Source organism: Aeromonas bivalvium (assembly GCF_046078285.1).
Classification (GTDB): domain Bacteria; phylum Pseudomonadota; class Gammaproteobacteria; order Enterobacterales; family Aeromonadaceae; genus Aeromonas; species Aeromonas bivalvium.
This window is the reverse complement of sequence record NZ_JBGXBV010000004.1, coordinates 170,109-225,404: the sequence shown is the minus strand read 5'-3', so window position 1 is coordinate 225,404 and position 55,296 is coordinate 170,109. Positions and strand designations below refer to the sequence as shown.

Here is a 55,296-nt window from a genome sequence, read left to right as displayed (position 1 = left end):
GCCGGGATCTGACCCTCGTCCTGGCGGAAGGTATAAGGATGCACCTTGAGGCCGGCGGCGTGGGCTTCCTTCACCATGGCGGTGATGACAGGCTTGCCCTGGGTACCCGGCTCGGTCACCACCATGGGCTTCCAGGGGCCAATCCCCTCGGCATAGCTGGCGATGGTCTTCATGGCACCCGGCTTGAACATCCAGTCGTAGTCATAGGGGGTCGCCTGGCCCTTGGCGTCGTAGACCATGGTCTCGTGCCAGTCGGTTTCGGCCATCAGCTGCACCAGTTTCAGATCCATCCCCATGGCTGGCATCAGCTCGGTGTCGATGCGCTTGAGCTCATCGGCGTCGAAGCTCTGCAGGTAGATCTTGCTCTCTTTACTGGTGTAGCCGTATTGCTTGAGCACGGTCAGCACCGCCTTGGAGATGTCCTTGCCTTCGTGGCGGAACAGCCAGGGGGCTTTTATCTCCGGGTAGATGCCGATGTGCTTTCCGGTGCTCTTGTTGAGCCCCTGGATCATCTCTATCTCTTCCTGGAAGGTGTGGATGCGAAAATCCGACTGCCACAGGGGGAAGCGGGCCGGATAGACGGGCACCTGCTTGCCGTCCACCAGCTGGAACGGCTCCGTCATGCGCAGGGAGCGCACCTCGGCCAGGGTGAAGTCCACCACATAGTAACGACCATCGGCACGGGCCCGACCGGGGAAGCGCGTCGCCACGTCCGTGATGCCATCGAGGAAGTGATCGTGCATCACCACCAGCTGGTCATCCTTGGTCATCACCAGATCCTGCTCCAGATAGTCGACGCCCATGCCATAGGCCAGGGCCTTGGATGCCAGGGTGTGCTCGGGCAGGTAGCCGGAGGCGCCGCGGTGGGCGATCACAATCTTGCCTTCATCGGCGGCCAGGGCAGGCACAGAGAGAGCGGCGCCGAGGGAGAGGGCAAGCAGGGGGATGGCAAATGATTTCATCTTGGATGCTCTTGTTGTTTTGAAGGGTCGGTCAGACCGCCAGCCCCGGAGGTAGACGGGGGCTGGGGTAGATTCTTGTTATATGGGAAAAAGATGACGGGCAGATGATGACAGCCCAGGCAGCCACACTGCCGGGGATGAGGGGCATCCCCCTCATCCCCCTCGTCGTCACATGGCCTGGGGCAAGGCGTGATGATACTGTTCGAGCCAGGCTTGCAGCCGGGCCTGCTCGGCCGCGCTCAGGCACAGCCCCAGCTTGCTGCGGCGCCACAGTATGTCTTCCAGGCCGTGGGCCCATTCACACTCCAGCAGGTAGCGCACCTCGGATTCGTACAGACCGGCACCAAAGTGCTCGCCACGCTCCTGTTGCAGCCAGAGTCGGGCCTGGCTGCCGTAAGCCTCGCTGATGCGCTGGGCACTGCGCTCGTCCAGCCAGTCAAACTCGAGCCTGTAGGCCCGGGCCAGATCCTGGGTGCTGCAATCGAACTCGCCGCCGGGCAGCCGGCTGGTGGCGGTCCAGTCCTCTCCCATCTGGCTGAACCAGGGTTTGAGCTTGTGGCATGCCGCCTGGGCCAGCTTGCGGTAGGTGGTGAGCTTGCCGCCAAACACCGACAAAAGCGGTGCCCCGTCGGCGTCGCCGGAGAGTTCCAGGGTATAGTCCCGGGTCACCGCCTGGGGGGAATCGGACTCGTCATCGCACAGCGGTCGCACGCCCGAGTAGGTCCAGACCACGTCTTTGGGGGCTATCTTGCGGGTGAAGTGGGCATTGACCACGTTGCACAGATAGTTCACCTCCGCATCGCTGATGTGGGCATCCCGGGCGCTGCCCTTGTGCTCCACGTCAGTGGTGCCGATGAGGGAGTAATCCTGCTGGTAAGGGATGACGAAGACGATGCGATGATCCTCGTTTTGCAGTATGTAGGCCTCTTCGCGCTCGTGAATGCGCGGCACTATGATGTGGCTGCCCTTGATGAGGCGAATGCCGCGGGGGGATTTTTCGTGGATCCCCTCGTCATAGAAGGTCTTGACCCAGGGGCCCGCCGCGTTCACCAGTCCCTTGCAGGTGACGGTGAAGCGCTCTCCCCCTTCCCGCTCCAGGGTCAGGGTCCACTGCTTGTCGCCACGCTCTGCCTTGACGCAGCGGGTACGGGTCTGCACATGGGCCCCCTTGCTGCGGGCCATCATGGCATTGAGTACCACCAGACGGGCGTCGTCGACCCAGGCATCCGAATACTCGAATCCCTTGTCGATCCCGGCAACCAGGCCATCCTGGGGCAGGAGGCGCACGCCACAGCTGCCCTTGAGCTTGTCGCGCTTGGCCAGGTTGTCATAGAGGAAGAGGCCGGCGCGGATCATCCAGGCCGGGCGCAGGTGCGGGCGATGGGGCAGGCGAAAACGCATGGGGCGGGCGATGTGCGGCGCCATGGCGAGCAGCACTTCCCGCTCAGCCAGGGCCTCTTTCACCAGCCTGAACTCGTAATGCTCGAGATAGCGCAGGCCACCGTGGATCAGCTTGCTGGAGTTGGACGAGGTCGCCGAGGCGAGATCATGAGCCTCGAACAGACCGACTTTCAGGCCACGACCCGCCGCATCGGCCGCGATGCCGACCCCATTGATGCCGCCACCGACGACGACCAGATCATAATGTTCGCTCATGTTCACCTACTTTCTTATTTTTGCGTTCGCCAACGTGGCAATGTTTGATTTCGCTCATATTAGAGCATTAAAAAGCGATAAACGAACATTTCATGAAGAAAGTGTGATCGAGATAGAGGACGTCGTCGAAAAAGGCGCCTCTGCCCCGCCCTCCCTGCCAGTCCCACTGGCGCGGCAAGGTCGTGTGCTCTGTATTGGCATGGGGCCATGACGGCAGGATGGCGGCTTGATGACAGTTACCGGGATGAAGGCCGAGACCCGGCGCGGGGTGGAAGGAAGGTAGCGAAGCATCAGGCCGCCGAGGGGCGGCCAAAGGGAAGCCGAGGGACGTCAGTAAGAAGGGGACACCGGCGTCATCAGCAGATATGGCAGGCGATCTGGTGCTGGGCCATGATGCGCATCAGCTTCTCGGGGGGGGACTGGTCGGTGAACAGGGCGTGGACCTGATTGAGGTGGCCCAGGTTGACCATGGCGTTGCGGCCAAACTTGGTATGGTCGGCGGCCAGAAACACCTGACGGGAGTGGGCGATGATGGCCTGGGCTATCTTCACCTCGTGATAGTCGAAATCGAGCAGGGAGCCGTCGCCATCGATGCCGGAGATGCCGATGACGCCATAGTCCATGCGAAACTGGCCGATGAAGTCCCGGGTCGCCTCGCCGACGATGCCGCCATCCCGGTTGCGGATCTCGCCACCGGCGATGATGACGGTGAAGTCATCCTTGGCGGTCAGAATGCTGGCGACGTTGAGGTTGTTGGTGACGATGCGCAGCTCCCTGTGGTCCAGCAGGGCCCGGGCGATAGCCTCCGTGGTGGTGCCGATGTCGATGAAGAGCGACGAGCCGTCGGGAATGTTGGCGGCCACTTCCCGGGCGATACGCTCCTTCTCCTTGAGCTGCATCACCTTGCGGGCACTGTAGGCGGTATTGACGGTACTCGAATGCAATGAGGCACCGCCATGATGGCGCCGTATCTTGTTCTGCTCGGCGAGATCGTTCAGATCCCGGCGAATGGTCTGGGGGCTGACGTCGAAATGACTCACCAGATCTTCCGTCGAGACAAATCCCTGCCGCGTCAGGACGTCCAATATCTCCAGATGTCGTTGGGTTTGCTTCACGTGTGTACTCCGATGATGAAACAAAAAAAGGCCCCGGCAGATGCGGGGCCTTTTGGAGTTTACCTTATCCCCTTTCGGATCAATAAGGTCAGGATCACGTTTTATGCCTTATTGGCGGCCGCCTTGGCTGCCACTGCGATGTTTTCGTGCTTGAGGGTCATGGCCAGCAGCACGATGGAGAGCACGCAGGAAACGGTCAATACCAGGAAGCCACCGTCCCAGCCGAAGTGGTCGACCGTGTAGCCCAGCATGGCGTTGGCCGCCACGGCGCCGCCCAGGTAACCGAACAGGCCGGTGAAGCCTGCCGCGGTACCGGCCGCCTTCTTGGGCGCCAGCTCCAGGGCGTAAAGACCGATCAGCATGACGGGGCCGTAGATGAGGAAGCCGATGGCAATCAGGGCCATCATGTCCACGGTCGGGTTGCCTGCCGGGTTGAACCAGTAGACCAGCACTGAGAGGGTCACCAGCACCATGAACAGGATACCGGCCGGGGCACGGCGACCCTGGAACAGCTTGTCCGAGATCCAGCCGCACAGCAGGGTGCCCGGGATACCCGCCCACTCATAGAGGAAGTAGGCCCAGGAGGAGTGATCCACGCTGAAGTCCTTGGCCTCTTTCAGATAGGTCGGGGCCCAGTCCAGCACGCCGTAGCGAATGAGGTAGACGAAGGCGTTGGCGATGGCGATGTACCACAGCAGCTTGTTGCGAAACACGTACTTCATGAAGATCTCCTTGGCGGAGAACTCCTGCTCGTGGCTTTCGTTGTAATCCTTGGGGTAATCGTCCTTGTACTCCTCGATGGGAGGCAGGCCGACCGATTGCGGGGTATCGCGCATCACGAAGAAGATGATCACCGCAATGGCAGCGGCCGCCGCCGCCGGCACATAGAAGGCGCTGCGCCAGTCGTTGAACCAGCCCATGCCGAGGATGAACAGCGGGCCTATCATGCCGCCACCCACGTTGTGGGCCACGTTCCAGACCGAGACGATCTCGCCCCGCTCCTTTTGTGACCACCAGTGCACCATGGTGCGACCGCAGGGGGGCCAACCCATGCCCTGCACCCAGCCGTTGAGGAACAAGAGCACGAACATGATGGCAATGCTGGAGGTCGCCCAGTGCATGGTGCCCATCATGAACATGATGCCGGCCGAGAGCAGCAGACCGGCGGAGAGGAAGTAACGGGCATTGGATCGGTCGGAGACGTTGCCCATCAGGAACTTGGAGAGGCCATAGGCGATGGAGACCCCGGACAGGGCCAGGCCCAGATCGCCACGGGAGAAGCCCTGCTCCACCAGATAGGGCATGGCCAGACTGAAGTTCTTGCGCACCAGGTAGTAACCGGCGTAGCCGAGGAAGATCCCGAAAAACATCTGCCAGCGCATGCGCTTGTAGAAGGGGTCCACCTTGTCGGCCGGCAGGCGCTCGATGTGGGGCGCGGGCCTGAACAAACTAAGCATCTTAGTGTCCTTGTCTTGTTGTTATGGGGTTGAGGAAGTTATCCGGTCCAGGATGCACGATCAGAACAACCTGATTCGTAAGCGAGCCTATTATGCGCATTTTGGAACATTCAATCTGTGATGAAACCGAAAATATTACAGTTTTATTACAGTTGATGGGCACAAATGAGCAGAAAGTCGGCGGAACGACAGGCGGCAATGGCGCGGCCTACAGGCTAACCACTAAGAGGTAAACCACTTTGACAACACCGTCTTTCGTCACATTTTCTTAGCAATGAATGGGATCTTGTCCACATTTCCCAACAGAGGGGTGTGGCGAACAGAGGAGAAAGGTTTATTTTCTCTTTCGTCCGACAACGAGCGCAAACGAGCATAACGTTTGCGCAGGTTCAAAAAACAACAAGTACGGTGTCGAGACCAAGTGGACTGAAAACATGGAATATCAAAACCTGTCTGTGGGTGGATAAAAAGGAATCTAACGGTATGAGCATACAAAGACCCAATACCCTGCTCGGCGAGTGCCTCGCCGAATTTATCGGCACCGGCCTGCTGATCTTCTTCGGCGTCGGTTGCGTGGCGGCCCTGGTGCTGGCCGGCGCCAACTTCGGCCAGTGGGAAATCTCCATCACCTGGGGCATGGGGGTGGCCATCGCCATCTATGTGACCGGCGGCATATCAGGCGCTCACCTGAACCCGGCGGTCACCCTGGCGCTGATGACCTTCTGCGGCTTCGACAAGCGCAAGGTGGTGCCCTTCATCATCGCCCAGATAGCGGGCGCCTTCGCCTCCGCCGCTCTGGTCTACTTCCTCTACGCCAACCTGTTCACCCAGTGGGAACTGACCCATGGCGTGGTGCGCGGCAGCGTCGAGAGCCTCGGCACCGCCGGCATCTTCTCCACCTACCCCAATGCCCTGCTCAGCAACATGCAGGCGTTCGCGGTCGAGCTGGTGATCACCGCCGTGCTGATGCTGGGCATCATGGCCCTGGGGGATGCGAACAATGGCGGCCCCAAAGGCTTCGCCGCCGCCCTGCTCATCGGCATCCTGATCGCGGTGATCGGCGCCTCCCTCGGCCCCTTGACCGGCTTTGCCATGAACCCGGCCCGTGATTTCGGTCCCAAATTGTTCGCCTTCTTCGCAGGCTGGGGCGACATGGCCCTGACCGGCGGTCGCGACAACCCCTACTTCTGGGTACCCATCCTCGGCCCCATCGTTGGCGCCCAGCTCGGTACCGCCCTGTATGTGAAAGTGCTGGCTCCCTGCGTGCCGGGCAACCGCGTCGCGACCACCGACGCCGCCAAGCTGTCTAACAAAGAAGAGGCCGCCGCCTAAGAGCGGTCCCATCCAAACCTGGAGAACATCATGTCAACTGAACAACAAAAGTACGTCGTCGCCCTGGACCAAGGCACCACCTCTTCGCGCGCCATCGTCTTCGATCAGGATGCCAACATAGTGGCCGTCTCCCAGCGCGAATTTACCCAGCACTACCCGAAAGCGGGCTGGGTCGAGCACGACCCCATGGAGATCTGGGCGACCCAGTCCTCCGTGTTCACCGAGGTGCTGGCCAAGAGCGGCCTGCACAGCGACCAGATCGCCGCCATCGGCATCACCAACCAGCGTGAAACCACAGTGGTGTGGGAGAAAGCCACCGGCAAGCCCATCTACAACGCCATCGTCTGGCAGTGCCGCCGCACCGCGGCCATCTGTGAAGAGCTCAAGGCCCGTGGCCTGGAAGAGTACGTGCGCGAAAACACCGGCCTGGTGGTCGATGCCTACTTCTCCGGCACCAAGGTGAAGTGGATCCTGGACAACGTGGAAGGGGCACGGGAGCAGGCCATGAACGGCGAGCTGCTGTTTGGCACCGTCGACACCTGGTTGCTGTGGAAGATGACCAACGGCGAGGTGCACGTCACCGACCCCACCAATGCCTCGCGCACCATGCTCTACAACATCCGCGATCTGAAGTGGGATCAGCGCATGCTGGACGAGCTGGGCATCCCCGCCTCCATGCTGCCCGAGGTCAAGCCCTCCTCCGAGGTCTATGGCTACACCACCCGTGGCGGCGGCGCCCGCATCCCCATCGCCGGCATCGCCGGTGACCAGCAGGCGGCCCTGTTCGGCCAGCTCTGTTTCGAGAAGGGCATGGCCAAGAACACCTACGGCACCGGCTGCTTCCTGCTGATGAACACAGGCACAGAGCCGGTTCGCTCCAGCAACGGTCTGCTGACCACGATCGCGGTCGGTCCCAAGGGTGACGTCAACTACGCCCTGGAAGGGGCCGTCTTCATGGGCGGCGCCACCGTGCAGTGGCTGCGCGACGAGATGAAGCTCATTCACGATGCCCGCGACACCGACTACTTCGCCACCAAGGTGGGCGACACCAATGGCGTCTACCTGGTACCGGCCTTCGTCGGCCTGGGCGCCCCCTACTGGGATCCCTATGCTCGCGGCACCATGGTCGGCCTGACCCGTGGCACCAACCGCAACCACGTGATCCGCGCGGCGCTGGAATCCATCGCCTACCAGAGCCGTGACGTGCTGGACGCCATGCAGCAGGATTCCGGCATCAAGCTGGCAGCCCTGAAGGTGGACGGCGGCGCCGTGGCCAACGACTTCCTGATGCAGTTCCAGTCCGACATGATGCGCACCCCTGTGGTACGCCCGACCCGGATCGAGACCACCGCCATGGGCGCCGCCTTCCTGGCCGGCCTCGCCGTCGGCTTCTGGAAGAGCGCCGACGAGCTCAAGGACAAGTTCAGCGTGGACCGCGAGTTCACCCCCCAGATGGACAGCGCCTGTCGCGATCGCCTCTATGGCGGTTGGCAGAAGGCCGTGCAGCGCTCCTTGCGCTGGGCGCAAGAGGAGTGATGGGGCGACCTGTCCCATCCGTCAGATAGACAAGAGGCCGACAGGGATGTCGGCCTCTTTCATTGGCGCTCGCAAGCACCTCGCCCCTCCCCTTCGTCAGGAAAGGCATCCACTCTCTCCCTTCTGGCAAAGAGGGGTCGGCAGAGGGTGCAGCGCCCCGCCCACCACCTACAAAGCCTCGGCGCCGAGCTGCTCTTTGAGGAAATCGAGCCAGACCCGCAGCCGTATGTCCCGCTGGGCATCGGAGTAGAAGACCCCGTTGATGGGGCGCGAGGCGCCGCTGTTGCTGCGGGCCAGCACTTCCACCAGGGCGCCGCTCGCCCTGTCCTCCCCCGTCATGAAATCCGACAGGCAGACGATCCCCTGCCCACGCAGCGCCAGCTGGCGCAGGGTTTCGCCGCTGCTGGCCCGCAGGGTCGGGGTGATGGGGAATCTGTCCCCCTGCTCGGCACTCAAGAGCGGCCAGTGGTTGAGGTGATCGGGGTGCAAAAAACCGAGCAGCTCGTGGCCCGCCAGCAAGTCAGCCGGCTGGCGCGGGGTGCCGCGCTCGCTCAGGTAAGCGGGGGATGCCAGCAGGCGCAGCCTGGAGCGGCCAAGGGGCAGGGCCCGCAGGGAGGAGTCGCTCAGCTCGCCGATGCGAATGGCCATGTCCACCCGCCGCTCCATCAGGTTGATGAAACCCTCGGAGCTGTGCAGTTGCAGCTCTATGCCGGGGTAGCGGCGGCGAAACTCACCGATGATGGGCACCAGCCGGTGCAGGATGAAAGGGGTGGCGGCATCGACCCTCAACACCCCTTCGGGTTGTTCCCGGCGCATCAGCAGCAGCCCTTCCGCCTCGCTCATCTCGCTCAAAATCTTCACCGCCCGCTGATAGTACCAGCTCCCCTCCTCGGTCAGGCTGACCCGCCTCGTGGTGCGGTTGAGCAGCAGGGTGGCGAGCTTCTCTTCGAGGCGTTTGATGCCGCGACTCACCACAGAGTTGTCCATGCCAAGGTTCTCCGCCGCCTGGCGAAAGCTGCCCGCCTCCACCACGGCCACGAACAGGGTCAGTTCATCGGAATGGGTCTTCATTGTTGTCATCCTGGCAAGAGTCATGGGGCTTTATAGGCGCAATGGCCCTGGGTTGGCAAGGCAGACAGGGGGCCACATTCTTGATTTCCACAGACAAACAACGTGATGGCCAGCTCACACCGCCAACCCGCCTTGCCGATACAATGCCACCCAGAAGGCACCGTATGGCGCCACACCATCGCAAGGATAAACATCATGAACTTTGAAGAGCGGTTGGCGGCAGCCCACCAGGAGCTGGAAAGCAAAGGCGTGTGGCACGCCAACTACAACCCGCCCCTGTGCAGACTGCTACGCAGGCTGGGCCTGCGACTCAGACCGCCCCACCATGAACGCTTTCTGGTCAACCTGCTTGCTTTTGGCCTGCCAACAGGTGCCATCTGGGGGGTGTTGATGTGGTACCTCGGCTGGCAGCATGAGGTAAGTCCGGCCTTCGCCCTGCGCCAGAGTCTGCTGTTTGGCATAGGGCTCGGTCTGCTGATGGCGACCTGGCTCTGGTTTCGGCGCAAGCAGCTCAAGCTGACCCCCTGGGACGCCTTGGTGCACTCCACGAGCCGCCCCCAGCAAGACTGACAACCGACATAACCACCGACATGGACAAGGAGACCCTCATGACCAGGGCCCATGAAAAACTGAACTATGTGGAGTTTGCGGCAAAGGATCTTGCCGCCACCCAGGCCTTCTTCACCGCCGCCTTTGGCTGGCAGTTCGCGGACTACGGCCCCGACTATTGCGCCTTCGAAGGGGAAGGGCTGGATGGCGGCTTCTACCGCGCAGATATGTGCAGTCACAGCCATCATGGGGGCGCCCTGCTGGTGTTCTACAGCGCCGATATAGCGGCAACCCAGGCCAAGGTGCAGCACCATGGCGGCATCATCAACCGCCCGCTATTCGACTTCCCCGGCGGCCGGCGCTTCCACTTTGTCGAGCCCAGCGGCAACGAATTTGCGGTCTGGTCCGAACCGGCCAGCGCCTGATAATACTCTGCCCTCCCCTTGGTCCACCTGCACCACGACCAGCCATGGGGAGGCCACATTGCTGCACTCACCTCAATAGTGTTTTGCGACTGCTGCCCTGTTTCCCCCAGTCTGGGGTGGGCATACTGACTCCCGTCTTAACGAGGAGGTTCAGATGTCATCCCCCGTGATTGTGATTGCCCAGCTTGACGCCAAACCCGAATTCGCCGCCGAGTGTCGCGCCGCCCTCGAGCCGCTGATCGCCGCTACCCTGCAAGAGCCGGGGTGCCTTCGCTACCAGTTGCACCAGAGCCTGGAGAGCCCCCATGGCTGGATGCTGTACGAGGAGTGGGAGAGTGAATCAGCCCTGCTCGCCCACCAGCAGCAGCCCCATTTTCTCTCCTTCGTGGCCAGCACCCGGGGCTGGTTTGCCAACACCAGCGTTCGCAGCTATCAACTAGCCTGAATCCAGCTGCGGCCTGCCCCTGCCCGCTCTGGATGCGGGATGCGGGATGGACCGACACAATATTGAGCGTAGAAACAATAACTTGAGGAATTTGATGATGAAGATGCCCAACCTGGGTCTTGGTACCTTTCGCCTGAAGGATCAGCCCCTGCGCGACTCCCTGCTGCAGGGGCTGGATCTCGGCTATCGCCATATCGATACCGCCCAGATCTATGACAACGAGGCCGAAGTGGGCCAACTGATGAGCGAAAGCGGCGTGCCCCGCCAGGATATCTACCTGACCACCAAGGTGTGGATCAGCGAGTTCGGCCCAGGCAAGGTGATCCCGAGCCTGGAGCTGAGCCTGGAAAAACTGCGCACCGACTACCTGGATCTGGCGCTCATTCACTGGCCCTCCCCTCAGGATGAGGTGCCGATGGCGGTCTATCTGGAGCAGCTGGCCGAGGCCAAGGCCCGGGGCCTGACCCGGGAGATAGGGGTTTCCAACTTTACCGTTGCCCAGCTCCAGCAGGCCATCGAGATCCTGGGGCCGGGCGCCATCGCCCACCAGCAGGTGGAGATCCACCCCCTGCTGCAAAACCGCAAGGTGGTTGAGTTCTGCCAGGAGCACGGCATCGCCATCACCGCCTATATGCCGCTGGCCTATGGCAAGGTGCTCGCCGAGCCGCTCCTGATGGAGATAGGCCAGCGCCACGGCGTCTCGGCGGCCCAGGTGTCGCTGGCCTGGCTGCTGGCCCAGGGCATGACGGTGATCCCGAGCTCCACCAAACGGCAGAATCTCGCCGCCAACCTGGCTGCGCTGAAGGTCAAACTCAGCCCCGAGGAGATGGCACAGATTGCCACCCTGGATCGAGGCGAGCGCTGTGCCAACCCGGACTTCGCACCGGCCTGGGATTGATCCCCCTCATCCCCAGCCCTTCTCCCGCCAGGGGAGAAGGGAGCAAACAGCAGTCCGGGATCTGTCTGTGACCCCAGCGGGAGGCATCATGCCTCCCGCTTCTTCTCGTCTTCCCCTCTCTCGCCATCACCATCACCATCGCCATCACAGGCATCTGGCACAGGACGCTATCCAGCCCTGCCGCCCGTGCTGCTCCCCCAGAGCCTTCCCTTGCCCCTTTATCCCTTGCCCGGTCTGTACGCTTTGCTGCTGATTTGGCAAAAGTAATTTGATGTTGCCGTCATTTTTGCCAACAAATCACATCGGCATACTGGCGCCATTCTCCCGTCGGGAGTCCCTATCCAAGGAGTTTGTATGCCACTGGCGTTATTTGCCCTCACCCTGAGTGCCTTTGCGATCGGCACCACCGAGTTTGTGATCGTGGGGCTCATCCCCACCATAGCCGAGCAGCTCAATGTCTCGCTCCCCTCGGCGGGCCTGCTGGTCAGCCTCTATGCCCTGGGGGTGGCCATAGGCGCGCCTGTGCTGACGGCGCTCACCGGCAAGCTGCCGCGCAAGTGGCTGCTGGTGGGACTGATGGCGCTCTTCACCGCCGGCAACCTGCTGGCCTGGCAGGCCCCCGGCTACGAGAGCCTGATCGTCGCCCGCATCCTCACCGGCCTGGCCCACGGGGTCTTCTTCTCGGTGGGTAGCACCATCGCCACGGGTCTGGTGGCCAAGGAGAAGGCGGCGAGCGCCATCGCCATCATGTTCAGCGGCCTCACGGTCGCCCTGGTGACCGGCGTGCCGCTCGGCACCTGGATTGGTCAGCAGTTCGGCTGGCGCGAGACCTTCCTGGTGGTGAGCGCACTCGGGGTCATCGCCATGGCAGGCAGCCTTCTGCTGATCCCAAGCAACCTGCCAAAAGGCGCGGCCTCCAGTATTCGTGAGCAGCTTTCTGTGCTGACCAAGAAGCCCCTGCTGATGGTCTATGCCAAGACCGCCCTGGGTTACGGCGGCGCCTTCACCGCCTTTACCTTCCTCGCCCCCATACTGCAGCAGGTGAGCGGTTTTGGTGCCAATGCGGTGAGCCTGATCCTGCTGGTGTACGGGGTATCGGTGGCCGTCGGCAATATCTGGGGCGGCAAGCTCGCGGACAAGATGGGCCCGCTGCCCGCCTTGAAGCTGATGTTTGGCGGTCTGGCGCTCATCCTGCTGATGCTCACCTTCACCGCGCCCCATCCGGTGCTGGCGGTGCTCACCGTGCTGGTGTGGGGTGCCTTCGCCTTTGGCAACGTGCCGGGATTGCAGGTGCTGGTGGTGAAGCAGGCCGAAATCCACACCCCCAATGCCGTGGATGTCGCCTCCGGCCTCAACATCGCCGCCTTCAACGTCGGCATAGCGCTGGGATCCGTGGTGGGTGGTTTCGTGGTGGATCACCTGGGTCTGATGCACACCCCCTGGATCGGGGCCCTCATCGTGCTGCTGGCCTATGGCCTCACCCACGTCAGCGAGAAGCGCGAGGCCAAACTGGCGCTGGCGGTTTAACCTCCCACAGACGAAGAGGCCGACACCCAGTGTCGGCCTTTTTCATTGGCAAAAAGTGCGGTTCAAGACTCCTTGAGATCCTCGTCGGCGGCCCAGCGCGCCTCCAGCCAGAGCAGATTGACCAGGCCGCACAGCAGCGCAAACCCCAGCCCCAGAATCCAGGTGAAATACCACATATCGAAGACTCCTTAATTCCCGTGTCAGTAAAGGCTATGGCCCTGCTGGCGCACCTGCTCGGTGCTCATTTTTCCCCGCGCCACCCAGTAGACCCAGAGCGTATAGCCGATGTTGATGGGCATCAGCACGGCGACTATGCCCAGCATGATAAGCAGCGTCCGCTCGCTGGAGGTGCCATCCCACAGGGTCAGGCTGCTCGACGGATCCAGGGAGGAGGGCAGCACGAAGGGGAAGAGCGCGATGGCCACGGTCAGCATCATGGCGGCGCAGGCACCGCCACTGGCGAGGATGGCCAGCCGCGTCCGACCCAGCTGGCTGGCCAGCGTGCTCAAGAGCGGCAGCGCGAGGCCAAAGGCCGGCACTGCCCAGAGCACGGGGTGTGCCACGAAGTTGCCAAACCAGCCATCCGGCGCCGTCACCACCTGCTTCATCAGGGGGGTCAGGGCGCCGTTGAGATCCCCTATCTCGGCTATCCGGTACCCGCGCATCTGGCTTAGCCAGAAACCGCCGAGGGCAAAGAGCATGCTCGCCAATGGGCCGAGCCAGCGGCTCTGGCGGGCGCAGCGCGCTGCTATCACCCCTTGGGTCTTGCACTGCAGGAAGCTGCAGCCATGGAGCATCAGCAGGGCCAGCGCCGTGCCCATGCAGGTCAACAGCAGCGGCCAGTTGAAGTCAAAGGCGCCGTAGTGGATGCGAAGGGCTGAGTCGAAGCGAAACGGCAGCCCCTGCAACAAGAAGCCGAGGGTCGCGCCAAACACCAGGGTCGGCAGCAGGGCCCCCATCACCAGGGCCCGGTCCCACCAGCGGCGCCACAGGGGATCCGGCAGCTTGCTGCGATAGTCAAACCCCACCGGGCGCAGGAAGAGGCCGAACAGCAGGAACATGAAGGGCACGTAGAGCGCCGAGAAGGAGGCGGCATAGACCAGGGGCCAGGCGGCGAACAGGGTACCGGCACCGGCGATGAGCCACACCTGGTTGCCCTCCCACACGGGCCCCACGCTGTTGAGCAGCACTCGCCGCTCCTCATCGGTGTTGGCCACCACGGGGAGCAGCATGCCGACCCCGAGATCGAAGCCATCCATCACCACGAAGCCGATGAGCAGGAAGAGCACCAGCCCCCACCAGATGAGTTTCAGGGTTTCGTAATCCATCAGACGGGACTCCCGTTTTTCAACACTTCACCTTGATAACGACCCGTCTGCAGGCTCGCGGGCCCTTTGCGGATCACGTGACGCAACAAGAACAGCTCCACCACCAGCAGCGTGCTGTAGATGAGGAAGATGGCGATCAGGCTGAACCAGAGTTGCCCAGGTTGCAGCAAGGAGACGGAGGCCGACACCGGCAGCACGTCGCTGATGGTCCAGGGCTGGCGGCCAAATTCGGCCACGAACCAGCCCGCCTCGATGGCAATCCAGGGCAGCGGTATGCTCCAGAACAGCGCCTTGAGCAGGCGGGGGGATTGCACCAGCTTGCCCCGGCACAGTTGCAGGAAGGCGGCACCAAAGAGCCCGAGCAGCACCACACCTATGCCCACCATCAGCCGGAAGCTCCAGAAGAGCGGCGCCACCTGGGGGATGGAGTCGTCGACCGCACGGGCGATGGCCCCTTCGTCCGCCTTGCCGATATCGGCGGCGTAGGGGGTCAGCAGCAGGCCGTAGCCGAGATCCGCGCGGTGGCGCTCGAAGGTGGCGCGGGCCTCGGCATTGCTGCCGTCTGAGCGCAGCGCCTCCAGGGCGTCGTGGGCCAGCATGCCGCTGCGAATGCGCACCTCGTGCTGCGCTTTCAGATCTTTCAAACCCGTCACCTGCTCATCCAGGGAGCGGGTTGCGATGATGCCCATCAGATAGGGTATCTTGACCGCGGCGTGAGTGGTCTCGGCGCGCTGATCCGGCAGGCCGAACAGGGTGAAGGAGGCAGGGGCGGGTTCGGTCTCCCACTCCGCCTCGATGGCGGCGAGCTTGACCTTCTGCACCTCGCCGGAGCGATAGCCCGACTCGTCCCCGAGCACGATGACCGAGAGGATGGCCGCCAGACCAAAGCCCGAGGCGATGGCAAAGGATCGCAGGGCGAAGCGCACCTCCATGCGACGCAGCAGATACCAGCTGCTCACCCCCATCACGAACAGGGAGGCGGCCACATAGCCCGCCGCCACCGTGTGGACGAACTTGACCTGGGCCACCGGGTTGAAGATCACCGCCCCTACGTCCACCAGCTCCATGCGCATCGTCATGGGGTTGAACTCGGCGCCGACCGGGTTTTGCATCCAGCCGTTGGCAATGAGGATCCAGAGCGCGGAGAGGTTGGAGCCAAGCGCCACCAGCATGGTCACCAGCAGGTGCTGACCCCGGGAGAGCTTGTCCCAGCCGAAGAAGAAGAGGCCCACCAATGTGGACTCCAGGAAGAAGGCCATCAGCCCCTCCACCGCCAGCGGGGTGCCGAAGATGTCGCCGACATAGTGGGAGTAGTAGGCCCAGTTGGTGCCGAACTGGAACTCCAACGTGATGCCGGTGGTGACCCCCATGACGAAGTTGATACCGAACAGCTTGCCCCAGAAGCGGGTGATGTCCTTGTAGATCACCTTGCCGGTCATCACGTAGGCCGACTCGGCGATCACCAGGATCCAGGACAGCCCCAGGGTGAGGGGCACAAACAGAAAGTGGAACATCGCCGTCGCGCCGAACTGTATTCGGGAGAGGCTGACCACATCATCCAGGCTTATCATGCATGACTCTCTATGTTGCATTTAACAGGCAGGTTTTCGCCGGTTAAGTACAACACGTGCCATGACACCTATAACAGATGCAGTTATAGTGAAATCCACCTATAACAGTTTAGGCCACCCCATGTCCCGTTACGGTCAGCTGGCTGCCTTGTTGCAGCAGCAGATAGAGAGCGGTCTCTGGCAGCCGGGGGAGCGCATCCCCTCCATCCGCCAGAGCTGCAAGACCCATCATTTGAGCCCCATGACGGTGCTCCAGGCCTATCAGCTGCTCGAGAGCCGCGGCCTCATCCTGGCGCGGCCCCAGTCCGGCTACTACGTCAAGGCCGCCACCTCCCCGCTGCCCGCCGGCACGGCCCAGCAGGCCCGCTACAGCGGCTCGGTGGACATCAACGATCTGGTGTTCGAGGTGTTGCAGGCGAGCAAGTCCCGGGAGCTGGTGCCGCTGGGGCTCGCGGTGGCGGATCCCGCCCTCTTCCCCCACCCCCAGCTCGGCCGGGCCCTGGCAAGCTGCATGCGCCGCCTCGACCCCTTCAGCACGGTGGCAGATCTGCCTCCCGGCAACGAGGCGCTGCGCCGCGCCATCGCCCAGCGTTACGCCAGCGAGGGGATGGCGGTGGATCCCCAGCAGATCATCATCACCACGGGCGCCATGGAGGCGCTCTCCTTAAGCTTGCAGGTGCTGACCGAGCCCGGGGACTGGGTGGTGGTGGAATCCCCCACCTTCTACGGCGCCCTGCAGGCCATAGAGCGGCTCAAGCTCAAGGTGGTGGAAATACCCGTGATCCCCGGGGTGGGCATCGATCTCGCCCTGCTGGAGGAGGCCCTCGCCCAGCGCCCCATCAAGGCGTGCTGGCTGATGGGCAACGTCCAGCACCCCCTCGGTCACACCATGCCGGATGGCCACAAGCAGGGACTGATGGCGTTGCTCAACGCCCATGAGGTGCCTCTGGTGGAGGACGACGTCTACGCCGAGCTCTACTTCGGGCGCGAGCGGCCAAGGCCCATCACCCATTGGGATGCCCGGGGCGACAGCCTGCTGTGCGGCTCCTGGACCAAGTGCCTGGCGCCGGGCTTTCGGGTCGGCTGGGTGGTGGCCGGATCCCATGCCGAGCGCATCCAGCGCCTGCAACTGATGTCGACCCTGTCCACCAATGTGCCGAGCCAGCTGGCGCTGGCCGACATGCTTCGCCAGGGCGGGGTGGATGCCCACTTTCGCCGCCTGCGCCACACCCTGGCCCAGCGCCAGCAGCAGATGCGGGCGGCCCTGCTGCGCCTCTTCCAGGACGAGGTGCATATCTCGACCCCGGACGGCGGCTACTTCCTCTGGCTGACATTCGACGCGTGCCTCGACAGTCGGGCCCTCTATGCCAGCGCCATCGAGCATGGCCTCTCCATCGCCCCCGGGGCACTTTTCTCGAGCCAGGGCCAGCACAACCACTGCCTGCGCCTCAACAGCTCCCACCCCTGGAGCCCGGCGCTGGAGGCGGCCCTTGCCGAGCTGGCGGCCCTGGTCCGGCAGCAACTCGCCCCCCAGCAGGATGCCGGAAACGACAAGGCCCCATGACGGGGCCTTGCGGGCGGGATCGCCAAGATGGGAGCGCCTTATCTGGCGTAGATCTCGGACTGACGCTTGAAGCCAAGGGACTCGTAGAGCGATCTGGCCCGTGCATTGAATGACATGACCTCCAGCTTGAGCTGGCTGGCATCATGGGCCTTGGCCCAGTCGTCACAATGGGCGATCAGCGCCCGGCCTATGCCACGGGATCTGTGGTGTTCATCCACCACCAGGGTAGTGATGCGGCAGACGGGCAGCGTGGTGAGAAACGGGACGGTTTCATTGATGTCGATCCGGGCGCTCAGAAACCCCACCACCCATCCCTCCACCAGGGCGACACAAAACAGCCGCCCTTCGCTCTGGATGGCGTCCAGCAGAAACCCCCGCTGCCGGGAAGAGGGAGCGCAGAACACCTCGGGCACCTGTTCGAAGTGGATCTGTCCTATCTGCCGATCCAGTTCGACGATGGCGTCGAGATCCTGCTCGGTTGCCTTGCGTATCTCCAATGGTGGCTCCTTGCGTTGCATTTGGTGAACTAGCTGACCCCGCAGGCCCGGGGAAAGGGCGGGTCACAGGGACGTTTGCACCATGGTAAAGGGTCAAACGTATCCTTTCCTGGTGCCAGATCACACCAATGGCCACCAATGAACAAGGCCCCGTACGGGGCCTTGCTAACCATGGGGCTGACAAAGAGGCGTCAGGCTGGCGCCCCCAACTGGGCCACCTGGCGCTCTATGCTGGCTTTCAGGTTGTCATCGAGTTTCAGGGCGCGGGCCAGCTCGTCCAGATAGCCGCGCTCCATGAAGTGATCCACCTCGACGGTGAGCAGGGAGGCGAGATAGACCTCGGTGGCCTGCTCCATGTCGGTCACTTCCCGGGCCAGGGCCTGGGGATCGAGGGGGCGGGCCAGCTCGGCGTCAATCCAGCGGGCGGCATCGGGTTGGCCCTGCTCGGTCAGGTATTGCTGTATCTTCTGGCGCTCATCGGCATCGATGTGGCCGTCGGCCCGGGCCGCCGCCACCATGGCCCGCACCAGCAGATTGGCGCGGGCATCGAGTTCGGCTCCCGCCAGCTCGTTGAGGGGATGGGGCGTGCCGGCCGCAGGCGCACTCTGGTTCTGCTGCCAATCCTGATAAAGTTTGTAGGCCAGCCCGCCGAGGGCGGCCGCGCCGCCCACTGCCGCGACCTTGCCGCCATACTTGCACATCTTCTTGTTGCCCAGCAGCAAGGCCATGGCGCCAGCGGCCAGTCCACCTTGGGCCATCCCCTTCATCTGAGCCTTGCGGCTGTCACCGCCATCGCTGAGCCAGCCCTTGCCAGCTCCCATCAATTGATCCAGCATCTGTTTCATGGGGCCTCCTCAATTGGCATGAGGCTCCATGCTGTGCCGCCTCCTCTGAACTCAAGGTGAATGGATGCCCCTGCCCCGCCTGCTGCTGCTGACCCTGCTGACCCTGATGACGTTCGCCGCCAACTCTGTGCTCTGTCGTCTCGCCCTGTTCGAAGAGCGGATGGATCCGGCTCTGTTTACCCTGCTGCGCCTGACCAGCGGCGCCCTGATACTGGTGCTGCTCTGTTCGGCTCGGAGCCAATCCCCCCGGCAAGGGGACTGGGGCGGCGCCCTCGCCCTCATTGTCTACAGCGCCGCCTTCTCGTTCGCCTATCTGACCCTGACGGCAGGCACGGGAGCCCTGCTGCTGTTTGCCGCCGTCCAGCTCAGCATGCTGGCGCCGCCCCTGCTGCGGGGAGAACGGCTGCCGCCACGCCAGTGGCTGGGCCTGCTGCTCGCCATGGGAGGCGTCATCTTCCTGCTGCTGCCCGGCATCACGGCGCCGGATCCGCTGGGGGCAGCCCTGATGGTGGCGGCCGGCATCGCCTGGGCCGGCTATACCCTGCGAGCCTCGCGTTTTGGCGATCCCATCGCCGCCAATGCCGGCCACTTTCTGCGCGCCAGCCTGCCCGCCGCTCTGCTCTATCTACTGCTCGGGCAGTTGCAGGCCAGCCCTGCCGCCATCGGCTACGCCCTGGCCTCGGGGGCGCTCGCCTCCGGGCTCGGCTATGCGCTCTGGTATCTGGTGCTGCCCCACCTTGGCCGCACCCTGGCCGCCAGCGTCCAGCTGCTGGTGCCCCCGCTGGCCGCCCTGGCCGGGATGCTCTGGTTGGATGAGTCCTGGTCGCTGCGACTGTTATTGTCCTCCCTGGCCATACTGGGGGGCATAGCCCTGACCATAGGGGGGCGCCCCTCCCCATCCAGATAAACCGGAGCAGGCCAGGGCCCGTCTGGCAGACGAGCACCTCGCCCCTGCGTGACACACAAAGAGAAGGAAGTACCATGAGCGCCCGTGAACTGACCCTGCAATTTCTCGCCGAGCCCGCCGACGTCAACTTCGGCGGCAAGGTCCATGGCGGCATGGTGATGAAGTGGATCGATCAGGCTGGCTACGCCTGCGCCGCCGGCTGGTGTGGCGGTTATGCCGTCACCGTCTATGTGGGGGGCATCCGCTTCTTGCGCCCCATCCAGATAGGCCAGCTGGTGGAAGTGCACGCCAAGGTGATCCACACAGGCACCACCAGCATGCACCTGGCGGTGGATGTCTACAGTCGCCACCCCACAGACCCTGCGCGCCACAAGACCACCCACTGCATCATCATCTTCGTGGCCATGGACGAGCACGGCAAACCCACCCCTGTGCCCCAGTGGCAGCCGGTGAGCGAGAGCGATCTGAGCTTGCAGCAGTACGCCAAGAAGCTGATGGCCCTGCGCGAGGAGCTGGACAAGGAGATGCGCCAGCACATGTGACCCACCCCGCCCCGGGCAGCCGGGGCGTGTCTTCGCAGCGCCGGGCGCTATAATGGCGACCCCCCTTGCCCTTGAGAAACCAAGATGTCCCTGGAAACTGCACCACCCGAGGTCCAGCTCGCGGTGGATCTGATTGAACTGCTGGAAACCAACCACATCACCCCCGCGCTCGCCCTGGCGGCACTCGCCATCGTTCGCCGGGATTATGAGCGCAAGCTCGAGGAAGGTCGGGAGTCCTGATCTCTCTCCCGCAGGAGGTACCATGTCAGCACCCATTCGCTTCGAACAAGGCCGCGCCATGCAGCTGGCCGGCCTGCGCCGTCACCACCCCTTCGAGCAGGGGGACTTCGGCGGCCAGTGGCGCGACTTCAGCGCCCTGCTCCCCCTGCCGGGGCAGCTGGGCGAGCACGTCTTTGGCGTCATCTGCGCCGCCACCGACACCCACTGCGAATACCTGTGCGGGGTGGAGGTCGCCGCCCTGGAGGCGCTGCCCAAGACACTCGGGCGGATGCGCATCGAGCCCCAGACCTACGCCATCTTCCGCCATCTCGGCCATGTCTCGGCCCTGCCCCAGACCTGGCAGAGTGCGCTGGACTGGCTCGCGCAATCGGACTATCAATCTGCCCACAAGCCGGATTTCGAGCGCTACGGCGCCCGCTTTGACGCCGCCACCGGCAGCGGCGAGGTGGAGATCTGGCTCGCCGTTGTGCCAAAACAGGCCCTGGCCTGACCCCTGAACGCCCGGGCCGGGGGGCCGGGCTACCTCGGCCCCATCACCTCGTCACAGAGCGCCATAAGGGCCTCCCCCAGCCGGGCGAGGGGCTCGCTCGTGCCCGGCCCCTGGTGCAGGGCCAGCTCCACAGGGCGCACCGCGGGCCAGTGAGCCAGCGCCACCTGATCCGGTTGCAGCAGGCGGGCGGGCAGTAGGCTGACCCCGATCCCCGCGCTCACCGCCCCCTGCAGGCTGGCGAGGCTGGCGCTCACGTAGGCGATGCGCCAGGGGATCCCCTCGGCATCCAGGGCGTCGGTCATCTGGCGCCGGTAGAGCCCCTCGCTCGGAAACACCACCAGGGGAACAGGATCGCGCCCGGCGGCGGGCCAGTCCCGGCTGTCGACCCAGGCCAGGGGCTCGCGCCAGCGGGCGATGGGCTCCCCCTGGCCGCGCCCCTGCTTGATGAGGGCAATATCCAGTTCCCCCCCTTCGAACGCCTGCCACAGGGCGTGGCTGAGATCGCTTTGCACCTCCAGCCTCACCTGCGAGTGCGCGCGGGCGAAGGCGGCCAGCACAGGGGTCATGGCGCCCGCGGCAAAATCCTCAGGCACCCCGAGGCGCAGGGGGTGACTCGCCTCGCTCACCCGCTCCCCCGCCCGGGCCAGCAGCCCCAGGATACGGCGCGCCAGCCCAAGCAGTGTCTCCCCCTGGGCCGTGGTCACCACCTGACGAGCGGATCGGTCGAGCAGGGTGCAGCCAAGCTGCTGCTCCAGACGGCGCATCTGCTGGCTCAGGGTGGACTGGGTGAGGTGGATACGCTCGGCGGCGCGGGTAAAGCTGCCGGTTTCGACGATGGCGACAAAGCTCTGCAGCAATTGGGGATCCAGCAAGGGGCGCTCCATGGGTTATCTCCATTTATAAAACCACTGGAAGTCATTTTATCATTTAATTTCCAAATGACTTGCGAGCCCGTTAGGCTGCCGTCACCCCTCTTCTCCCAGGATGAACCCATGTCACAGCCTCCCCACTCCGGTGCCCGCCCAGTGAACGCCCTCAGTGCCGCCTCGGTCCCCAGCCATCAGGAGTGGCTGGAGCAGGCCCTGCACCTGGCCCTGACCCATCGCCAGCAAGGAGGGCGCCCCTTCGCCGCCCTGCTGGTGAGGGAGAACCGGCTGGTGGCGAGCGCCGTCAACCGCATGCTGGAGGCGGGGGATCCCACCCGTCACGCCGAGCTGGAAGCGCTGCGGGAAGGGAGTCGCCAGGGGCCGCTGGCCGGGGCCATCGTCTATGCCAGCGGTCACCCCTGCCCCATGTGCCTGTCGGCATTGGTGATGAACGGCATCAGCGCCGTCTACTACGCCTTCGACAACGAGGATGCCGCCCCCTTCGGCTTTGATAGCCGCGCCGCCTACGCCGCCCTGCGCCTGCCCCTGTGTCCGCCGCCCCTGCCCCTCATCAAGCTGGCGAGCCCCATCGCGGCAAAGACCCTCTACGGTCCCCTGCCCCATGGTTAAGCGCCTCCTCCCCCCGGGCAGCGGCGCCTTGCTGGTGCTGGTGATCCTCATCGCCCTCAACCTGCGCCCCTTCCTCACCGCCATCGGCCCCCTGGCCCCTCGCATCGACGCGAGGCTGGCCCTCGGGGTAGACACCCTGGCCTGGGTCACCCTGCTGCCCCTCTGGCTTATCGGGGTCGGTGTGCTGCTCACCCCGGCGCTCCTGGGTCGCACGGGCCCGCGCCCCCTGCTCGGGGCGGCCCTGCTGCTGCTCGCCCTTGGCAGCGCCCTGCGCGTCGATCTGGCGAGCGGCGCCCTGCTCATCGCCAGCGCCGCCCTGTGCGGGCTGGGCTCGGCCCTGGTGCAAGGGGTGCTGCCCGGCCTCATCAAGGAGGGGTTCGCCCAAAAGGTGCCCCTGGTGATGGGGATCTTCTCCGCCTGCATGATGGGGGGCGGGGCGCTCGGCGCCGTGCTCACCCCGCGCCTTGCCGAGTATCTGGACTGGTCTCGGGCGCTGGCGCTCTGGGGCCTGCCGGTGCTGCTGGCCCTTCTCTGGCTGGCCTGGCGGGTGCCCCTGCCCGCCCCGACCCGCACGCCCGCCCCCACCGGGGAGCAGCGGCTGCTCCCCCTGCCCCGTACCTGGCTGCTCATCGCCTGCTTTGGCATCATCAACAGCGGCTACGGCATCGTCGTGGCCTGGCTGGCACCGGCCTACATGGCGGCGGGCTGGAGCGCCCAGCAAGGGGGCGAGCTGGTGGCCTGGCTCGCCCTGGCCCAGACCGCGAGCGGCCTTGGCCTGCCCCTGCTGGCGGCCGGTCGGCTGGATCGGCGACCCTGGATGGCGCTGGCCATCGCCATGCAGCTGGCGGGCTTTGGCGGCCTCTGGCTCGCCCCGCAAATCGCCCCCATCCTCTGGTGCCTGCTGTGCGGCGCCGGGCTTGGGGGGAGCTTCTCCCTCATCATGGTGATTGCGCTGGATCACCTGCCCGACCCGCGCCGGGCGGGCGCCCTCTGCGCCCTGATGCAAGGGGTCGGCTTCATGGTGGCGGCCACCGGCCCCTGGGTGGCGGCCCGCCTGCACCACGCAAGCGGTGACTTCGCCGCCGCCTGGCAGTGGCAGCTCGGCGCCCTGATCCTGATGAGCCTGCTGGTGGTGCGCCTCAACCCGCGCCACTACCCAAGAGCCATGGGTCTGCCCCCAGAGCAGGCCATGGCTGTGCAGACGACAGGCAGCAAGCCTGCCTGATCCGGCGAGCACAGTCCTTAGGGGCCAGAAAGCAAAACACCGGCCTTGGCCGGTGTTTTTCATCAAGATGGAGGAAGATCTTGCGCTCAGCGCCCCTTCTTCTGGCGCCCGCCCTGCCCTGGCCGCGGTTTGCCCGGGGCCGGTTTGCCCCCCTTGCCGGGGGCGCCTTTACCTGCACCCCCTTTGCTGGCGGTCCCTTTGCCCGCCCCGCCCTTGCCTGCGGGGCTCTTCTTCTCGAAGGCCTCGGGGCCCGGCACATTGGGGCGACCGCCAATCTCGTGATCGTCGCTGCGGCGTGGCTTCTTGCCCTGGGCCGGTTTGGCGGTTTGCGTCGCCGGGGTCTTCTCCCCCTTGGCCGGTTTCACCTCGGAGGAGGAGTCTTCAATGAGCTTGAACAGCTCGATCAGCTCGTCGTCGGTGAGATCGCGCCACTCCCCCACCGGCAACCCCTTGAGGCTGACGTTCATGATGCGGATGCGCTCGAGCTTGGTCACCTCGAAGCCGAAGTGCTCGCACATGCGGCGGATCTGGCGGTTGAGCCCCTGCACCAGGGTGATGCGAAACACGAAGGGGGCCTCTTTTTTCACCTTGCACTTCTTGGTGACGGTGCCGAGGATGGGCACCCCGGCCGCCATGCCCCGAACGAACTCGTCGGTCACCGGCTTGTCCACGGTCACCAGGTACTCTTTCTCGTGATCGTTGCCCGCCCGCAGGATCTTGTTCACCAGATCCCCGTGGTTGGTGAGGAAGATGAGCCCCTGGGAGTCCTTGTCGAGGCGCCCTATGGGGAAGATGCGGGTACTGTGATTGACGAAGTCGACGATGTTGTCCTTCTCCGCCGCCTCCGTGGTGCTGACGATGCCCACCGGCTTGTTGAGGGCGATGAAGACCAGGCTGTCGGCTTCGCGCGCCTCTATCACCTGACCGTTGACCTTGACCAGATCCCCGGCAAACACCTGATCTCCCACCTCGGCCCGCTTGCCGTTGATATAGACATGGCCCTGCTCGATGAAGCGATCGGCCTCGCGCCGGGAGCAGATACCGCTCTCGCTGATGTATTTGTTCAGACGCATGGATTCATCGGCCAGCATGGGTCACCTGCCGGGTCATAGCGTTCAAAAGGTGTATCGGCTGAGTCAGCCAGATCATGGTCGGGTTAGTCTGCATACGGTTCCATCTACAAAAAGCATCGGCAAAAAAGTCATCTCAAAGGGACAAGGCTTTCACGCTCATCACCAAAAACGCCGCTACAGTAGCACATTGCGCCATCCCTTGCCCTGGCGCGTGTGCAGGAACCTTGCCCTCAGTGAAAGGGCGCTGCTGGTTGCCACCGGGCCCGGCGTCAACGCAACAACGACGATCCCCGGCTGTCGTTGCTGTTGGCTACCGTTGTTGTTGATCACTCAGGCCAGGGTCGTCTGAGAGGCACTTCTCGCCCCCTGGCGCAGATGGTCTGGCTCCTTCTTGTCAGTGCTAACACCCGTCTGAGCCATCCGCCCCCTGATGGCTGTACTCAGGGATAGCGGCTGATCTCGATGAGGTTCTTATCCGGGTCGAGGCAATAGACAGATTCGATGGGGCCGCAGGCCCCGCTTTTCGTCACAGGCCCCTCCACTATCTCCACCCCCTGGCTCGCCAGCTGGGCCATCACCTGATCCAGGGGCCAGCGGGTGATGAGGCAGAGATCCCCCGAACCCACCTGCGCCCGGTTGCGCGGCTCCTCCCCCAGCAATTGCAGATTGATCTTCTGGTTGCCAAAGCGCAGCGCCCGGCGCCCCGCCCCGAAGGTGATGGGCTCCATCTTGAAGGCGCCGCTGTAAAACGCCACCGCCCGCTCTATGTCGCTCACCGTCAATACCAGATGGTCGATATGGCTGATCATGCTTGCTCCCTGTCATGGTGATTGCCACACCATCATAGCCAGTCCCCCTGGCAGAGACTGTGCCTTGGCCCGCAAAGCCCCTGTCTCGTAGGCCCCCATCTCCTTGCTCGCTTTTGTGTCGCCCGTTAGGAGTAAGCAAATACCAAGGGCATGATTTATTTACATAAATACATTAATGATGCGCAGGTTCCTCAATTTTTCGGCTGAAGGATGGTGTCGATTGGATTAAGATGCGCACCATCAAATGCAACTCGGATGAAACCATCCTTAATTCCTGAAGCGGCATAGGGATGACTATCGGACGCGAGGGTCGGCTTTGCGCAAGACATGGACGGAAGAAGAGTTAAAGGCAACGGTGGCCGCCTATCTGGATATGCACAGCAAGACGCTGGATGGCATCCCCTTTGTTAAGAAACACTATTACGCTGAACTAGCGACACGATTCGCACGCTCCGAAAAATCATTTGAATATCGGATGCAAAACATCTCTTACGTCTGCGTCCTGATGGGCAGGGCTTGGGTCTCTGGCTTAAAACCCGCCAAACATATTGGTCAGCAGCATGTGCCCATCATAGAGCGCCTGATCTGCGAGCTGGATGGCCAACCTTATATGGGGCATGCCGTGTTCGAGCATCAGGTCATCCAATATAAGGCGAAGTCCATGCGCCCTCTTCCTCTTGGGACACAGGAGCCAGCGCAGCGTTATGCCAGCACGATAAGTCATGCGAGGGATCCCCAGGTCAAAGCCTGGGTGTTAGTGACCGCAGCTGCGAAATGTGAGTGTTGTGATGAGCAAGCTCCCTTTAACACGGCGAACGGGGAACCCTTTCTCGAGGTGCATCATCTGCGCACCTTGGCGGAAGGCGGCTCGGATACCGTCGGCAACACGGTCGCTCTGTGCCCCAACTGCCACCGCGAGCTGCACTATGGCGCCAACAAAGAAGCGCGCCGAGACGCGCTTTACCAAAAGCTCCCCAGACTCATCAGAGAGTAAGGAAGCCTGACGCCTTGCTCCCCACACAGCTCGCCCATGGCGATCTGTGTTTGGGATGCCTGCTCCCGCCCTTTCCCTCTCCTCCCCTCGGTGGATGGCATGGATGCGACGGCCCCCTGACCTCCAACCACATCATGCTGAGGGATGGCGTGGCACCCAGCTACCTATACCCCTGTTTTTAAAGCGGGAAAATTTGGAACCCACCTTGCGACAAGGCGCAAAAGGGCTCTGTCAGCAAGGAGAGAATTCAGGGTGTTTACTCTGATCCAGGGCTCATTTCGGCACGTATTGCTGGCCGGTTTCGGGCGCCTCTGGTGTACAATCCCCAGCCCGATCTTCCCCGCTAGCCCGGCCAAGGCTCAGGCCGTTATCCATCCCAGAGTGAGTGACAGTGACCGCGACCCACCCCATGCTCGACAGTTATTACAGCCAGGATCTGGTGTTTTTCTCCATCCTGGTGGCGGTGCTCGCCTCCTACACGGCGCTGAATATGACCAGCCGGGTGAGCCAGAGCCAGGGACAGGCCGCCGCCCTTTGGCTGGCGGGGGGCGCCTTCGCCATGGGGCTCGGCATCTGGTCCATGCATTTTATCGGCATGCTCGCCTTCAACCTGCCCATCGCGCTCGGTTACGATCTGACCCTCACCGGCCTCTCCCTGATAGCGGCCATCGGCTCGTCGGCCTTCGCGCTCTGGCTGGTGAGCCGCCCCCAGCTGCCCTGGCACCACATAGCGGGGGGCGCCCTGCTGATGGGGGCCGGCATCGCCACCATGCACTACATCGGCATGGCGGCCATGAAGATAACCCCGGGCATTCATTACGATCGCGGCCTCTTCGTGCTCTCCATCCTCATCGCCGTGCTCGCCTCGGGCGCCGCCCTCTGGATTGCGTTTCGCCTGCGCAACAGCACACCTCGCGCCTTCTTTCACAAGGCCATCGCCTCCCTGGTGATGGGGGGGGCCATCATCGGCATGCACTACACCGGCATGGCGGCGGCCCAGTTCCCCGAGGGGAGCCTGTGCGGCGCCCTCTATACCGGGCTCAATGTCCAGTGGCTGGCGACCGTCATCATCATAGTGACCCTGGCGGTGTTCGCCATCGCCCTGGTGCTCTCCATGCTGGATGCCCACGCCGCCCGCCTCTCCACCTCCCTGCATCAGGCCCACGACGAGCTGCTCAAGCTGGCGCTCCATGACAGCCTGACCCGGCTGCCGAACCGGCTGCTGTTCGCCGACCGGCTGGAGCAACGCATCCAGGAGTGCCAGCACAGCCAGCGCAGCTTCGCCCTGCTGTTTCTCGATCTCGACGGCTTCAAGATCATCAACGATGCCCACGGCCACCACACGGGAGACCTGCTGCTGACCGAGGTGGCGGCACGCATCACCGGCTTGCTCGGCGGGAGCGACACCGCCTCGCGCTTTGGCGGCGACGAGTTCGTGCTGGCCCTGGCACCGGGGGATGTGAGCCAGACCACGGCCTTCGCCGAGCGGCTGCTGGCCGCCCTGGCCCAGCCCTACGAGTGGGAGCATCACAGCCTGCACATCACCGCCAGCATCGGCATCGCCGTCTATCCCCAGGATGGCACCAGCCTGCACGAGCTCACCCTCAACGCCGATGCCGCCATGTATTACGCCAAGGAGCGGGGGCGCAACGACTACTACTACTTCGACAGCGCCATGAATGCCAACGCCCACCAGCAGTTCCTGCTGCAAAAGGCGCTGCAACACGCCCTGGAGCGAGGGGAGCTGGCCCTGCACTACCAGCCCAAATACGATGCCCGCAGCGGCCAGGCGGTCGGTGCCGAGGCCCTGCTGCGCTGGCAGCACCCGGAGCATGGGGCCATCTCCCCGGCCAGCTTCCTGCCACTGGCGGAGAAGAGCCGGCTCATCATCCCCATCGGCAACTGGGTCATCGACGAGGCCTGCCGCCAGATGAGCGCCTGGCGCGCGGCGGGTCATGACGACTGGAGCGTGGCGGTGAACCTCTCCACCATACAGCTGGCAAGCCCCGGATTGCTGGAGGAGGTGCAGGGCGCCCTCTCCCGTCACCGGCTGGAGGCCCGCCACCTCACCCTGGAGATCACCGAATCCACCGCCATGGAGAACGCCGAGGAGAGCCTGGCCATCCTCAATCGCCTGGCCGAGCTCGGCCTTGGCATCTCCATCGACGACTTCGGCACCGGCTACTCCAGCCTGCTCTACCTCAAGCGCTTCCCCGCCAACGAGCTCAAGATAGACAGGGGCTTCGTCGCCACCCTGGCGCAAGACGGGGACGATGCCACCATCATCGCCGCCATCATCGCCCTGGGTCAGGCCCTGGGGATGCGCATCGTGGCCGAAGGGGTGGAGACCCAGGCGCAGCGCACCCTGCTCACCGAGCTCGGCTGCGACACCTTGCAGGGCTATCTGCTGGGGCGCCCCATGACGGGGGAGCAACTGCTGGCCCACTGCCACCAGACGCGCAGCGCCTGACAGGCCAGGAGTGCCCGCGCTTGCGGTCACTTTCCCATGCACCACGACCATGAAAAACGGCGCCCGAAGGCGCCGTTTTTTTCACTGTCGTCCTGGCGATGCCACAGACGGGGAACAAGGGGTGAGCTTATTCCTCTTCCAGGTAGGCATAGCCTTGCAGACCCAGCTCCAGCTCGTCGAGCAGGGCCTTGCGGGTCTCGTCGTCCAGGGCCGGATGGGAGACGATGCGCTGATAGCTCTCGCGGATCACCGAGGGGTCGATGTTGACGTAACGCAGCAGCTGGTCGACGGTGTCGCCGCGCACCACGTTGCGAATGTCCATCTTGCCTTCCTCGTCCAGCCAGACTTCCGCGCAGTGGGTGTCGCCAAACAGGTTGTGCAGATCGCCGAGGATCTCCTGATAGGCGCCCACCAGGAAGAAGCCGACGTGGCACTCTTCGTGCTCGCCATACTCCGGCATCGGCAGGGTGCTCTCGACCCCCAGACCATCGACGTAGTGCTCCACCTGACCGTCGGAGTCACAGGTGATGTCCATCAGGATGCCGCGGCGGGTGAGCGGACGCTCGAGGCCGGCAAGCGGCATCACCGGGAACACCTGACCTATGCCCCAGGCATCGGGCAGAGACTGGAACAGGGAGAAGTTGGCGAAACACTTGTCCGCCAGCTTCTCGTTCAGGTCATCGGCCAGGGCGCGGTGGCTGCGGTTGATGGGGTTGAGCTTCTCTTTCAGGGTGAGGCAGGTGTTCTGGTGCAGGCTCTCGGCCCAGGCACGCTGCTCCAGGTTGAGCAGACCCATGGTGTACTGGGCGTTGACGTCGGTCAGGTCGGCCAGGGAGTCATGGAACAGCTCCAGCAGGGAGGGATCTTCCTCGTTGTTGAGCTCGAGCCAGCCTTTCCACATGTTCTGCAACAGGGTCGGCGCGTCCTCATCCGGTGCATGCACCTCGCTCATCTGGGCCCCTTCGGCACCAATGATGTTGGTGACCAGCACGGCGTGGTGAGCGGTCAGGGCGCGGCCGGACTCGCTGATGATGGTCGGGTGCGGCAGGTCGAACTCGCGGCAGACATCGCCGATGCCCCACACCACGTTGTTGGCGTACTCGGAGAGGCTGTAGTTGGCGGAGCAGTGGCTCTGGGAGCGAGTCCCTTCATAGTCCACCCCCAGGCCGCCGCCCACATCGACCACGTCGACGTTGGCGCCCAGGCGACGCAGCTCGGCGTAGAAGCGGCCGCACTCGCGGATGCCACCCTGGATGTCGCGGATGTTGGCTATCTGGGAACCCAGGTGGAAGTGCAGCAGTTGCAGGCAGTCCAGCTGACCCAGGCCGCGCAGACGCTCCACCAGGGCCAGGATCTGGGAGGCGGAGAGGCCGAACTTGGACATGGCGCCGCCGCTCGATTCCCACATGCCGGAGCCGGTGGAGGCGAGACGGGCGCGCACCCCGATATTGGGCTTGATATTGAGGCGCTTGGCCTCGTCGAGCACCAGCTCCAGTTCGGAGGGCTTCTCGACCACTATGTAGACCTTGTGGCCCATCAGGTTGCCAAGCAGGGCGTGACGCACGTACTCACGGTCTTTGTAGCCGTTGCAGACGATGACGGAGCCGCGATCGTGATGATGGGAGAGGACCGCCAGCAGTTCTGGCTTGGAGCCCGCTTCCAGGCCCAGACGGGGCTTGTCGCTGTAGGACTGGCTGATGGTTTCGATGACGCGGCGCTGCTGGTTCACCTTGATGGGGTAAACGCACAGGTAGTCCCCCTCATAGCCTGACTTTTCGATGGCCTGACCGAAGGCGTTGAACAGGGCATCCACCCGGCTCTTGAGGATGTCGGGGAAACGGAGCAGCACGGGCGTGGTGAGCCCGGACTGACGCAGTTGTTCGATGGCGTCAGACAAGACGATCTGCGCCTCGGGGCGAGATTTATCGGGCGATACCGTCACGTGACCGGCGTCGTTGATATTGAAGAAACCCGCACCCCAGTAGGGAACGTTGTACACCTTCAAGGAGTCCTTGCTGGACCAGTTAGTCATGGGCTATGCCTCGCAAATGAGCGGCCGGGGGCCGCCTTCGTTACCCTCAATCACATCCAGACCATCGATCGCAGAGTCTGACCAGCGGGTGGCGGTCTGGGGTCCCATCATGCTTGACCATGACGGTGACCTTCATGCGCCCCCGGATCCTCTATTGCACATCGCGGCAAGCCAAGGCTGCCTGGTGGATCTTGGGAAGTAACGAGTCTTGATGTGGGGCTTGTGGCTTTACATCAAGCTCAACGGTATGCGGTGCTGGGTCAGAGCACCGCGGTACTTTGATGGCACGCGGCATCAGCCACGCCACGGCTCATCATGGCCTCGCAGTCACTACACCCAGGGAGGGGAATTTCAAGGAAGAGAGGGACGAGGCGCCATCGCAAACGCGAACAGATGACGACAAGATGCCGCAGCCGATACCGCCATCCACGACCGCCCATGACAAGGGGATGATGATGAGCCCGGGGGCCCACTCGGTCGTCTGGAGATGGCTATGTCTGCTGTTCTCCCTGATACCGGAACCTAACCGGTATAAAAGAAATCCAATCCCTGCAGTGTCTGTCGTGTCTGCATGCCTCGCCCTATAGGCGGTCGAACTCAAGGGGAACTGGCGGCCTCGCCTGCTCAGGGTGACCCCTTGGATCGGCGCGGAGTTTACACACTTTGGCGCCGGGCTGACAATAAAAAATCCTGTTAAATTTTCGCTTTTTTGCCATGGGGTAGATCTCGCTGCCAACCAAGCCAGCTCTGGGGTTGGCCCCTGTCCCCCTCCCCTGGCGGCCTCTGGCTTTTTGCGCTCTTTTCCCAACGCCAGATCCCCCCTTTTTTCCCGGCGCCGGCCAGCGGACAGGGGCTGTCGGCGATCAAGCTCAACAGAGTCCCCCCCCCCGCCTGCGATCGCCATCAAACTGTCATCGACCTGCCACGGGGCGGGAACAGAAGGAGGCCATGCTGGGGGGAGAACCACAGCCGGAGCCAGCCATGTTCAGCGTCGACAGCCTACTTCATCAGCACTTTCCCCGTCTCACGCTCCCGGGCCCGGCCCGCAGCGCCCTCAAATGGCTGCTGCGCGAGCGCGACTTCCAGGCCTTTGCCGCCCAGTTTCCCCACCTCAAGGGGCTCGATTTCGTCGAGCAGGCCCTCAGCCAGCTCGATTTCGACTATCGGGTCAGCGATGCCCAGCTCGAGAACATACCGGCCGAGGGGCGGGTCATCCTGGTGGCCAACCACCCCATCGGCTCCCTGGATGGCCTGGCGCTGCTGCGCCTGCTCGGCCGCATCCGCCCGGACGTCAAGATAGTCGCCAACCAGCTGCTGGCGGGCCTTGCCCCCCTGCGCCCCCTGCTGCTGCCGGTGGACAATCTGGGGGGCAAGACCGACAGGCGCGCCATCCTCGCCATGGGGGAACACCTGGCCAGGGAGGGGGCCCTCATCATCTTCCCGGCCGGGGAAGTGTCGCGCCTGGGGCCCAGGGGGATCAAGGATGGTCCCTGGCAGGGAGGCTTTCTCAAGCTGGCCAGACGCACCCAGACCCCGCTGGTGCCGATCCACCTGGGGGCGCGCAACGGCCTGGGTTTCTACCTCGGCTCCTGGCTCAACAAGTCCTGGGCCGGTCTCCTGCTGGTCGGCCAGCTGTTTCGCCAGCAAGGGGGGCGCATGACCATCACCATAGGTCAGCGCATCCCGCCCCACGCCTTCAGCGCCCTGCCTGCCAAGGAGGGGGCCAGACTGGTACGCGCCCACCTCTATCGCATCGGACGCGGCAAACCGGGCCGCCTCACCACGGAGGCCCCCATCGCCCTGCCAGGGGACAGGGTGCGGCTCAAGCAGGCGGTGGAGGGCTGCGAGGCCCTCGGCCACACCCCGGATGGCCAGGGGATCTACCTCTATCGTCGCCACGAGCAGAGCCACTCCGAGATACTGCGCGAGCTGGGGCGCCTGCGGGAGATTGCGTTTCGGGCGGTGGGGGAAGGGTCGGGCAAGCGCCGGGATCTGGACGGCTATGACGATGACTACTATCACCTGCTGCTCTGGGATCCGGCCCGTCTCGAGATAGTGGGGGCCTACCGCTTCATCCCGGTGCAGGAGATGCTGGCGAGCAAGGGGCTTGCCGGCCTCTACAGCCACACCCTGTTTGGCTTCGACCCGGCGCTAAGGCCCCAGCTGGAGCAGGCCATCGAGCTGGGCCGCAGCTTCATCCAGCCCGCCTACTGGGGCAAGCGCGGCCTGGACTACCTCTGGTTCGGCATCGGCGCCTACCTGGCCCGCTATCCCCACTACCGCTACCTGTTCGGCCCGGTATCGTTGTCTGCCAGCCTGCCGCCCCAGGCCCGAGATTTGCTGGTGAGCTTCTACCGTCAGCACTTCGCCCCCCGGGAGGGGACGGATGGCGCCCCCCTCGCCCCCTCCCGTCGCCCCTATCCGGCCACGGATCCCCACTTCGCGGATCTCGACTATGGTCGCGCCCTCACCGAGCTCAAGTCCCGGCTCGGCAACCTGGGCTGCGCCATCCCCACCCTCTACAAGCAGTATTCCGAGCTGTGCGAGCCGGGGGGCGTCCAGTTCATGGACTTTGGCATAGACCCCGACTTCAACCACTGCATCGACGGCCTGGTGTGGGTGGACGTGAGCCGGATAAAAGCCCACAAGCGGGCCCGCTACATCAGCAGCCATCTGGCCGATCCGCACCCATAGCCCTGGGGGCGCAACACAAACAGCAGAGGGAGGCCATGGCCTCCCTCTGCTTTCTCGCTATTGCTGAACATCGTTTGGCACGCCCAGCCAATCAGGCGTTACTCGCCCGGCTTGCGATCCGAGTGGCCGAGGTCGCGCTCCGGGGCGATGAGATCGCGCACCCGCTGCTTGATCTCCTTGGCCTCGGGGAAGCCCTCGTCCGCCACCCTGTCCCACACCAGCACACCGTCCACCAGGATGCGAAACTCCCCCTTGCTGGCGGGCACCAGGGCCACCTCGCCGAGATCGCTGTCAAAGGTCGACAGCAGCTCCTGGGCCAGCCAGGCGGCGCGCAGCATCCAGCGGCACAGGGTGCAGTAACGGATCTCTATCCTGGGTTTGGCCATGGTCTGTGTGTTCATCGGGTTGCTCCGTTCTTGCCCGCCCCCTGGCGGTCTCTGTTCGCTATGTCTCATTCACTGCCGGCATTCATTACCAGTATTCACTACCGGCATTCACTACCAACATGGAACAGGCCGTTGATAACGCTGTCCCTTTTGCCCTGCAAACCCGCGTCACTGGGTCACGCCGTGGAAGTCGGCCAGCCAGTGGCGGGCGATGGTGCGCATCAGATCCGGCGGCAACTCCCTCAGCCCGGGCACCATGGGGAATTCGGCCAGCAGCCGCATCCCCTCGATGATCTCCGCCAACACCAGGTAGACATACTCTCCTATCACGGCGCCATGGACGAAATTGACCGCCTCGCCGCGATTGAGCAGGAAGATGATGCTGCCATCGGGGCGGGTCAGGGCCAGCACATGGGGGCACACCTCCTCGCTCAGCCAGGGCAGCTCGGCCAGGCTGAAGGCGAACTCGTCATCGGCCGAGGTGACGGAGGCGAGCATGGCGCCGGGGCGCAGCGCCGCCAGATCCTCGAGGTTGAGGGAGCCGTTGCCGGTGGAGCAGACCACCAGCTCGGCCCGGGCCAGGGCCTGGGCCTTGTCCACCAGCTTGAAGCCGTGGGAGAGGGCCTCCACCTGGCGCAGCTCGTCCGTCTCCACCAGCTCCAGATGCAGGTTACGGCACCTGAGCTCGCGGGCGATGCTGCGCCCCACCTTGCCATAGCCGAACAGGGCGGCCTGGCAGACGTTGAAGGTGCGGTTGAGGGTGCGGGCCAGGGACTCGGCAGAGTAGACCACGCTCAGCCCTATCTGGATATCTTCCGCCTGCTTGAGGGGGCTGCGGGCCACCGACAGCACGGGGGCCATCAGGGGCTCGAGGGCGTAACGCTGATGGCCGTTCTCCGTCATCTCCACCACCCCGAGAAAACGGGGGCCGAAGCACTCGGCGAGCTGGGCCTGGGTGCGGGCAAAATAGCCGCCTATGTCCAGGATGACCAGGCGCTCATGAGCCGCCACCAGGGGAGCAATCCTGGCGACCACCTGCTGGGGACAGTTGCTCCACTGGCGATTGAGCTCCAGCACGGGGAAGTGCTGGCAGGCCCAGGCCAGGGTCTCGCCATGGGCCGACTTGGGCTTGGGCAGGATGGCGCCAATGCGCCCCACCTGGGCCAGGGCCTGGATGAAATGGGGGCGATCGGGCAGCAAGTGAGTCACAAGCAGAATGCAGAGCCCCTCGATGGGGCCCTGCCGGGTAAAATGGCGAAAAAACAGATGCTCAGATCCTTGACTGCGCAACTGTGGCCTCCTTAGCACGCCGCAAACCGCGGGCAAACAGAAACCCGGCCTGGCCGGGTTCTGAAAGTGTCCAAAAACGAGATATGGAACCTTTGTAGCCCAAACGCGATTGAGGCTCAATCTTTATCGGGCAAAAGTATGCGCCAGGTGGCACTGCGCCCGTTAATTGATTGTTTTACATGCACTAACCCATTGATAGGTTTCTCATCAATAGAGGGAGGCCTCGGGCCAGACGAACCAGAGACTGAGACCGGTGCCGAGGGCGGCCAGCGCGATGAGCGCGCCCCAGCGCACCGGCAGCGGGCGGGATCTCAGGCGCCACTCCAGCGCCGGCAGCAGCCAGACCGGCAGCAGGGCCAGCAGCGGCACCTCCACGTATTGCCAGGCGAGCATCTGCACGAAGGCAAGCGCCAGAGCCAGGGCTGCCGGGGTGACGCTCACGCCGGCAAAGGCCCCGAGCAGGGCGCGAAACCCGGCCAGGGCGGCCAGGGCACCGGCCAGCTGGGCGATGAGCAGGCTGCCATCGATGCCGATCACCAGGGCCAGCCAGATGAAGCCCAGGGCAAACCCCACCCCTTCCCGGCTGTCCCCGCGCACCTGGGTCCAACCCAGCCAACTCAGGGCCAGCGCGAGCGCCCCCCAGAGCGCGGGCGTGCCCCTGATCAGGGTGGCAAAGCCCAGCCACCAGATGAGGGCGCCGAGACCGGCGAAGAGTGCCAGGGCCAGCCAGCGGTTGGCCAGGGGAGCGGCGATGGCCGCCACCAGCAGGGTCAGCGGCAGCCACTGCCACGCCTTGACCGGCAGCAGATAAGTGCCTCCGACCAGGCAGCCCACCAGCCAGAGCGCCAGGGCACCCCAAAGAGACCCCAGTCGTGGCCAGCGCCATGACAGCAAAGCGGCCCCCAAAGGGGCCGCCAGGGTTTGTAGCAAGAGTGCTGCGCCCATTACTTGCGCACACCTTCGACAAACAGGTTGATGCTCATCTCGTCCGGAATGCCCGGCAACATGTAGTTCACGCCAAAGTCGCTGCGCTTGATGGTGGTGGTGGCGTTGAAGCCGCTGCGGTAGCCGCCCCAAGGATCCTTGCCTTCCCCTATCTTGACCAGATCGAAGGCCACGTCCTTGGTGACGCCGTGCAGGGTCAGGGTGCCCTTGAGCACGCCCTTGTCCTTGGTGCCTTCATAGGCGGAGCTGACGAAGCTCATCTTGGGGTATTGCTTCACGTCGAGGAAATCCGGGCTGCGCAGGTGCTTGTCGCGGGCCTCGTGGTTGGAGTCCACGCTAGCGGCGTCCACCTCGAAGCTCGCCTTGGCGGCGGCGGGGTTGGCATCGTCCATGGAGAAGGTGCCGCTGAAGGTGTTGAAACGACCCACCAGCTCGGAGAAACCAAGGTGACCCACCTTGAACTGCACCGTGGTGTGTGCCGGATCCACGTCATAGTCGGCGGCCATCAGCGGCATGGTCATCAACAGGCTGGAGGCCAGCAGAAGCGGTGTCATTTTCATTTATCGTTCCTTCGTGAGTAACGTGATGGGGGATTGTCAGATGCTAACCCACCATGAGAGAGTGATAATCAGTGATTTATTAAAATAATTATCAACTGAGAGTGGAATATGGATCAGATCGCCGCCATGCGCGTCTTCATCAAGGTGGTAGAGCATCAGAGCTTTACCAGGGCCGCCGCCCAGCTCGGCATCTCGGTCGCCATGACCTCCAAGCTGATGCAGCAACTGGAGGAGTCCCTCTCCACCCGACTGCTGTCACGCACCACCCGCCAGGTCAATCCCACCGAGGCGGGCCAGTTCTACTACCAGCGCTCCCTGGCCCTGCTGGCGGAGCTGGAGGAGACCCATAGCCAGCTCACCCGCAACAACCAGCAGCCCCAGGGCACCCTCAAGCTGTCGGTGCCCATGGATTTTGGCTACCTGCACCTCTCCCCCGCCCTGCCGCTGTTTCGCACCCGCTTCCCCGAGCTCAAGCTGGAGATAGAGTACAGCGATCGGCGGGTCGCCCTGGTGGAAGAGGGCTTCGATCTGGCGCTGCGCATCGGCAACCTGCCTGACTCCTCCCTGGTGGCCAAGCCCCTGGCCAGCATGCGGCTCGAGGTGTGCGCCAGCCCGGAGTACCTGGCGCGCAGGGGCAACCCCCAGACCCCGGAGGATCTCAAGGAGCACGACTGCCTCGTCTACACCCTGACCCAGCCGGACTGGGTCTTCACGCGAGCTGGCGCGCAGGTGAGCGTGCGCCCTCAGGGGCCCCTTCGCGCCAACAACGGGGTGGCCCTGACCCGGGCCGCCTGTGACCATCAGGGCATCATATTGCAGCCCACCTTCATCGTGGGGGATGCGCTGCGGGAGGGGAAACTGGTGTCACTGCTGCCCCAATGGGACAAGGGGGAGGTGGGGCTCTACGCCCTCTATCCGCACCGCCGCTTCGTCTCGGCCAAGGTGCGCTGCTTCATCGAGTTCGTGCAGGAGCGTTATCTCGCCCCCCACTATTGGGACAGACCACACCCATAGACCACTGTCATGATGGGAAGGACTCCCATCATCTCACCACCTTGCCAGAACAAGGACAGACCACAGCCATGATGGGAAGGACTCCCATCATCTCACCACCTCCCCAGAACGGGGACAGACCACAGCCATGATGGGAAGGGCTCTCATCATCTCGTCATCTCGTCATCTCGTCATCTAGATATCTCGTCAGCACTGGGACATAACTCATCAGTGCTGGGACAGGGCGCAGCCATGGTGGGAGGCTAGGACACCGCCGCCCCTGCGCGGGCCTGCAGCAGGGTGCCATCGCACTGGATCTGCCAGCGCGGCAGCCGGGACTGGATCTCCGCCAGCTGGGCCCCGTCCAGGGGATAGGGCAGAGTCACCGTCAGGGCGCCGCAGTCGTGCAGGGCGGCCAGTTGCAGCAGCAGGACCAGGTTGGCCTCGTCGCGGCGGTTGCGATTGATGCGCCGCTCCACCTCGAAGCGAAAGTGCCCCTCGGGATCCGCCGTCATCGCCTGCCAGCCAAAGCCAAACAGCGGCATGACGGCGCTGACGATGCCAAGGGCGGTGAGGGGCCGTTTGGGAGGGTGATAGAGGGCATTGAGGTCGAAGGCGACCGGCTCCTGCATGGGGGCCCGATCCCGGGATAAGATGTTATTGCTCATTGGCCTGACCTCTTGGTTCCTCTAGAATCCGTCGCATAGTCAAACGTCCATGCCAACGAGGTGCTGATGCTAAGCGATATCGAGATCTCCCGCCAGTCCCCCCGCCTGCCCATCGCCGAGGTGGCAAGGCAGCTCGGCATCAAGGCCGCCCATCTCCACCCCCACGGCCATTACAAGGGCAAACTCGACCTCGCGCTGCTCCATCACGCCCCCGCCCGCGAGCCCGGCAAGCTGGTGCTGGTGAGCGCCATCACCCCCACCCCCCTTGGCGAGGGCAAGACGGTCACCACGATCGGCCTCTCCATGGGACTCAACCACATAGGCCAGTCCAGCATCGCCACCATACGCCAGCCGAGTCTCGGCCCCGTGTTCGGGGTCAAGGGGGGCGCCGCCGGGGGCGGCATGGCCCAGGTGGTGCCGATGGAGGAGATGAACCTCCATCTCACCGGGGATTTTCACGCCCTCAGCGCGGCCCACAACCTGGCCTCTGCCGCCCTGGATGCCCGCCTGTTCCATGAACGCAAACTCGGTGACCGGTTCAGCGCCAGCACCGGCCTGGCGCGGCTCGATATCGACCCGGCCAACATCCTCTGGCCCCGCACCCTGGACATGAACGACCGGGCGCTTCGCCACCTCACCCTAGGCCAGGGGGGCCCCGCCGATGGTGTCGAGCGCCTCGATCGCTTCGTCATCACCGCCGCCTCCGAGCTGATGGCCATTCTGGCGCTGGCCAGGGATCTGAAAGACTTGCGCGCCCGCATCGGCCGCATCCAGCTCGCCCTCGACCTTGGCGGCCAACCCGTCACCGCCGAGCAGCTGGAAGTGGCGGGGGCCATGACGGTGCTGCTCAAAGACGCCCTCAAGCCCACCCTGATGCAGACCACGGAGCAGACCCCTGTGCTGGTTCACGCCGGCCCCTTTGCCAACATCGCCCACGGCAACTCCTCCGTCATCGCCGATCGCATGGCTCTCGGCCTTGCCGACTATGTGGTGACCGAGGCGGGGTTCGGCTCCGACATGGGGCTGGAGAAGTTCTTCAACATCAAGTATCGCCAGTCCGGCCTCGCCCCCGCCTGCGTGGTGCTGGTGGCCACGGTGCGCGGCCTCAAGGCCAACAGCGGCCTGCTGGACATCCGGCCGGGCCAGCCGCTGCCGGCCAGCCTGCAAGGGGAAGATCTGCCCACCCTGAAAGCCGGGTGTGCCAACCTCGCCTGGCATATCCAGAATGCCCGCCGTTATGGGGTGCCCGTGGTGGTTGCCATCAACCGCTTTGCCACCGACAGCCAGGCCGAGCTGGATCTGCTGGCCCGCGAGGCGCTGGCCGCCGGTGCCTGCGGGGTCGCCCTCTCCCGGGCCTTCACTGACGGTGGCGCGGGAGCGGCGGATCTGGCTCACGCCGTGGTGGCGGCCTGCGAGCAACCCAGTGAGATCAGGCTGCTCTACCCCGATGAGATGAGCCTTGCCGCCAAGCTCGCCACCCTGGTGGAGTGCGGCTATGGCGGCCGTGGCATCACCCTCTCGGACAAGGCCCGCCAGCAACTGGCCAGGCTCTCGGCAGCGGGCCAGGATCACCTGCCCGTCTGCATGGCCAAGACGCCGCTCTCCCTGAGCCATGACCCGGCCAGGAAGGGCGTGCCGACGGACTTCGAGGTGCCCATCGAGGAGGTGAAACTCTGCGCGGGGGCAGGCTTCGTCTATGCCCTGGCGGGCCCCGTCATGACCATGCCGGGCCTGGGCAGCCTGCCGGCCTACCGTCATATCGACATCGACGATGAGGGGAATGTCATCGGCCTGAGCTGACGCGCAGGCTGGCAGCCTACCCTTCCTGAGCGCCATATCGACATCGAAGATGACGGCGAAATTGTCGGCCTGAGCTGACGCGCAGGCTGGCAGCCTACCCTTCCTGAGCGCCACATCGACATCGACGATGAGGGGAATGTCGTCGGCCTGAGCTGACGCGCAGGCTGGCAGCTTGCCCTCCCTGAGCGCCATATCGACATCGACGATGACGGCGAAATTGTCGGCCTGAGCTTACGCGCCACATCGACATCGGCGACGACGGCAACATAGTGGGCCTGAGCTGACGACCCCCATTCACCACATCGCCAGAAACAGCAAGGCCCCGCCGATGGGCGGGGCCTTGTGGTGCGTATCAGGACGCCATCAGTAGTGGAAGCGCCCCAGCTTGCTCATGACCGTCTCGGTCAGAGCGTGCATCTGCTGACTCTGGGCATCCTGCTCCCGGGCCACCCGGGTGGAGGCGCTCGCCAGCTCGTGGATGTTGCTGACGTTCTGGTTTATCTCCTCGCTCACCTTGGATTGCTGCTCGGCGGCGCTCGCGATCTGGGTCGCCATGTCCTGGATGCGATCGGCGGCCTGCACTATGGTCGCAAGCTCCCCCACCGCCTGCTCGGCATCGCGCAGCGCCAGGCTGCTCAACTGGCGACCCTCGGTCATGGTGTCGACCGCGGCGCTCGTGGTGTCCCGCAGCCTGTCTATCATCTGCTGGATCTCCTGGGTCGAGGCCCGGGTCTTGGAGGCCAGGGTGCGCACCTCGTCCGCCACCACGGCAAAACCGCGACCATGCTCGCCGGCCCGGGCGGCCTCTATGGCGGCGTTGAGCGCCAGCAGGTTGGTCTGCTCCGAGATGGTGCGGATCACATCCAGGATGCTGCCAATCTGCACCCCCTGCTGCTGCAAGGCGGTGATCTTGTCCGACACCTCGCTCACCTGGGCACTCAGCTGACGGATGCCGTTGGCCGAGGCGCTCACCACCTGCTGCCCCTTGTGCACCGCATGGCGGGTCTCATCCACCGCCTGGGCCGTGATCTGGGCACTGCTGGAGACAGAGTCTGCGGTCGATGACATCTCATGGATGGCCGTGGCCACCTGTTCCACCTGCTCCAGCTGATGCTGGCTGTTGCTCAGCCCCTGCTGGGCCTGGCGGGCCGAATTCGCCGCCGCCTGCTGCAACTCGTGCACGCTGGTGGCGGTGTCGGTCACTATGCCCTGCACGGTCGCGACGAACTGGTTGATCCCCTCCGCCAGCACCCCGGTTTCGTCGCGCCTGTGCTGGGTCAGCCGCTGGGTCAGATCCCCTCCGGCGCTGGAGAGGCGCGTTACCATGCGAGTCGTCTGCTGCATCGGCCGGGAGATGGACCCCGCCGCGAAGGCGAGCCCGGCCAGCCCGGCGCCCGCCACCAGCATGCCCACCATCAGTTGGGTCCAGATCCCCTTGCCAAAGGCCTCGGCACGGGCCTGCGCCATCCGCTCATAGTCGGCGTAGAGGGCACTGTTCGGCACTTCGATGGCGATCCCCCAGGCCTGCTTCACCTTGTTGAGGCGGATGGGGGCGAAGACTCTCAGCCCATCGGCGCCCTCGTCGCTGCCCGCTTCACTGCGCTGCAACTGCGCCAGCAACGGCGAGTCCTGCAAGCGCTGCCCCACCCCGTCGCCATCGCGGGAGTCGGCGGCGATGATGCCCATGGGGCTGATGATGCGCACCCTGCCCTGACCGTCGAACACCCGCTGGCTGATGTTGGCGGCCAGCCGTTGCAGGTAGTTGAGGGAGTAGTCTATGCCCACCATGCCGAGGTATTGATCCCCGTTCAGCACAGGCACCACGAAGGAGGTGAGCAGGGTGGGCTGACCGTTGACCTGGTAGACGGAGGGATCGACCGCGCAGCTGGCCTTGCTCTCCTGGGGGCAGAGATACCACTCGGAAGCCCGGATCCCGGTGTCGCTCGGCGTCTTGCTGTAGAAGTCCCCCAGGGGTTTGAGGCCAAAACCGGCCGGCCCGCGGCTCCAGTAGGGGGCGAAGTTGCCCGATGCCTGGCTATGTCGGCCATTGCCGGTATGGAGCGCATCCTGACCGTCGAAGCTATTTGCCTCCCAGCCACTGTAGATGCTGAGAAAATCCGGGTTGCGATCCCCTATGTCCTTGAGCAGGGCGGTGACCTCGTCCCGGCCGAGGGGGGCTGGCTGATGGACATTGCCCGCCAGCAGCGCCGCCAGGGTTTCACCGGCATCGAGCGCCAGCTCGAAGGAGCGCGCCACCTCGCTCGCCTGCCCATCCGCCAGGGTCAGCAGCCACTGCCTGGCCTGCTGGCGGGCAGCGTCGTGGCTCTCCTGCTGGATCTTCTCCTGCATGCCGGCCAGGGAGAGGTAACCAAACCCCACGACGCTGAGCACGGTGGCCAGCAGGATGCAGCCAGCAAAAAACATCACCTGATACTTGATAGAACGAAACATAACGAACGTGGCGCCTGTAAGGATAAAAGCCAATGATAATAATGGGTTGAGTCAAGCACCCAAAACAATTGCTCGAAAAAAAGATGATCTTTGTGAGCGAATTCGAACATCTGGCCTGTCATCCCCCCATCCGGTAGGGTGAAGGGGCAGACAGGCGCGGTGCGGGCGACCACAAACACAAGACCCCGCCGATGGGCGGGGCCTTGTGTCATCCATGGGTCAAGGCTTAGAGGGTGAAACGCTGGGTCATCTGGTGCAGATTGTTGGCCAGCTTGCTCAGCTCGACACAGGCCTGGGCGGTCTGCTGGGCCCCCTGGGCGTTCTCGTCGGCGGCATTGTGGATGTTCACTATGCTGCGGTTGAGCTCCTCGGTGACCGCATTCTGCTCTTCGGTGGCGGTGGCGATCAGGGTGTTCATGTCGCTGATCTCGGTGACGGCGCCGTTGATGCTGTCGATGCTGTCCCCCGCTTCCCGTGCCAGCCCGACGCTCTCCTGCATCTGCTGACGGCTCAGCTGCATGGCGTTGCCGGCCTCGGCGGTGCGCTCCTGCAACACCTCGATCATCTTGCTGATCTCGGCGGTGGAAGCCTGGGTGCGCTGGGCCAGGCTGCGCACCTCGTCCGCCACCACGGCAAAGCCGCGACCCTGCTCGCCAGCCCGGGCCGCCTCGATGGCCGCATTGAGGGCCAGCAGGTTGGTCTGCTCGGCGATGCCGCGGATCACGTCCAGCACCATGCTGATGTTGGCGCTGTCCGCTTCCAGTTGCGACACCACAGACCCCGCCTGCTCTATCTGCCGGGAGACCTGCTCTATGCTGCCGATGGCGCTGCGCACCACCTGGTTGCCCTGGGTCGAGGTGCGGGAGGCATCCTTGGCGGCGCTCATGGCGTCCGTGGTGTTGCGAGCCACCTCATTGACGGTGGACTGCATCTCGTTCATGGCGGTGGCCACCTGGGACACTTCACTCTGCTGGCTGGCCATGCCGCTGGCGGACTGCTCGGAGATGGCGCTCACCTCCTCCACCGCACTGCTGAGCTGGCTCACCGAGCCGGCTATCTCGCTCACCAGGTCCGCCAGCGACCCCTGCATGCGGTCGATGGCCGACCCCAGCTGGCCCAGCTCGTCGCGGTTGAAACGCCCACCCCGGATCCACTCCTGCAGCTCGCCGCGACCCAGCTCGCCATTGGCGATGCGCTGGGCCTGACGGGCCAGCATGATGAGGGGATCGCGGATCTGACGGGTCAACACCACGGAGAGGCCCACCACCAGCGCCAGGCCGACCAGCAGGGCCAGGGTGACGCTCAGCTTGGCGGAATCATAGGCCGCGACCACTTCCTTGCGCGATACCTTGGCATAGCCGTGGTTGATCTGGATGAGCTCGGCCACCGACTTGCTCAGCCGGCTGTAGAGGGTGAACCCCTCCCCCATGACCAGCTGCTGGGCCTGATCCAGCTGATCTTGCTCTTGCAACTGCTTGATCCGCTGATACATGGCCGCATAGCTGGCCCAATCGGCCTTGACGGTGTCGAAGGTGCGGCGCTCGGCCACGTCCTCCGCCCAGATGGTGGTGTCATGCTGGGCCAGTTGCTGGGCAACCTGCCCGAAGGCCTGCTCCCTCATGCTGATGTACTGGGCCCGCTGCTGAGGGGCGTTGGCCACCAGGAAAACATTCAGCTCGTAGCGGCGCAACTCATTGACACGCTCACCGATGGCGCTGGTGCGAACGACCGCGGGCAATATGCTGTCGGTGAAGCCGATGGCCGCCCGGTTCATGTTGCTGAATTCAAACAGTGAGAAGCCGCCGACGAAGGCCATCATCAGGCCGAGCAGGGCGAAGCCGGCGCTGAGCTTCTTGCCAATGGTCATGGTACTGGTATTCATGGTGTGTCCTGGAAGGTGGGGAAACAGATGTCGCTCGTCCTGTCTGTGCCTTCCTGGCTCGTGTGGTGGTGACCCCCATCCCTGGCTGCGCGTCCAGCCTTGCTGACTCCCTATCCCACGGGAGCGAGGCGAGCATGACGGCAGGCGGCAAGGCCTAGTCCATGGACTCGGTCTTGCCGCTCAACCTGTGTCCGGACTCGGGGAGCCGGGCACAGGGCTGTTATATCGACCGCCTGGCAGGATCCCTTAACCCTTTTTTCAAACGGCACTCTTGAGCCCCTCCCCGAGGGGTCGTGACCCATGGTGACAGGCGGCAAGCATTGCGGGAGAAGGGGGCGAGATAGCAAGGGAGGAGAGGCAGAAAAAACCGAGGAGGGCATTGCCCTCCTCTTAGTGTCAGTGGCCTAGCGTTTCAGGCCGGCCAGGAACTCGGCGCGAGTATCTGGCTGAGTCTTGAACACCCCACCCAGGGAGGTAGTGGTGGTGTAGGAGGTGGAGTCCATCACCCCACGCGCCTTCACGCAATAGTGGGTCGCGGCTATGCTGATGGCCACATCCTTGGTGCCGAGCAGGGTCTGCAACGCCAGCAGGATCTGCTGGGTCAGCCGCTCCTGCACCTGGGGACGGCGGGCGAAAAACTGGACGATGCGGTTGATCTTAGACAGGCCAATCACCTTGCCACGGGGGATATAGGCCACGTGGGCCAGCCCGTCTATGGTGACGAAGTGGTGCTCGCAGGTGCTGGTCAGGCTGATATCCTTGACCATGATCATCTCGTCCACCTTCATCTTGTTCTCGATCACCGTCACCTTGGGGAAGGTGGCGTAATCGAGGCCGGCGAAGATCTCGTTCACGTACATCTTGGCGATGCGGTGCGGCGTCTCGGCCAGGCTGTCATCGGCAAGATCAAGCCCCAGCGTCTCCATGATGGACCTCATGTGGCCCTCGATTTTCTCCTTTTTCTGCTGGCTGTTCAGCGCATTGGCGACCAGAGGGGTCTCCAGCCCTTCGGCCACCAGGGCTTCCCTGACCAGCAAGGCTTCCTGACTTAAGCTCATCATCTTGTCTCTCTCCCACGCAGAGGGAATGGTATGACCCACAGGGCTTGTGGCGGCATAGTAAACGGCGATTGGCCTCATATTTCAAGTCAACTGCGCCCCATGCCCTGACTTTATGTTAATACGAGGTGTTTTACTGCCCCGATCGCCTGCCCATTCGGGGGGGATTTTGGGATAATCCCCCCACACCACAGTTTTCCTTACCCAAGAGGTCATGACGATGGGATTTGATAACGGCGCACTGCGCTCCCTGGAGGATGCACTGCAAGGCATGCTGGCCCGGCTCGACTGCCGCTGCGAGGCCGAGTCCGTGCCCCTGCCCGAGGCCCTTGACCGGGTGCTGGCCAGCGACATCCTCTCCCCCCTCTCGGTGCCCCCCTTCGACAACGCCGCCATGGACGGCTATGCCGTGCGCCTTGCCGATCTCGCCGCCGGGGCGCCGCTGCCCGTGGCGGGCAAGGCCTTCGCCGGCCAACCCTATGACGGGGAGTGGCCCGCCGGCCACTGCATCCGCATCATGACCGGGGCCCCTGTGCCCCCGGGTGCAGACGCTGTGGTGATGCAGGAAGAAACCCAGGCGGGCGAGAACGGGATCACTTTCCTGGCTCACCCCGTAGCCGGCCAGAACATCCGTCGCCGCGGCGAGGATCTGGCGCAAGGGTCCCGGGTGCTCGAGAGCGGCCTGCGCCTGAGCCCCCGCGAGCTGCCGCTGCTGGCATCCCTTGGCATCGCCAGCGTCTCGGTGCGCCGCCCCTTGAAGGTCGCCATCTTCAGCACGGGGGACGAGCTCAAGCCGGTGGGCTCCCCGCTCCAGCACGGGGACATCTACGACTCCAACCGCTACGGGGTCAGGGCCATGCTGAGCCGCATGGGCATAGAGTGCCTGGACCTTGGCATCATCCCGGACGATCCGGCGGCCCTTCGCGCCGCCTTCCAGCAAGCCGACCGCGAGGCGGATGCCCTGATCACCACCGGCGGCGTCTCGGTGGGGGAAGCGGACTTCACCAAGCAGTTGCTCGAAGAGCTTGGCGAGATCGGCTTCTGGAAGCTGGCCATCAAGCCGGGCAAACCCTTCGCCTTCGGCCGGTTACCAAACGCCTGGTTCTTCGGTCTGCCGGGCAACCCCGTCTCCGCCATGGTCACCTTCGATCAGCTGGTGCAACCGGCCCTGGCCAGGCTGGCCGGCCAGCAGTTCGCACGTCCGCTCCGGCTCCAGGCCCTGGCGGCAGAGCCCCTCAAGAAGAGCCCGGGGCGCCAGGACTTCCAGCGCGGCATATTGAGCGCGGGCCCAAATGGCCTCGAGGTACGCAGCACCGGCTCCCAGGACTCCGGGGTGTTCAGCTCCCTGTCCCGGGCCAACTGCTACATCGTCCTCGAGCAGGAGCGCGGCAAGGTGGCCGCCGGTGAGACGGTCACCGTCGAGCCCTTCTCGGGACTGCTGCTGTGAGCGAGATCCTGAGCGACGCCGAGCTCCTTCGCTACAACCGCCAGATAGTGCTCACCTCCTTCGACTTCGAGGGGCAGGAGGCGCTCAAGCAGGCCAGCGTGCTGGTGATAGGGGCCGGGGGTCTGGGCTGCGCCGCCAGCCAGTATCTGGCGGTGGCCGGGGTCGGCCGGCTCACTCTGGTGGATTTCGATCGGGTGGAGCTCTCCAATTTGCAGCGCCAGGTGCTGCACAGCGACGAGCGGGTCGGCCAGTTCAAGGTGGAGTCCGCGGCAACCACCCTGCGCGCCCTCAACCCCTGGCTCGAGGTGGAGACCCACGCCACTCTCGCCGACGAGGCGCTGCTCGATGCCCTGCTGCCGCGCCACCAGCTGGTGCTCGACTGCACCGACAATGTCGCCATCCGCAACCTGCTCAACCAGCGTGCCCGCCAGCACAGAGTGCCCCTGGTCTGCGGCGCCGCCATCCGGCTGGAGGGGCAGCTGTGCAGCTTCACCTGGCAGGAGGACGAGCCCTGCTACGCCTGCCTGAGCTCGCTGTTTGGCGAGCAGGCCCTCAGCTGCGTCGAGGCGGGGATCCTGGCCCCCATGGTGGGGCTGGTGGGCAGCCTGCAGGCCCTGGAGGCCATCAAGCTGCTGGCCGACATGGGTACCAGCTATCGAGGGCGTCTCCTGCTCATTGACGGCCTCAGTGGCCGCTTTCGCGAGCTGACACTCCCCAAGCGCCCGGACTGCCCGGTCTGCTCCCGCCCCTGAGCGGCACATCCCATCCATGAAAAAGCCGAACCCCAGGGTTCGGCTTTTTGTCTTTGCCATGTAGGGACGCGCTAGAAGATCCCCTTGGCCTTGACCTTCTTCATGTTGGCCACCTGGCTCGAGAGATCCTCGATGAGGGGCTCTGACGCCTCCCCGGGCATGCCCTGGGGGGCGCTGGCCAGACGCTGGATCAGCCTGTGCTGCTCGCGAATAAGCCGGGATTGCTCCTCCAGCTGGCGGGAGAGCAGTTGCAGACTGCCCGCAAGGGGGGCCAGATCCGCCTCCCCGCCCACCGTCGGCAACTTGCCCGCGATGGCCTCTGCCAGCAGATCGTGATCCAGCGGGGCAGGCAGCCCCTGCCTGAGCTCATCCCACAGCTCGGTGGGCTGCTGCTCGCCGAGGCGGCTCACTATCTCCTCCACCAGCTGATCCGGGGTCGCCATGGCCTGGGGCTGACCCAGGCGCTTCACTATTTCCTCCACCATGCGGTCACTGTTGTCCTGGCCAAGCTGGGGGGCCAGTCTGGCCACTATCTCGTCGATCAGGGTGTCGGTCGCGCCAGGGCCCGCCCCCTCTCCCAGATGGAAGCCGCAGCTGGCGAAGGCGTGACGCAGCGTGGTCAGGCTCACCTGCTCGGGCCCCAGGGCATTGGCTATCGCCTTGCACAGGTTCGGGGCCAGCACATACAAGAACATGCCGGAGAGATAGATGTCCTTGTGAAAGCGACTCTTGGAGAAGTCGAACTCCTCGCTGCCATCCTGGATCTTGCGCGCCCGCTGATACCAGTTCTGCAGTACCCCTACCGCATAGCGATCAGACTCCAGCGCACCCGGATCCATGTAGATGGAGAAGGTCATGCGCTTGAGCTGACTACTCATCCGCAACCTCGGCCAGCTGGGGCGCCTCGCGATAGACCTCCTCCTCTTCCGTGGTATAGAGGCAGATCTCCCGGGCCAGGGCGGACTGGGCATCGTCCAGCAGCTCCACCCGCTCACCCAGGGTGGGATAGGCGGCCTTGATGGCGTCAAAGATAAGCGAGGCTCCGCCCCCCACCAGATAGACACGGTTCGGGTTCTTGGCGAACTTCTTCGCCTCGTGAGCCACCTGGCTGCCCAGCTCGTCGATCTTGTTTTGCATCTTCTCGAGGATCTTGGAGATCTGGCTCTCGTCGTTGACCACGTCCCGCACGAAGCCCATGTCGTGGCGGCGCTTGATGAACTCGTTGGCCACCAGATAGCTCGAATCGCTGTCGGCGGCGGCCAGGGCCTTGCGCACCGCGTCCGTCACCATGGAGACGCCGATCTCGTTGTTGCCGTACACATCGGAGACATCGTCAAACTCGCCGACGATGATCCCCATGTCCAGGGTGGTGCCGCCGCAGTCGATCACCAGGGTCTTGGTGAACTCGTTGCAGCCCGAGCCAATCAGGCGGGAGAGGGCCGCAGGCAGGCTCTCCGGCATCACCTCGACGCTGACGATGTTGAACAGCTCCCCTTTGTTGAGGCTGATGGCCCGCAGCAGGTTGCGCCGCTTCTTCTCGATCTTCTCTTCGTTGCGCTGGCAATCGTCCGGGTGGTAGAACTCTGTGATGGGCAGGGTGACCGTGATGGCCACGTCGCAGGGGGCCACCCCGGTCTGCAGCAGGGCATGGTGCACGGAGAGCAGGTTCAGATCGTCGTACTGGTACTCCACGTGGGTGGTGGCCAGGGACTTGTCCGAGGTGGCGTCATAGGTGTACTTGGTATTGCCTATCTCGTAGTTGTAGATCTTCTTGTCTTTGCGCAATGCGGCGCTTTTCCAATCCTTGCGAAAGGAGTTGGGGGAGATGATGGTCTTGAGCGTCTTGTTGTCGATCCAGCTGACCTTGACGTTGGTCGAGCCATCATCGATGGCCATCTTCATTACTTCAGACATATGGGAAACACCTATGGGTAGGGCAGACAGCATGGTCCGATTGCCTTGTACCCTGCCAGGCCAAGGCGATCGGACCACTACATACACGGGTTATAAAGGCGACAAGTCTAATGGCTTTCTAAAATCCGTTGAAGCAAATCATTAAACCTCGAAGGATCTTCCGCCGGCCAGGCGTGGTGGCCCTGGGGGGTGTGGACAGTGGCGTTGGGCAGGGCGGCAAACTGCTCCACCCGCTTGGCGAGCGGCAGGTAGTCGTGACTGGTGGAGATGATGGCCACCGGCTGCCGGATGGCGCCAAGGCGGGCCCGCACCGACCAGCCTGGCAGGGCGCCGAGCAGCGCCTTGTAGGTCTTCTTCCTGTTGCTCTGCACGAAACGCAGCCGGAAGGTGCGACGCACCCGGGCGAGCTCGGGGCCGGGAAAGAGCTCGCGCCCCAGCCACCACGCCAGCGGCCGCATGCCGAACCAGCGCAGCCACTTGAGGCGCATGGCGTAGCGTTCCTGCTCTTTTGGCGTCTCCAGCAGAAACTCGCTGAAACCGTTGACCAGCACCAGGCCGCTCACCTTGCCCGGCAGTTGCAGCGCCAGCTCCAGGGCCACCATGGCCCCGAGCGACAACCCCACCACCCAGGCGGGGCCGGGCTGCTCCTCGAGCCAGCGGGCCACGTCCGCCGCCAGGGTGGGTACATCGAAGGGCCCCTCCTGCCTGCTCTGGCCGTGGCCGCGCAGATCCAGGGCCACCACCCGGTAGCCGTGGGAGAAGTGCTCGATCTGGGCCTGCCAGTCGAGACTGGAGGAGCCAAGGCCGTGCAGCAGGAGCAGCAAGGGCCCCTCCCCCGCACTGCGCAAGGCCAATCCATGGGATTTCATTACCTGATTGCGACGCACCCGCACTCTCCCTCTCGACTCGATAGCGGCCTCTGGCCTTGTTGCCCGGGCTGTGGCGCCACGCCCCTCAGCCCTCTCCCACCAGGCTCACCGCCTTGATATAGGCATAAATCTGCTGCCCTGGCGCCAGCACCAGCCGTTTGGCGGAGCGGCTGGTGATCCGGGCCAGCAGTATCTGCTGCCCCAGCCCCAACTGCAACAGGGTTTGCCCGGGCCTCACCTCCCTCACTTCCAGCAGCCGGGTCACCAGGCAGTTGGAGAGGCTGGAGTGCGCGATGGGGGCGGTGGCGATGACCAGATCCCGCCCCGCCACCTTGATCTGCAACTCCCCTGCCTCGTCGGGGGCATGCTCCATGGTGACCATCAGGCTCTGATCCCCCAGTTGCAGGGTCGCCATCTGCTCAGCGTCGTCGTAGTGGGCCAGGGTTGCCGTCAGCATGACACCAGCATCGTCGCGACTGGCCAGGGAGAGGTCGGTGCGGGCGAAGATCTCGCTCGGCCTGCCCTGGGCCTCCAGCCTGCCATCGGCCAGCAGCACCAGCTGATCGCAGAGCAGGCTCACCTCCTCCATGGCGTGACTGACGAAAATCATGGGGATGCCGCTCTCGCGCTGCAACCCCTTGAGCACATGGGCCTGATGGATGCGGCTGCGGCTATCCAGCGCCGAGAAGGGTTCATCGAGCAGCAGCAGATCCGGCTCCGCCAGCAGAGCCCGTCCCAGGGCCACCCGCTGGCGCTGGCCGCCGGAGAGGCCGTGGGCGGGCTGCCCCAGCAGATCGGCAAAGCCGAGCCGCTCCGCCAGTGCCTCGGGCTGCCAGCGCCCTCGCCCCTTGCCCGCCGCCAGTTGCAGGTTGCCGAGCACCGTCATATGGGGAAAGAGGCGGGCGTCCTGGAACACCAGGCCGATGCGGCGCGCTTCGGGCAGCAGGGCCGCCAGATCCCGCCCCTGCCAGCGCAGAACGTCCAGCGGGGCGCGGTCCAGCCCGGCGATGATGCGCAGCAGGGTGCTCTTGCCGCAACCCGAGGGGCCAAACAGGCCGAGAATGCCGCCAAGGGGCAGCGTCAGGTCGCAGGCCAGGGTGAAGGGGCCGAACGCACGGCTGGCACTGAGGTGCAGGCTCATCCGAACAACCTCCGCTGCCGGCGCTGCAAGACGCCATAGACCAGCACCAGCATCACCAGGGAGAAGCCCATCAGGCCGCCGGCCAGTAGGTGGGCGTGGCCGTAATCCATGGCCTCCACGTGATCAAACAGGGCGATGGAGAGCACTTGCGTCTCGCCGGGGATGTTGCCCCCTATCATCAGCACCACGCCAAACTCCCCCAGGGTGTGGGCAAAGCCCAGCGCCGCCGCCATCACGAAGCTCGGCAGCGTCATCGGCAGGATGATCTGAAAGAAGCGCTCAAGGGGCCCCAGCCCCAGGGTGGCGGCGGCCTCCAGCTCCTTGTTGCCCATGTTGACGAAGGCGGAGGTAAGGGGCTGCACCACGAAGGGGAGCGAATAGAGGATGGAGGCAAACAGCAGGCCAAGGAAGCTGAAGGCCAGCGGCGTCCCGAAGGTCTCCCGCCACCAGGCGCCGAGGCCGTACTGCGGCGAGAAGGCGAGCAGCAGATAGAAGCCGAGCACGGTCGGCGGCAGCACCAGGGGCAGCGCCACCAGAGCCTCCACCAGCGGCCGTAGCCGGTGCTGGCTGCGCGACAGCCACCAGGCGAGCGGCGGCGACAGCAGCAGCAGGATGGCGGTGGTGCTGGCCGCCAGCTTGAGGGTGAGCCAGACAGCCAGCAGATCCCCTTCACTCATAGAGGCCCCTCCCGGGTAGGTGCCGACAACCACATGCAGAGTCTCTCATTACAAGCCGTGGCCGACCCCAGGGGCGGCCACTCGGGGTGATGCGTCAGGCCCATGCCATCACTGCGGCAAGGCATAACCCGCCGCCTCGATCTGCGCCTGTCCTGGCCCCTTGAGCCAGGCGACCAGCGCCTCCACCGCCGCCCCTTTCTTCAGCACCAGGGCCTGCTGTTCGATGGCGGGGTAATAATCCCCCGGCACGGCCCAGGCCTCGCCGGTCTTACCCGCCTCCACCAGATTGGCCCAGGCAACGAAGCCCAGCTCGGCGTTGCCGGTGTCGACAAACTGCCAGGTCTGGCTGATGTTGGTGCCGGTCAGCACCCGATACTGCCTGGGATCGAGCTTGAGGTGGGCCAGGGTCGCCATGGCGGCGGCGCCATAGGGCGCGGTCTTCGGGTTGGCGATGGCCAGGCTGCCCTGCCAGTTGCGCAAGGTGGCCTCGTCAGGGGCCGGTCCCCCCTTCTGCCACAGGCCGAGCTTGCCGATGGCGTAGGTGAAGCGATCGCTTCCCTTGCCCTCTGCCTCCAGCTTTTGCGGGGTCTTCACATCGGCGGAGAGGAAGAGATCGAAGGGGGCACCGTGGCTGATCTGGGTGTAGAGCACCCCGGTGGCCGCCGAGCTGATGACGACGCTGTGGCCGGTCTTGGCGGTGAACGCCTTGCCGATACGCTCTATGGTGCCCTTGAAGTTGGCGGCCACGGCCACCTTGACCTCGTCGGCCTGCACGGCTGTGGCGCAAGCACTCAGCAACACCACGGATAACAGCTTTTTCATTCCCTTACTCCTGTTTAAACCTGTGTCTGTTTGCAGCTCTGTCACGGGGATCCTGACGGATTTACTCCCCTTGTTGCCAGCGGGCAGCGGCGTCGTTGTCGCTATCCTTGGCCTCGACCCAGCGTTGGCCCCCCTCGGCGGTCAGTTCTTTTTTCCAGAACGGTGCCCGGGTCTTCAAAAAATCCATGATGAAGTGGCAGGCCTCGAAGGCGGCGTCCCTGTGGGCGCTGCTCACCGCCACCAGCACGATCTGATCCCCGAGCAGCAGATCGCCGATCCGATGAATGAGGGTGCACTCCTGCAGCGGCCAGCGGCCACGGGCCTCGGCGACTATGTTCGCCAGCGCCTTCTCGGTCATGCCGGGGTAATGCTCAAGGGAGAGCCCCAAGACCTGCTCCCCCTGATTGAAGTCCCGCACCTTGCCGACGAAGGTGACGATGGCGCCGCTGTCGTGGCGGGTGGCGAGGCGCTCATACTCCTCCCCCAGGGAGAAGTCGGCCCCCTGCACCAGAATGCGATCGGTCATGGTTGCCTCGCTCATCCTCAGCCTCCCGTCACCGGGGGGAAGAAGGCGACTTCATCGCCATCCTTGAGCGGCGTCTCAAGCGGCACCAGGGTCTGGTTGACCGCCACCAGCAGCTTGCCCGATTCGAGTGCCAGGGCCCATTTGTCGCCCCGCTCGCACAAGGCAGCGCGCAGCGCGTCGGCACTGGCGTAATCGCAAGGCAGGCTGAGCTCGTCGCAGCCCACCAGCTCCCTTACTTGCGCAAAAAACAGTACCTTGATCATGCTTTTTCTCCTGCATCCGACCCCAGCTGGAAGTGGCCGGACTTGCCGCCCTTCTTCTCCACCAGCCTGACTTGCTCTATCACCATGTCCTTTTGCACCGCCTTGCACATGTCGTAGATGGTCAGTGCCGCCACGGACGCCGCGGTGAGCGCCTCCATCTCCACCCCTGTCTTGCCAGAGAGCTTGCAGAGGGTGCGGATATGGACCCTGTCGTGTGCGGGCTGGGGCTCAATCTCCACCTCCACCTTGGTGAGGGCCAGGGGATGGCACAGGGGAATGAGGTCGGCGGTCTTCTTGGCCGCCATGATGCCGGCGATGCGGGCGGTGGCGAACACGTCCCCCTTGTGGTGCTGGCCGCCGAGGATCAGGGCCAGGGTGGCGGGGGCCATGGTCACGAAGGCTTCGGCCCGGGCCTCCCGCTGGGTGACCTGCTTGTCGGTGACATCCACCATGTGGGCCTCGCCGCTCTGGTTGAGATGGGTCAGGTTCATCTGCTTTCCTCGGGGATGACGTTCAAAGGTGGGAGACAAAGTTGCACGGCTGGGTGCGGGCATCGAGCTGATCCCGAATGAGCTGCTCCCAGCCGAGCCGGCAGGCGCCGGTGGAGCCCGGCAGGCAGCAGATCAGGGTCTTGTTGGCCAGCCCCGCCAGGGCGCGGCTCTGCATGGCCGAGCCTTTTATCTCGGCGAAGGAGAGCTGGCGGAACAGCTCGCCAAAGCCCTGCACAGTGCGCTCGAACAGCACGCCGACCGCCTCGGGCACCCGGTTCTGCTCGTTGAAGCCGGTGCCGCCGTTGACAAGCACCACCTGCACCCCTTCATCGGCGATCCACTGGCTCACCTGGGCCCGGATCCGGAACAGGTTGTCGGCCAGCAGGGCGCGATCGGCCAGGCGGTGGCCGGCCTCGGTCAGGGCGTCGACCAGATAGTCGCCCGAGCTGTCATCGGCGGCGGTGCGGCTGTCCGACACCGTCAGAACGGCAATGTTGAGGGGAAGAAAAGTCCGGTTCTGTTGTGCCATGGTCTGACTCCGTTACTGCACAGAAGGCGGCCCGCTTGCGCCGGGCGAGTCGCCGATTCTAACAAAGGTTGATGGGAAAGGG

General features: G+C 64.3%; 54 protein-coding genes (1 of these 54 cut by a window edge). 22 read left to right on the top strand and 32 right to left on the bottom strand.

Going from position 1 to position 55,296, the window contains the following annotated elements; translation table 11 throughout:
- Positions 1-962, bottom strand: the 5' portion of a protein-coding gene (glpQ, locus tag ACEUCR_RS12075) for a glycerophosphodiester phosphodiesterase (protein WP_041996405.1). The gene continues 118 nt to the left of window position 1, outside the view; only the first 962 of its 1,080 coding nucleotides appear in the window; it begins with the start codon at positions 960-962; its stop codon lies beyond the left edge, outside the window.
- A 168-nt stretch (positions 963-1,130) separates the two neighbouring features.
- Positions 1,131-2,618: a glycerol-3-phosphate dehydrogenase gene (gene glpD, locus ACEUCR_RS12070; RefSeq protein WP_408790405.1), complete on the bottom strand. Its 1,488-nt coding sequence runs from the start codon at positions 2,616-2,618 to the stop codon at positions 1,131-1,133.
- Between glpD and ACEUCR_RS12065 the strand changes: the two genes are divergently transcribed.
- Positions 2,617-2,829 (top strand): hypothetical protein, encoded by a 213-nt coding sequence (locus ACEUCR_RS12065; RefSeq protein ID WP_392444632.1) that lies wholly within the window; start codon positions 2,617-2,619, stop codon positions 2,827-2,829. The two genes, glpD and ACEUCR_RS12065, sit on opposite strands and share 2 nt — an antisense overlap.
- A 145-nt stretch (positions 2,830-2,974) precedes the next feature.
- On the opposite strand, the gene ACEUCR_RS12060 is transcribed toward ACEUCR_RS12065, so the two are convergent.
- Positions 2,975-3,733 carry a DeoR/GlpR family transcriptional regulator gene (locus tag ACEUCR_RS12060; RefSeq protein WP_041996402.1) on the bottom strand — a complete coding sequence of 253 codons (759 nt, stop codon included), beginning with the start codon at positions 3,731-3,733 and terminating at the stop codon, positions 2,975-2,977.
- 101 nt (positions 3,734-3,834) lie between these two features.
- Complete coding sequence (gene glpT, locus ACEUCR_RS12055; RefSeq protein ID WP_041996399.1) at positions 3,835-5,190, bottom strand: glycerol-3-phosphate transporter; 1,356 nt, start codon at positions 5,188-5,190, stop codon at positions 3,835-3,837.
- Between the two features lie 483 nt (positions 5,191-5,673).
- Here glpT and ACEUCR_RS12050 point away from each other — a divergent pair, with 483 nt between their 5' ends.
- Positions 5,674-6,522: an MIP/aquaporin family protein gene (locus ACEUCR_RS12050; protein WP_111872965.1), complete on the top strand. Its 849-nt coding sequence runs from the start codon at positions 5,674-5,676 to the stop codon at positions 6,520-6,522.
- 30 nt (positions 6,523-6,552) lie between these two features.
- Positions 6,553-8,058 (top strand): glycerol kinase GlpK, encoded by a 1,506-nt coding sequence (glpK, locus tag ACEUCR_RS12045; protein ID WP_041996393.1) that lies wholly within the window; start codon positions 6,553-6,555, stop codon positions 8,056-8,058.
- Positions 8,059-8,226: 168 nt separating this feature from the next.
- Here glpK and ACEUCR_RS12040 read toward each other — a convergent pair whose 3' ends face one another.
- A complete protein-coding gene (locus ACEUCR_RS12040) occupies positions 8,227-9,129 on the bottom strand; it encodes a LysR substrate-binding domain-containing protein (protein ID WP_408790401.1) in 903 nt (300 codons plus the stop codon).
- A 195-nt stretch (positions 9,130-9,324) separates the two neighbouring features.
- Here ACEUCR_RS12040 and ACEUCR_RS12035 point away from each other — a divergent pair, with 195 nt between their 5' ends.
- The 5 genes from ACEUCR_RS12035 (at position 9,325) to ACEUCR_RS12015 (ending at position 12,973) form a co-directional block, all read left to right on the top strand.
- Entirely contained in the window at positions 9,325-9,699 is a 375-nt protein-coding gene (locus ACEUCR_RS12035) for a DUF6404 family protein (protein WP_408790399.1), read from the top strand.
- Between the two features lie 38 nt (positions 9,700-9,737).
- Positions 9,738-10,103 carry a VOC family protein gene (locus tag ACEUCR_RS12030; RefSeq protein ID WP_408790397.1) on the top strand — a complete coding sequence of 122 codons (366 nt, stop codon included), beginning with the start codon at positions 9,738-9,740 and terminating at the stop codon, positions 10,101-10,103.
- A 154-nt stretch (positions 10,104-10,257) separates the two neighbouring features.
- On the top strand, positions 10,258-10,548 hold the full coding sequence (locus ACEUCR_RS12025; protein ID WP_408790394.1) for a putative quinol monooxygenase: 291 nt from the start codon (positions 10,258-10,260) through the stop codon (positions 10,546-10,548).
- Between the two features lie 94 nt (positions 10,549-10,642).
- On the top strand, positions 10,643-11,446 hold the full coding sequence (gene dkgB, locus ACEUCR_RS12020; protein WP_408790391.1) for a 2,5-didehydrogluconate reductase DkgB: 804 nt from the start codon (positions 10,643-10,645) through the stop codon (positions 11,444-11,446).
- A gap of 354 nt (positions 11,447-11,800) precedes the next feature.
- Complete coding sequence (locus tag ACEUCR_RS12015) at positions 11,801-12,973, top strand: MFS transporter (RefSeq protein WP_408790388.1); 1,173 nt, start codon at positions 11,801-11,803, stop codon at positions 12,971-12,973.
- A 62-nt stretch (positions 12,974-13,035) separates the two neighbouring features.
- Here the strand turns inward: ACEUCR_RS12015 and cydX are convergent, their stop codons facing one another.
- From cydX to ACEUCR_RS12000, 3 genes are read right to left on the bottom strand one after another with little or no spacing between them, the layout of a single operon-like run.
- Entirely contained in the window at positions 13,036-13,149 is a 114-nt protein-coding gene (cydX, locus tag ACEUCR_RS12010) for a cytochrome bd-I oxidase subunit CydX (RefSeq protein ID WP_005310033.1), read from the bottom strand.
- Positions 13,150-13,173: 24 nt separating this feature from the next.
- Positions 13,174-14,301 carry a cytochrome d ubiquinol oxidase subunit II gene (gene cydB / locus ACEUCR_RS12005; RefSeq protein ID WP_408790385.1) on the bottom strand — a complete coding sequence of 376 codons (1,128 nt, stop codon included), beginning with the start codon at positions 14,299-14,301 and terminating at the stop codon, positions 13,174-13,176.
- Positions 14,301-15,872: a cytochrome ubiquinol oxidase subunit I gene (locus ACEUCR_RS12000; protein WP_408790383.1), complete on the bottom strand. Its 1,572-nt coding sequence runs from the start codon at positions 15,870-15,872 to the stop codon at positions 14,301-14,303. The genes cydB and ACEUCR_RS12000 overlap by 1 nt, the downstream gene beginning before the upstream one ends.
- 121 nt (positions 15,873-15,993) lie before the next feature.
- On the opposite strand from ACEUCR_RS12000, the gene ACEUCR_RS11995 reads away from it, so the two are divergent.
- Positions 15,994-17,436, top strand: coding sequence for an aminotransferase-like domain-containing protein (locus tag ACEUCR_RS11995; protein ID WP_408790380.1), 1,443 nt, complete (start codon positions 15,994-15,996; stop codon positions 17,434-17,436).
- Between the two features lie 38 nt (positions 17,437-17,474).
- Here the strand turns inward: ACEUCR_RS11995 and ACEUCR_RS11990 are convergent, their stop codons facing one another.
- Both ACEUCR_RS11990 and ACEUCR_RS11985 read right to left on the bottom strand, forming a co-directional pair.
- On the bottom strand, positions 17,475-17,933 hold the full coding sequence (locus tag ACEUCR_RS11990) for a GNAT family N-acetyltransferase (protein ID WP_408790377.1): 459 nt from the start codon (positions 17,931-17,933) through the stop codon (positions 17,475-17,477).
- A gap of 191 nt (positions 17,934-18,124) precedes the next feature.
- A complete protein-coding gene (locus ACEUCR_RS11985) occupies positions 18,125-18,778 on the bottom strand; it encodes a tellurite resistance TerB family protein (protein WP_408790374.1) in 654 nt (217 codons plus the stop codon).
- A gap of 64 nt (positions 18,779-18,842) precedes the next feature.
- Between ACEUCR_RS11985 and ACEUCR_RS11980 the strand changes: the two genes are divergently transcribed.
- The 4 genes from ACEUCR_RS11980 to ACEUCR_RS11965 all read left to right on the top strand — a co-directional run bounded on the left by ACEUCR_RS11980 (position 18,843) and on the right by ACEUCR_RS11965 (position 20,957).
- Positions 18,843-19,685, top strand: a complete 843-nt coding sequence (locus tag ACEUCR_RS11980; protein ID WP_408790371.1) for a DMT family transporter — start codon at positions 18,843-18,845, stop codon at positions 19,683-19,685.
- A 74-nt stretch (positions 19,686-19,759) separates the two neighbouring features.
- Positions 19,760-20,227 (top strand): acyl-CoA thioesterase, encoded by a 468-nt coding sequence (locus tag ACEUCR_RS11975; RefSeq protein WP_111872952.1) that lies wholly within the window; start codon positions 19,760-19,762, stop codon positions 20,225-20,227.
- An 84-nt stretch (positions 20,228-20,311) separates the two neighbouring features.
- Complete coding sequence (rsmS, locus tag ACEUCR_RS11970) at positions 20,312-20,467, top strand: pleiotropic regulatory protein RsmS (protein ID WP_408790368.1); 156 nt, start codon at positions 20,312-20,314, stop codon at positions 20,465-20,467.
- A gap of 22 nt (positions 20,468-20,489) precedes the next feature.
- Positions 20,490-20,957 carry a GyrI-like domain-containing protein gene (locus ACEUCR_RS11965; RefSeq protein WP_408790365.1) on the top strand — a complete coding sequence of 156 codons (468 nt, stop codon included), beginning with the start codon at positions 20,490-20,492 and terminating at the stop codon, positions 20,955-20,957.
- 29 nt (positions 20,958-20,986) lie between these two features.
- On the opposite strand, the gene ACEUCR_RS11960 is transcribed toward ACEUCR_RS11965, so the two are convergent.
- Complete coding sequence (locus ACEUCR_RS11960) at positions 20,987-21,829, bottom strand: LysR family transcriptional regulator (RefSeq protein WP_111873062.1); 843 nt, start codon at positions 21,827-21,829, stop codon at positions 20,987-20,989.
- Positions 21,830-21,949: 120 nt separating this feature from the next.
- Here ACEUCR_RS11960 and ACEUCR_RS11955 point away from each other — a divergent pair, with 120 nt between their 5' ends.
- The gene (locus ACEUCR_RS11955) at positions 21,950-22,453 is read left to right on the top strand and encodes a nucleoside deaminase (protein ID WP_408790362.1); all 504 of its coding nucleotides are present in this window, start codon (positions 21,950-21,952) and stop codon (positions 22,451-22,453) included.
- Positions 22,446-23,678, top strand: coding sequence for an MFS transporter (locus ACEUCR_RS11950; RefSeq protein ID WP_408790359.1), 1,233 nt, complete (start codon positions 22,446-22,448; stop codon positions 23,676-23,678). Before ACEUCR_RS11955 ends, ACEUCR_RS11950 begins: the two co-directional genes overlap by 8 nt.
- 86 nt (positions 23,679-23,764) lie before the next feature.
- Here ACEUCR_RS11950 and rluF read toward each other — a convergent pair whose 3' ends face one another.
- Together rluF and ACEUCR_RS11940 are read right to left on the bottom strand one after the other, a co-directional pair.
- On the bottom strand, positions 23,765-24,769 hold the full coding sequence (rluF, locus tag ACEUCR_RS11945) for a 23S rRNA pseudouridine(2604) synthase RluF (RefSeq protein ID WP_408790356.1): 1,005 nt from the start codon (positions 24,767-24,769) through the stop codon (positions 23,765-23,767).
- A gap of 422 nt (positions 24,770-25,191) precedes the next feature.
- A complete protein-coding gene (locus ACEUCR_RS11940; protein WP_408790353.1) occupies positions 25,192-25,560 on the bottom strand; it encodes a VOC family protein in 369 nt (122 codons plus the stop codon).
- Positions 25,561-25,876: 316 nt separating this feature from the next.
- Here ACEUCR_RS11940 and ACEUCR_RS11935 point away from each other — a divergent pair, with 316 nt between their 5' ends.
- Both ACEUCR_RS11935 and ACEUCR_RS11930 read left to right on the top strand, forming a co-directional pair.
- A complete protein-coding gene (locus ACEUCR_RS11935; protein ID WP_408790351.1) occupies positions 25,877-26,554 on the top strand; it encodes an HNH endonuclease in 678 nt (225 codons plus the stop codon).
- Between the two features lie 391 nt (positions 26,555-26,945).
- Positions 26,946-29,024 (top strand): putative bifunctional diguanylate cyclase/phosphodiesterase, encoded by a 2,079-nt coding sequence (locus ACEUCR_RS11930; RefSeq protein ID WP_408790348.1) that lies wholly within the window; start codon positions 26,946-26,948, stop codon positions 29,022-29,024.
- Positions 29,025-29,151: 127 nt separating this feature from the next.
- On the opposite strand, the gene speA is transcribed toward ACEUCR_RS11930, so the two are convergent.
- Positions 29,152-31,056 carry a biosynthetic arginine decarboxylase gene (gene speA / locus ACEUCR_RS11925; protein ID WP_041996335.1) on the bottom strand — a complete coding sequence of 635 codons (1,905 nt, stop codon included), beginning with the start codon at positions 31,054-31,056 and terminating at the stop codon, positions 29,152-29,154.
- 981 nt (positions 31,057-32,037) lie between these two features.
- On the opposite strand from speA, the gene ACEUCR_RS11920 reads away from it, so the two are divergent.
- Positions 32,038-33,750, top strand: a complete 1,713-nt coding sequence (locus ACEUCR_RS11920) for a GNAT family N-acyltransferase (RefSeq protein ID WP_408790345.1) — start codon at positions 32,038-32,040, stop codon at positions 33,748-33,750.
- A gap of 98 nt (positions 33,751-33,848) precedes the next feature.
- Here the strand turns inward: ACEUCR_RS11920 and ACEUCR_RS11915 are convergent, their stop codons facing one another.
- The 4 genes from ACEUCR_RS11915 to ACEUCR_RS11900 form a co-directional block, all read right to left on the bottom strand.
- Entirely contained in the window at positions 33,849-34,151 is a 303-nt protein-coding gene (locus ACEUCR_RS11915) for a SelT/SelW/SelH family protein (protein WP_041996330.1), read from the bottom strand.
- 153 nt (positions 34,152-34,304) lie between these two features.
- Entirely contained in the window at positions 34,305-35,426 is a 1,122-nt protein-coding gene (locus tag ACEUCR_RS11910; RefSeq protein ID WP_408790342.1) for an adenosylhomocysteinase, read from the bottom strand.
- A gap of 207 nt (positions 35,427-35,633) precedes the next feature.
- Complete coding sequence (locus tag ACEUCR_RS11905) at positions 35,634-36,371, bottom strand: hypothetical protein (RefSeq protein ID WP_408790340.1); 738 nt, start codon at positions 36,369-36,371, stop codon at positions 35,634-35,636.
- Positions 36,371-36,931 carry a YceI family protein gene (locus ACEUCR_RS11900; protein WP_041996322.1) on the bottom strand — a complete coding sequence of 187 codons (561 nt, stop codon included), beginning with the start codon at positions 36,929-36,931 and terminating at the stop codon, positions 36,371-36,373. The genes ACEUCR_RS11905 and ACEUCR_RS11900 overlap by 1 nt, the downstream gene beginning before the upstream one ends.
- A gap of 108 nt (positions 36,932-37,039) precedes the next feature.
- On the opposite strand from ACEUCR_RS11900, the gene ACEUCR_RS11895 reads away from it, so the two are divergent.
- Positions 37,040-37,945: a LysR family transcriptional regulator gene (locus ACEUCR_RS11895; RefSeq protein WP_111872941.1), complete on the top strand. Its 906-nt coding sequence runs from the start codon at positions 37,040-37,042 to the stop codon at positions 37,943-37,945.
- A gap of 242 nt (positions 37,946-38,187) precedes the next feature.
- Here the strand turns inward: ACEUCR_RS11895 and ACEUCR_RS11890 are convergent, their stop codons facing one another.
- Positions 38,188-38,592: a hypothetical protein gene (locus tag ACEUCR_RS11890; RefSeq protein WP_111872940.1), complete on the bottom strand. Its 405-nt coding sequence runs from the start codon at positions 38,590-38,592 to the stop codon at positions 38,188-38,190.
- A 66-nt stretch (positions 38,593-38,658) separates the two neighbouring features.
- Here ACEUCR_RS11890 and ACEUCR_RS11885 point away from each other — a divergent pair, with 66 nt between their 5' ends.
- Positions 38,659-40,392, top strand: coding sequence for a formate--tetrahydrofolate ligase (locus tag ACEUCR_RS11885; protein ID WP_408790336.1), 1,734 nt, complete (start codon positions 38,659-38,661; stop codon positions 40,390-40,392).
- 363 nt (positions 40,393-40,755) lie between these two features.
- Here ACEUCR_RS11885 and ACEUCR_RS11880 read toward each other — a convergent pair whose 3' ends face one another.
- The 3 genes from ACEUCR_RS11880 to folE form a co-directional block, all read right to left on the bottom strand.
- A complete protein-coding gene (locus tag ACEUCR_RS11880; RefSeq protein ID WP_408747327.1) occupies positions 40,756-42,843 on the bottom strand; it encodes a methyl-accepting chemotaxis protein in 2,088 nt (695 codons plus the stop codon).
- 226 nt (positions 42,844-43,069) lie between these two features.
- Entirely contained in the window at positions 43,070-44,725 is a 1,656-nt protein-coding gene (locus ACEUCR_RS11875; RefSeq protein WP_111872937.1) for a methyl-accepting chemotaxis protein, read from the bottom strand.
- Between the two features lie 404 nt (positions 44,726-45,129).
- Positions 45,130-45,786, bottom strand: coding sequence for a GTP cyclohydrolase I FolE (gene folE / locus ACEUCR_RS11870; protein WP_041996308.1), 657 nt, complete (start codon positions 45,784-45,786; stop codon positions 45,130-45,132).
- A gap of 217 nt (positions 45,787-46,003) precedes the next feature.
- On the opposite strand from folE, the gene moeA reads away from it, so the two are divergent.
- Together moeA and ACEUCR_RS11860 are read left to right on the top strand one after the other, a co-directional pair.
- Entirely contained in the window at positions 46,004-47,230 is a 1,227-nt protein-coding gene (gene moeA / locus ACEUCR_RS11865) for a molybdopterin molybdotransferase MoeA (protein ID WP_408790332.1), read from the top strand.
- On the top strand, positions 47,227-47,982 hold the full coding sequence (locus tag ACEUCR_RS11860; RefSeq protein ID WP_408790329.1) for a molybdopterin-synthase adenylyltransferase MoeB: 756 nt from the start codon (positions 47,227-47,229) through the stop codon (positions 47,980-47,982). The genes moeA and ACEUCR_RS11860 overlap by 4 nt, the downstream gene beginning before the upstream one ends.
- Positions 47,983-48,053: 71 nt before the next feature.
- Here ACEUCR_RS11860 and ACEUCR_RS11855 read toward each other — a convergent pair whose 3' ends face one another.
- From ACEUCR_RS11855 to moaB, 10 genes are all read right to left on the bottom strand, one after another.
- On the bottom strand, positions 48,054-48,860 hold the full coding sequence (locus ACEUCR_RS11855; RefSeq protein ID WP_392444554.1) for a hypothetical protein: 807 nt from the start codon (positions 48,858-48,860) through the stop codon (positions 48,054-48,056).
- A complete protein-coding gene (gene parM / locus ACEUCR_RS11850; RefSeq protein WP_392444552.1) occupies positions 48,853-49,896 on the bottom strand; it encodes a plasmid segregation protein ParM domain-containing protein in 1,044 nt (347 codons plus the stop codon). Before parM ends, ACEUCR_RS11855 begins: the two co-directional genes overlap by 8 nt.
- A gap of 107 nt (positions 49,897-50,003) precedes the next feature.
- Positions 50,004-50,783, bottom strand: coding sequence for an alpha/beta fold hydrolase (locus ACEUCR_RS11845; RefSeq protein WP_162625790.1), 780 nt, complete (start codon positions 50,781-50,783; stop codon positions 50,004-50,006).
- A gap of 67 nt (positions 50,784-50,850) precedes the next feature.
- Positions 50,851-51,906 carry a molybdenum ABC transporter ATP-binding protein gene (modC, locus tag ACEUCR_RS11840; protein ID WP_408790327.1) on the bottom strand — a complete coding sequence of 352 codons (1,056 nt, stop codon included), beginning with the start codon at positions 51,904-51,906 and terminating at the stop codon, positions 50,851-50,853.
- Complete coding sequence (modB, locus tag ACEUCR_RS11835; protein ID WP_041996291.1) at positions 51,903-52,583, bottom strand: molybdate ABC transporter permease subunit; 681 nt, start codon at positions 52,581-52,583, stop codon at positions 51,903-51,905. The genes modC and modB overlap by 4 nt, the downstream gene beginning before the upstream one ends.
- 108 nt (positions 52,584-52,691) lie before the next feature.
- Positions 52,692-53,405 carry a molybdate ABC transporter substrate-binding protein gene (gene modA, locus ACEUCR_RS11830; protein WP_392444543.1) on the bottom strand — a complete coding sequence of 238 codons (714 nt, stop codon included), beginning with the start codon at positions 53,403-53,405 and terminating at the stop codon, positions 52,692-52,694.
- Between the two features lie 61 nt (positions 53,406-53,466).
- On the bottom strand, positions 53,467-53,946 hold the full coding sequence (gene moaE / locus ACEUCR_RS11825) for a molybdopterin synthase catalytic subunit MoaE (RefSeq protein WP_408790324.1): 480 nt from the start codon (positions 53,944-53,946) through the stop codon (positions 53,467-53,469).
- 2 nt (positions 53,947-53,948) lie between these two features.
- Positions 53,949-54,194: a molybdopterin synthase sulfur carrier subunit gene (gene moaD, locus ACEUCR_RS11820; protein WP_041996282.1), complete on the bottom strand. Its 246-nt coding sequence runs from the start codon at positions 54,192-54,194 to the stop codon at positions 53,949-53,951.
- Entirely contained in the window at positions 54,191-54,685 is a 495-nt protein-coding gene (gene moaC, locus ACEUCR_RS11815; protein WP_111872930.1) for a cyclic pyranopterin monophosphate synthase MoaC, read from the bottom strand. Before moaC ends, moaD begins: the two co-directional genes overlap by 4 nt.
- A gap of 22 nt (positions 54,686-54,707) precedes the next feature.
- Positions 54,708-55,214 (bottom strand): molybdenum cofactor biosynthesis protein B, encoded by a 507-nt coding sequence (gene moaB / locus ACEUCR_RS11810; protein WP_041996276.1) that lies wholly within the window; start codon positions 55,212-55,214, stop codon positions 54,708-54,710.
- Between the last annotated feature and the right edge of the window lie 82 nt (positions 55,215-55,296).

Bases quoted from the DNA above. Each gene is read 5' to 3' on its own strand.
- ACEUCR_RS11880 (WP_408747327.1), bottom strand. From the start codon at position 42,843: ATGTTTCGTTCTATCAAGTATCAGGTGATGTTTTTTGCTGGCTGCATC.
- ACEUCR_RS11950 (WP_408790359.1), top strand. From the start codon at position 22,446: ATGGTTAAGCGCCTCCTCCCCCCGGGCAGCGGCGCCTTGCTGGTGCTG.
- ACEUCR_RS11995 (WP_408790380.1), top strand. From the start codon at position 15,994: ATGTCCCGTTACGGTCAGCTGGCTGCCTTGTTGCAGCAGCAGATAGAG.
- moaC (WP_111872930.1), bottom strand. From the start codon at position 54,685: ATGAACCTGACCCATCTCAACCAGAGCGGCGAGGCCCACATGGTGGAT.
- modA (WP_392444543.1), bottom strand. From the start codon at position 53,405: ATGAAAAAGCTGTTATCCGTGGTGTTGCTGAGTGCTTGCGCCACAGCC.
- ACEUCR_RS11965 (WP_408790365.1), top strand. From the start codon at position 20,490: ATGTCAGCACCCATTCGCTTCGAACAAGGCCGCGCCATGCAGCTGGCC.
- cydB (WP_408790385.1), bottom strand. From the start codon at position 14,301: ATGGATTACGAAACCCTGAAACTCATCTGGTGGGGGCTGGTGCTCTTC.
- ACEUCR_RS11855 (WP_392444554.1), bottom strand. From the start codon at position 48,860: ATGAGTAGTCAGCTCAAGCGCATGACCTTCTCCATCTACATGGATCCG.
- moeA (WP_408790332.1), top strand. From the start codon at position 46,004: ATGGGATTTGATAACGGCGCACTGCGCTCCCTGGAGGATGCACTGCAA.
- speA (WP_041996335.1), bottom strand. From the start codon at position 31,056: ATGACTAACTGGTCCAGCAAGGACTCCTTGAAGGTGTACAACGTTCCC.
- glpT (WP_041996399.1), bottom strand. From the start codon at position 5,190: ATGCTTAGTTTGTTCAGGCCCGCGCCCCACATCGAGCGCCTGCCGGCC.
- rluF (WP_408790356.1), bottom strand. From the start codon at position 24,769: ATGCTGGCCGATGAATCCATGCGTCTGAACAAATACATCAGCGAGAGC.
- parM (WP_392444552.1), bottom strand. From the start codon at position 49,896: ATGTCTGAAGTAATGAAGATGGCCATCGATGATGGCTCGACCAACGTC.
- moaE (WP_408790324.1), bottom strand. From the start codon at position 53,946: ATGAGCGAGGCAACCATGACCGATCGCATTCTGGTGCAGGGGGCCGAC.
- cydX (WP_005310033.1), bottom strand. From the start codon at position 13,149: ATGTGGTATTTCACCTGGATTCTGGGGCTGGGGTTTGCGCTGCTGTGC.
- ACEUCR_RS12015 (WP_408790388.1), top strand. From the start codon at position 11,801: ATGCCACTGGCGTTATTTGCCCTCACCCTGAGTGCCTTTGCGATCGGC.
- ACEUCR_RS12030 (WP_408790397.1), top strand. From the start codon at position 9,738: ATGACCAGGGCCCATGAAAAACTGAACTATGTGGAGTTTGCGGCAAAG.
- dkgB (WP_408790391.1), top strand. From the start codon at position 10,643: ATGATGAAGATGCCCAACCTGGGTCTTGGTACCTTTCGCCTGAAGGAT.
- ACEUCR_RS12000 (WP_408790383.1), bottom strand. From the start codon at position 15,872: ATGATAAGCCTGGATGATGTGGTCAGCCTCTCCCGAATACAGTTCGGC.
- ACEUCR_RS12035 (WP_408790399.1), top strand. From the start codon at position 9,325: ATGAACTTTGAAGAGCGGTTGGCGGCAGCCCACCAGGAGCTGGAAAGC.
- ACEUCR_RS11915 (WP_041996330.1), bottom strand. From the start codon at position 34,151: ATGAACACACAGACCATGGCCAAACCCAGGATAGAGATCCGTTACTGC.
- glpD (WP_408790405.1), bottom strand. From the start codon at position 2,618: ATGAGCGAACATTATGATCTGGTCGTCGTCGGTGGCGGCATCAATGGG.
- ACEUCR_RS11940 (WP_408790353.1), bottom strand. From the start codon at position 25,560: ATGATCAGCCATATCGACCATCTGGTATTGACGGTGAGCGACATAGAG.
- modC (WP_408790327.1), bottom strand. From the start codon at position 51,906: ATGAGCCTGCACCTCAGTGCCAGCCGTGCGTTCGGCCCCTTCACCCTG.
- moaB (WP_041996276.1), bottom strand. From the start codon at position 55,214: ATGGCACAACAGAACCGGACTTTTCTTCCCCTCAACATTGCCGTTCTG.
- moaD (WP_041996282.1), bottom strand. From the start codon at position 54,194: ATGATCAAGGTACTGTTTTTTGCGCAAGTAAGGGAGCTGGTGGGCTGC.
- ACEUCR_RS11975 (WP_111872952.1), top strand. From the start codon at position 19,760: ATGAGCGCCCGTGAACTGACCCTGCAATTTCTCGCCGAGCCCGCCGAC.
- folE (WP_041996308.1), bottom strand. From the start codon at position 45,786: ATGATGAGCTTAAGTCAGGAAGCCTTGCTGGTCAGGGAAGCCCTGGTG.
- ACEUCR_RS11885 (WP_408790336.1), top strand. From the start codon at position 38,659: ATGCTAAGCGATATCGAGATCTCCCGCCAGTCCCCCCGCCTGCCCATC.
- ACEUCR_RS11900 (WP_041996322.1), bottom strand. From the start codon at position 36,931: ATGAAAATGACACCGCTTCTGCTGGCCTCCAGCCTGTTGATGACCATG.
- modB (WP_041996291.1), bottom strand. From the start codon at position 52,583: ATGAGTGAAGGGGATCTGCTGGCTGTCTGGCTCACCCTCAAGCTGGCG.
- ACEUCR_RS11955 (WP_408790362.1), top strand. From the start codon at position 21,950: ATGTCACAGCCTCCCCACTCCGGTGCCCGCCCAGTGAACGCCCTCAGT.
- ACEUCR_RS12065 (WP_392444632.1), top strand. From the start codon at position 2,617: ATGTTCACCTACTTTCTTATTTTTGCGTTCGCCAACGTGGCAATGTTT.
- ACEUCR_RS12040 (WP_408790401.1), bottom strand. From the start codon at position 9,129: ATGAAGACCCATTCCGATGAACTGACCCTGTTCGTGGCCGTGGTGGAG.
- ACEUCR_RS11890 (WP_111872940.1), bottom strand. From the start codon at position 38,592: ATGAGCAATAACATCTTATCCCGGGATCGGGCCCCCATGCAGGAGCCG.
- ACEUCR_RS11980 (WP_408790371.1), top strand. From the start codon at position 18,843: ATGCCCCTGCCCCGCCTGCTGCTGCTGACCCTGCTGACCCTGATGACG.
- ACEUCR_RS11875 (WP_111872937.1), bottom strand. From the start codon at position 44,725: ATGAATACCAGTACCATGACCATTGGCAAGAAGCTCAGCGCCGGCTTC.
- ACEUCR_RS12050 (WP_111872965.1), top strand. From the start codon at position 5,674: ATGAGCATACAAAGACCCAATACCCTGCTCGGCGAGTGCCTCGCCGAA.
- ACEUCR_RS12025 (WP_408790394.1), top strand. From the start codon at position 10,258: ATGTCATCCCCCGTGATTGTGATTGCCCAGCTTGACGCCAAACCCGAA.
- ACEUCR_RS11920 (WP_408790345.1), top strand. From the start codon at position 32,038: ATGTTCAGCGTCGACAGCCTACTTCATCAGCACTTTCCCCGTCTCACG.
- ACEUCR_RS11895 (WP_111872941.1), top strand. From the start codon at position 37,040: ATGGATCAGATCGCCGCCATGCGCGTCTTCATCAAGGTGGTAGAGCAT.
- ACEUCR_RS11985 (WP_408790374.1), bottom strand. From the start codon at position 18,778: ATGAAACAGATGCTGGATCAATTGATGGGAGCTGGCAAGGGCTGGCTC.
- glpK (WP_041996393.1), top strand. From the start codon at position 6,553: ATGTCAACTGAACAACAAAAGTACGTCGTCGCCCTGGACCAAGGCACC.
- rsmS (WP_408790368.1), top strand. From the start codon at position 20,312: ATGTCCCTGGAAACTGCACCACCCGAGGTCCAGCTCGCGGTGGATCTG.
- ACEUCR_RS11905 (WP_408790340.1), bottom strand. From the start codon at position 36,371: ATGGGCGCAGCACTCTTGCTACAAACCCTGGCGGCCCCTTTGGGGGCC.